The 55,643-nt window shown below is 68.2% G+C and carries 54 protein-coding genes and 1 pseudogene (2 of these 55 cut by a window edge); 30 read left to right on the forward strand and 25 right to left on the reverse strand.

Translation table 11 applies throughout. From position 1 onward, the window contains the following. Nucleotides 1-570, reverse strand: partial view of a Mu transposase C-terminal domain-containing protein gene (locus ACM14_RS04220; protein ID WP_065345436.1) — the 5' end (the start) only. The gene continues 1,401 nt to the left of window position 1, outside the view; 570 of the gene's 1,971 nt are visible here — the first part of the coding sequence; the start codon lies at nt 568-570; its stop codon lies beyond the left edge, outside the window. Next, nucleotides 563-1,255, reverse strand: coding sequence for a TnsA endonuclease N-terminal domain-containing protein (locus tag ACM14_RS04225; protein ID WP_217491955.1), 693 nt, complete (start codon nt 1,253-1,255; stop codon nt 563-565). Before ACM14_RS04225 ends, ACM14_RS04220 begins: the two co-directional genes overlap by 8 nt. A 118-nt stretch (nt 1,256-1,373) precedes the next feature. Here ACM14_RS04225 and ACM14_RS04230 point away from each other — a divergent pair. The 3 genes and pseudogenes from ACM14_RS04230 to ACM14_RS04240 form a co-directional block, all read left to right on the forward strand. Further along, nucleotides 1,374-2,033: pseudogene (locus ACM14_RS04230) on the forward strand (ATP-binding protein); the annotation flags it as partial. 172 nt (nt 2,034-2,205) lie between these two features. Continuing rightward, nucleotides 2,206-2,505 carry a helix-turn-helix domain-containing protein gene (locus ACM14_RS04235; protein ID WP_065345438.1) on the forward strand — a complete coding sequence of 100 codons (300 nt, stop codon included), beginning with the start codon at nt 2,206-2,208 and terminating at the stop codon, nt 2,503-2,505. A 7-nt stretch (nt 2,506-2,512) separates the two neighbouring features. After that, complete coding sequence (locus tag ACM14_RS04240) at nt 2,513-3,862, forward strand: HipA domain-containing protein (RefSeq protein WP_065345439.1); 1,350 nt, start codon at nt 2,513-2,515, stop codon at nt 3,860-3,862. Between the two features lie 3 nt (nt 3,863-3,865). Here the strand turns inward: ACM14_RS04240 and ACM14_RS04245 are convergent, their stop codons facing one another. Further along, entirely contained in the window at nt 3,866-4,789 is a 924-nt protein-coding gene (locus tag ACM14_RS04245; RefSeq protein ID WP_065345440.1) for a LysR family transcriptional regulator, read from the reverse strand. Between the two features lie 102 nt (nt 4,790-4,891). On the opposite strand from ACM14_RS04245, the gene ACM14_RS04250 reads away from it, so the two are divergent. Beyond that, the gene (locus ACM14_RS04250; RefSeq protein ID WP_065345491.1) at nt 4,892-6,094 is read left to right on the forward strand and encodes a YbfB/YjiJ family MFS transporter; all 1,203 of its coding nucleotides are present in this window, start codon (nt 4,892-4,894) and stop codon (nt 6,092-6,094) included. A 34-nt stretch (nt 6,095-6,128) separates the two neighbouring features. Further along, entirely contained in the window at nt 6,129-7,199 is a 1,071-nt protein-coding gene (locus tag ACM14_RS04255; RefSeq protein WP_065345441.1) for a nitronate monooxygenase family protein, read from the forward strand. 4 nt (nt 7,200-7,203) lie between these two features. On the opposite strand, the gene metC is transcribed toward ACM14_RS04255, so the two are convergent. From metC to ACM14_RS04275, 4 genes are all read right to left on the reverse strand, one after another. Continuing rightward, nucleotides 7,204-8,433 carry a cystathionine beta-lyase gene (metC, locus tag ACM14_RS04260; RefSeq protein ID WP_065345442.1) on the reverse strand — a complete coding sequence of 410 codons (1,230 nt, stop codon included), beginning with the start codon at nt 8,431-8,433 and terminating at the stop codon, nt 7,204-7,206. Beyond that, entirely contained in the window at nt 8,433-9,431 is a 999-nt protein-coding gene (locus ACM14_RS04265; RefSeq protein ID WP_065345443.1) for a tripartite tricarboxylate transporter substrate binding protein, read from the reverse strand. Before ACM14_RS04265 ends, metC begins: the two co-directional genes overlap by 1 nt. Nucleotides 9,432-9,622: 191 nt before the next feature. Beyond that, complete coding sequence (locus ACM14_RS04270) at nt 9,623-11,194, reverse strand: rhodanese-like domain-containing protein (RefSeq protein WP_065345444.1); 1,572 nt, start codon at nt 11,192-11,194, stop codon at nt 9,623-9,625. A 131-nt stretch (nt 11,195-11,325) separates the two neighbouring features. After that, complete coding sequence (locus tag ACM14_RS04275) at nt 11,326-11,862, reverse strand: cysteine dioxygenase family protein (RefSeq protein ID WP_052155368.1); 537 nt, start codon at nt 11,860-11,862, stop codon at nt 11,326-11,328. A gap of 165 nt (nt 11,863-12,027) precedes the next feature. Between ACM14_RS04275 and ACM14_RS04280 the strand changes: the two genes are divergently transcribed. From ACM14_RS04280 to ACM14_RS04295, 4 genes are all read left to right on the forward strand, one after another. Beyond that, the gene (locus tag ACM14_RS04280; protein WP_013800147.1) at nt 12,028-12,888 is read left to right on the forward strand and encodes a LysR substrate-binding domain-containing protein; all 861 of its coding nucleotides are present in this window, start codon (nt 12,028-12,030) and stop codon (nt 12,886-12,888) included. Between the two features lie 146 nt (nt 12,889-13,034). After that, nucleotides 13,035-13,361, forward strand: coding sequence for a DUF3649 domain-containing protein (locus ACM14_RS04285; RefSeq protein WP_013800146.1), 327 nt, complete (start codon nt 13,035-13,037; stop codon nt 13,359-13,361). Beyond that, nucleotides 13,358-15,076, forward strand: coding sequence for a PepSY domain-containing protein (locus tag ACM14_RS04290; protein ID WP_065345445.1), 1,719 nt, complete (start codon nt 13,358-13,360; stop codon nt 15,074-15,076). Before ACM14_RS04285 ends, ACM14_RS04290 begins: the two co-directional genes overlap by 4 nt. Then, the gene (locus ACM14_RS04295; RefSeq protein WP_013800144.1) at nt 15,073-15,354 is read left to right on the forward strand and encodes a DUF3325 domain-containing protein; all 282 of its coding nucleotides are present in this window, start codon (nt 15,073-15,075) and stop codon (nt 15,352-15,354) included. The genes ACM14_RS04290 and ACM14_RS04295 overlap by 4 nt, the downstream gene beginning before the upstream one ends. 17 nt (nt 15,355-15,371) lie before the next feature. On the opposite strand, the gene ACM14_RS04300 is transcribed toward ACM14_RS04295, so the two are convergent. Further along, nucleotides 15,372-16,163: an SDR family NAD(P)-dependent oxidoreductase gene (locus ACM14_RS04300; protein ID WP_065345446.1), complete on the reverse strand. Its 792-nt coding sequence runs from the start codon at nt 16,161-16,163 to the stop codon at nt 15,372-15,374. Nucleotides 16,164-16,256: 93 nt separating this feature from the next. On the opposite strand from ACM14_RS04300, the gene ACM14_RS04305 reads away from it, so the two are divergent. The 5 genes from ACM14_RS04305 (at nt 16,257) to ACM14_RS04325 (ending at nt 20,442) form a co-directional block, all read left to right on the forward strand. Further along, on the forward strand, nt 16,257-17,192 hold the full coding sequence (locus tag ACM14_RS04305) for a LysR family transcriptional regulator (protein ID WP_065345447.1): 936 nt from the start codon (nt 16,257-16,259) through the stop codon (nt 17,190-17,192). A gap of 260 nt (nt 17,193-17,452) precedes the next feature. After that, nucleotides 17,453-18,226 (forward strand): ferredoxin--NADP reductase, encoded by a 774-nt coding sequence (locus ACM14_RS04310; protein ID WP_065345448.1) that lies wholly within the window; start codon nt 17,453-17,455, stop codon nt 18,224-18,226. A 44-nt stretch (nt 18,227-18,270) separates the two neighbouring features. Further along, nucleotides 18,271-19,077: an IclR family transcriptional regulator gene (locus tag ACM14_RS04315; protein ID WP_012202206.1), complete on the forward strand. Its 807-nt coding sequence runs from the start codon at nt 18,271-18,273 to the stop codon at nt 19,075-19,077. 133 nt (nt 19,078-19,210) lie between these two features. Continuing rightward, on the forward strand, nt 19,211-19,984 hold the full coding sequence (locus tag ACM14_RS04320) for an SDR family oxidoreductase (protein ID WP_012202205.1): 774 nt from the start codon (nt 19,211-19,213) through the stop codon (nt 19,982-19,984). Between the two features lie 119 nt (nt 19,985-20,103). Continuing rightward, a complete protein-coding gene (locus tag ACM14_RS04325) occupies nt 20,104-20,442 on the forward strand; it encodes a BrnA antitoxin family protein (protein WP_052155364.1) in 339 nt (112 codons plus the stop codon). 40 nt (nt 20,443-20,482) lie between these two features. On the opposite strand, the gene ACM14_RS04330 is transcribed toward ACM14_RS04325, so the two are convergent. The 10 genes from ACM14_RS04330 to ACM14_RS04375 form a co-directional block, all read right to left on the reverse strand. Next, entirely contained in the window at nt 20,483-21,658 is a 1,176-nt protein-coding gene (locus ACM14_RS04330) for an ABC transporter substrate-binding protein (RefSeq protein ID WP_012202203.1), read from the reverse strand. 177 nt (nt 21,659-21,835) lie between these two features. Next, a complete protein-coding gene (locus ACM14_RS04335; protein ID WP_043823207.1) occupies nt 21,836-22,543 on the reverse strand; it encodes an ABC transporter ATP-binding protein in 708 nt (235 codons plus the stop codon). Further along, entirely contained in the window at nt 22,530-23,294 is a 765-nt protein-coding gene (locus ACM14_RS04340) for an ABC transporter ATP-binding protein (protein ID WP_013800137.1), read from the reverse strand. Before ACM14_RS04340 ends, ACM14_RS04335 begins: the two co-directional genes overlap by 14 nt. After that, entirely contained in the window at nt 23,281-24,255 is a 975-nt protein-coding gene (locus ACM14_RS04345) for a branched-chain amino acid ABC transporter permease (RefSeq protein ID WP_012202200.1), read from the reverse strand. The genes ACM14_RS04340 and ACM14_RS04345 overlap by 14 nt, the downstream gene beginning before the upstream one ends. Next, nucleotides 24,256-25,119 (reverse strand): branched-chain amino acid ABC transporter permease, encoded by an 864-nt coding sequence (locus ACM14_RS04350; RefSeq protein ID WP_012202199.1) that lies wholly within the window; start codon nt 25,117-25,119, stop codon nt 24,256-24,258. Nucleotides 25,120-25,355: 236 nt separating this feature from the next. Further along, complete coding sequence (locus tag ACM14_RS04355) at nt 25,356-26,294, reverse strand: LysR family transcriptional regulator (RefSeq protein WP_043780296.1); 939 nt, start codon at nt 26,292-26,294, stop codon at nt 25,356-25,358. Between the two features lie 124 nt (nt 26,295-26,418). Next, entirely contained in the window at nt 26,419-27,405 is a 987-nt protein-coding gene (locus tag ACM14_RS04360; RefSeq protein ID WP_013800134.1) for a YihY/virulence factor BrkB family protein, read from the reverse strand. 70 nt (nt 27,406-27,475) lie between these two features. Beyond that, nucleotides 27,476-29,041, reverse strand: coding sequence for a galactarate dehydratase (garD, locus tag ACM14_RS04365; RefSeq protein WP_065345449.1), 1,566 nt, complete (start codon nt 29,039-29,041; stop codon nt 27,476-27,478). Between the two features lie 160 nt (nt 29,042-29,201). After that, on the reverse strand, nt 29,202-30,200 hold the full coding sequence (locus ACM14_RS04370; RefSeq protein WP_063327751.1) for a tripartite tricarboxylate transporter substrate binding protein: 999 nt from the start codon (nt 30,198-30,200) through the stop codon (nt 29,202-29,204). Nucleotides 30,201-30,250: 50 nt separating this feature from the next. Continuing rightward, nucleotides 30,251-31,567, reverse strand: coding sequence for a glucarate dehydratase family protein (locus ACM14_RS04375; RefSeq protein ID WP_065345450.1), 1,317 nt, complete (start codon nt 31,565-31,567; stop codon nt 30,251-30,253). A gap of 94 nt (nt 31,568-31,661) precedes the next feature. Between ACM14_RS04375 and ACM14_RS04380 the strand changes: the two genes are divergently transcribed. The 7 genes from ACM14_RS04380 (at nt 31,662) to ACM14_RS04410 (ending at nt 39,500) form a co-directional block, all read left to right on the forward strand. Further along, nucleotides 31,662-32,438, forward strand: a complete 777-nt coding sequence (locus tag ACM14_RS04380) for a FadR/GntR family transcriptional regulator (RefSeq protein WP_224986218.1) — start codon at nt 31,662-31,664, stop codon at nt 32,436-32,438. A gap of 148 nt (nt 32,439-32,586) precedes the next feature. Next, nucleotides 32,587-33,564 (forward strand): tripartite tricarboxylate transporter substrate binding protein, encoded by a 978-nt coding sequence (locus tag ACM14_RS04385; RefSeq protein WP_013800130.1) that lies wholly within the window; start codon nt 32,587-32,589, stop codon nt 33,562-33,564. Between the two features lie 46 nt (nt 33,565-33,610). Beyond that, complete coding sequence (kdgD, locus tag ACM14_RS04390) at nt 33,611-34,522, forward strand: 5-dehydro-4-deoxyglucarate dehydratase (protein WP_012202190.1); 912 nt, start codon at nt 33,611-33,613, stop codon at nt 34,520-34,522. Nucleotides 34,523-34,581: 59 nt separating this feature from the next. Beyond that, nucleotides 34,582-35,541 carry a tripartite tricarboxylate transporter substrate binding protein gene (locus ACM14_RS04395; RefSeq protein ID WP_065345451.1) on the forward strand — a complete coding sequence of 320 codons (960 nt, stop codon included), beginning with the start codon at nt 34,582-34,584 and terminating at the stop codon, nt 35,539-35,541. 105 nt (nt 35,542-35,646) lie between these two features. After that, nucleotides 35,647-36,633, forward strand: a complete 987-nt coding sequence (locus tag ACM14_RS04400) for a 2-hydroxyacid dehydrogenase (RefSeq protein ID WP_065345452.1) — start codon at nt 35,647-35,649, stop codon at nt 36,631-36,633. Between the two features lie 44 nt (nt 36,634-36,677). Beyond that, nucleotides 36,678-38,015 carry an enolase C-terminal domain-like protein gene (locus ACM14_RS04405; protein WP_065345453.1) on the forward strand — a complete coding sequence of 446 codons (1,338 nt, stop codon included), beginning with the start codon at nt 36,678-36,680 and terminating at the stop codon, nt 38,013-38,015. Between the two features lie 36 nt (nt 38,016-38,051). Then, on the forward strand, nt 38,052-39,500 hold the full coding sequence (locus tag ACM14_RS04410; protein WP_065345454.1) for an aldehyde dehydrogenase family protein: 1,449 nt from the start codon (nt 38,052-38,054) through the stop codon (nt 39,498-39,500). A gap of 104 nt (nt 39,501-39,604) precedes the next feature. On the opposite strand, the gene ACM14_RS04415 is transcribed toward ACM14_RS04410, so the two are convergent. From ACM14_RS04415 to ACM14_RS04425, 3 genes are all read right to left on the reverse strand, one after another. After that, nucleotides 39,605-39,919, reverse strand: coding sequence for a hypothetical protein (locus ACM14_RS04415; protein ID WP_047218558.1), 315 nt, complete (start codon nt 39,917-39,919; stop codon nt 39,605-39,607). Nucleotides 39,920-40,818: 899 nt separating this feature from the next. Beyond that, entirely contained in the window at nt 40,819-41,511 is a 693-nt protein-coding gene (locus tag ACM14_RS04420) for an LrgB family protein (RefSeq protein ID WP_013800125.1), read from the reverse strand. A gap of 5 nt (nt 41,512-41,516) precedes the next feature. Then, nucleotides 41,517-41,990: a CidA/LrgA family protein gene (locus ACM14_RS04425; protein ID WP_065345455.1), complete on the reverse strand. Its 474-nt coding sequence runs from the start codon at nt 41,988-41,990 to the stop codon at nt 41,517-41,519. Nucleotides 41,991-42,066: 76 nt separating this feature from the next. On the opposite strand from ACM14_RS04425, the gene ACM14_RS04430 reads away from it, so the two are divergent. Further along, the gene (locus ACM14_RS04430; RefSeq protein WP_012202182.1) at nt 42,067-42,975 is read left to right on the forward strand and encodes a LysR family transcriptional regulator; all 909 of its coding nucleotides are present in this window, start codon (nt 42,067-42,069) and stop codon (nt 42,973-42,975) included. A gap of 4 nt (nt 42,976-42,979) precedes the next feature. Then, entirely contained in the window at nt 42,980-43,615 is a 636-nt protein-coding gene (locus tag ACM14_RS04435) for a pseudouridine synthase (protein WP_013800122.1), read from the forward strand. On the opposite strand, the gene ACM14_RS04440 is transcribed toward ACM14_RS04435, so the two are convergent. Continuing rightward, nucleotides 43,612-44,643: a hypothetical protein gene (locus ACM14_RS04440; RefSeq protein WP_065345456.1), complete on the reverse strand. Its 1,032-nt coding sequence runs from the start codon at nt 44,641-44,643 to the stop codon at nt 43,612-43,614. The two genes, ACM14_RS04435 and ACM14_RS04440, sit on opposite strands and share 4 nt — an antisense overlap. Nucleotides 44,644-44,645: 2 nt before the next feature. Next, nucleotides 44,646-45,002 (reverse strand): zinc ribbon domain-containing protein YjdM, encoded by a 357-nt coding sequence (locus ACM14_RS04445; protein WP_013800120.1) that lies wholly within the window; start codon nt 45,000-45,002, stop codon nt 44,646-44,648. Nucleotides 45,003-45,139: 137 nt separating this feature from the next. Here ACM14_RS04445 and ACM14_RS04450 point away from each other — a divergent pair, with 137 nt between their 5' ends. From ACM14_RS04450 to ACM14_RS04460, 3 genes are all read left to right on the forward strand, one after another. Beyond that, the gene (locus tag ACM14_RS04450) at nt 45,140-46,033 is read left to right on the forward strand and encodes a LysR family transcriptional regulator (protein ID WP_065345457.1); all 894 of its coding nucleotides are present in this window, start codon (nt 45,140-45,142) and stop codon (nt 46,031-46,033) included. A gap of 94 nt (nt 46,034-46,127) precedes the next feature. Next, nucleotides 46,128-46,850 (forward strand): DsbA family protein, encoded by a 723-nt coding sequence (locus ACM14_RS04455; protein WP_065345493.1) that lies wholly within the window; start codon nt 46,128-46,130, stop codon nt 46,848-46,850. A gap of 92 nt (nt 46,851-46,942) precedes the next feature. Then, on the forward strand, nt 46,943-47,974 hold the full coding sequence (locus tag ACM14_RS04460) for a cyclase family protein (RefSeq protein ID WP_016448695.1): 1,032 nt from the start codon (nt 46,943-46,945) through the stop codon (nt 47,972-47,974). 22 nt (nt 47,975-47,996) lie between these two features. Here the strand turns inward: ACM14_RS04460 and argE are convergent, their stop codons facing one another. Beyond that, nucleotides 47,997-49,160, reverse strand: coding sequence for an acetylornithine deacetylase (gene argE, locus ACM14_RS04465; RefSeq protein WP_063327759.1), 1,164 nt, complete (start codon nt 49,158-49,160; stop codon nt 47,997-47,999). 164 nt (nt 49,161-49,324) lie between these two features. Here argE and ACM14_RS04470 point away from each other — a divergent pair, with 164 nt between their 5' ends. The 4 genes from ACM14_RS04470 (at nt 49,325) to ACM14_RS04485 (ending at nt 54,497) form a co-directional block, all read left to right on the forward strand. Further along, complete coding sequence (locus ACM14_RS04470) at nt 49,325-50,638, forward strand: MFS transporter (protein ID WP_065345458.1); 1,314 nt, start codon at nt 49,325-49,327, stop codon at nt 50,636-50,638. A gap of 317 nt (nt 50,639-50,955) precedes the next feature. Continuing rightward, nucleotides 50,956-52,299, forward strand: a complete 1,344-nt coding sequence (locus tag ACM14_RS04475; protein ID WP_043823239.1) for a C4-dicarboxylate transporter DctA — start codon at nt 50,956-50,958, stop codon at nt 52,297-52,299. Continuing rightward, nucleotides 52,296-52,982, forward strand: coding sequence for a GntR family transcriptional regulator (locus ACM14_RS04480; protein WP_012202175.1), 687 nt, complete (start codon nt 52,296-52,298; stop codon nt 52,980-52,982). Before ACM14_RS04475 ends, ACM14_RS04480 begins: the two co-directional genes overlap by 4 nt. 171 nt (nt 52,983-53,153) lie before the next feature. Continuing rightward, nucleotides 53,154-54,497, forward strand: a complete 1,344-nt coding sequence (locus ACM14_RS04485; RefSeq protein WP_034397710.1) for a glycerophosphodiester phosphodiesterase family protein — start codon at nt 53,154-53,156, stop codon at nt 54,495-54,497. Nucleotides 54,498-54,599: 102 nt separating this feature from the next. On the opposite strand, the gene metH is transcribed toward ACM14_RS04485, so the two are convergent. Continuing rightward, a protein-coding gene (metH, locus tag ACM14_RS04490; protein WP_254661996.1) for a methionine synthase crosses the window boundary here: on the reverse strand, nt 54,600-55,643 show its 3' end. The gene runs 1,713 nt beyond the window's last position; the window shows 1,044 of its 2,757 coding nt (coding positions 1,714-2,757); its start codon lies beyond the right edge, outside the window; it ends in the stop codon at nt 54,600-54,602.

A 55,643-nucleotide genomic window follows, 5' to 3' on the forward strand; every position in this document is an offset into this window, starting at 1 on the left:
CTGCACCTCACGCACAACTTTTTGGGCGGTCGGTCGCTCCGGAGTCAGGTAGTAAGTGTTGATGACCTCATCGATGATCGACTGCGCACTCCTCGAAATGCGGCTTTTGCCGTGCTGCCATCCCCGCTTGAGCGGCACAAGCGCCGAGACTGCGTCGAGTGACCTGTACCTGCCGATCCAACGGTAGAGCGTGGCGGTTCCTACACCCAGCTCTTGCGCCCGAGCCTCCACGGCGGCACGGGTCGGGCTCTTCGTTTTAAGCAAAGGCTCGATGGCCGCCATACGCGTCTGCGCAACGCGCCAATCAATTTCGGTGATCGCGTTGATGTCAATGTCCGAGACGGGCTGAGGATCTTGGTCGACGTGTTCCAGATCACTGATCAACAGCACGCTTGTCCGGCCGGTCTGGACACTGGTTGCAGTGACTGTGTTGAAGTCCAGCACCTCAGCAATGCGGAAAACGCCGGCGTCATGGCGAACAAGAACACCACTGCTGACATCGATGCGACGCCGACGAATGACGACCGAGTGTGGCCCGTCCTCGTGCTCTTGGTTTGCTCTATCAGTCATGTGCCACCCAGATGGTTGTTTCGTCGTTCAGCGGATCACAGATGTCGCAGTCCACCTTTCGTGTTGCAAGCAGATGCCAGATGTGCGCGATACCCTGAGCTCTGAAGCTGCCTCCAAAATGCTTGGCGAGGATGTAGTCGATCGATACTGCCCCTAGCTCACCAAGGTCCTCCAAGATGGCTGCGCTTTGCTGCTGGCACACATCCAGATCGTCATAGCGGCGCAAGAACATGATGTTGTCAAAGGCAGGCGTTCGGATACGAGTCTCGTCCATCACACGGAAGACCCATCCCTGTTCGCGGGCGTAGCGACGGATGGCAACCCACTTGGAGAGCCACTCACGCCAATCGCGTCTCCAGTCTTCGCGTGGCTTGACTTCGACCAGCATCGGTTTGTGCTCCATTCCGAGCGCGTCATCGCGAACCTTGTAGTAGACGAGGTAGTCGGGAGTAGCCACTGACTTGACGCCTGACCTGGTTGCGAAGGGCACGTGACACGGCTGGGAAACCACTGACGCGACGCCAAGATTGAACTCTTGGCGCAGCACGAAGTCGCGCTCTAGCGTGGATTCGAACGGAACAGACTCCTGTCCACGCCAGCTCACAAAGCCAGTGACACTGCGCCGGTTCGTCGGGATCTTTCGAACAGAGCGCATGAGATTGGGGTTGTCTCGTCTATTGAACAAATTCCACGCTCCAGTCTCATCTATTCAATGAATATTTGTCTCGCATTTTTAAGAAAATATCTCCGTAACGCGTTGATTTTTCAAACATCTAGTCCCATCTATAGCATCATCTCACAGCGGCTCGCCACCGCGCCCCGGCGAGATTTCGCAGTCCCACCACGGCGTGCTCTTCCTCGATGAATTTCCCGAGTTCGCGCGCAGTGCGCTGGAGGCGCTGCGCGAGCCGCTGGAGACCGGCCAGATCACCATCGCCAGAGCCGCCCAGCGCTGCGAATTCCCCGCGCGTTTCCAGCTCGTCGCGGCCATGAATCCCTGCCCCTGCGGCCATTGGGGGTCGACGGTGCAGCGCTGCCGCTGCACGCCCGACAAGGTGGCGCGCTACCAGGCGCGCATCAGCGGCCCGCTGCTGGACCGCATCGACCTGCATGTGGAAGTCGGCGCCCTGCCCCCGCAGGAGCTACTGGCCGCGCGCTCGGGCGAAACCAGCGAGGCCGTGCGCGGGCGCGTGGTCCAGGCTCGCGCGCTGGCCGTGCAGCGCCAGGGCAGCGCCAACCACCAGCTCCAGGGCCAGGCCCTGGACGACCACCTGGGCCTGTCGCCCGAGGCCCTGACTTTCGCCCATAAGGCCGCCGCACGCCTGGGCTGGTCGGCCCGCAGCACCCACCGCGCGCTCAAGGTAGCGCGCACCATTGCCGACCTGGCCGGCAGCGCGGCAGTGGAGACGGGGCATGTGGCCGAGGCCATGCAGTATCGGAGGGTGTTGCGGTTGCCGTCATGAGGTTCTGCGTTGGACGCAGTTGCCTGGGTTTGTTGGATCCGTTTCTGGAATTCCGAAATTTCCACTTGAAAGAAGCGAAGTACTCCTGAATTTCGGAATATTGGAAATTGTTTTGAAAATTCCCGAAGAAATCCTAGAATTTCGGAATATCAGAAATAAGGCCAATCCATCCATGCCGTCTTCCACGCCCATGAACGGCCCGCAGCAGGATCCCCTGCAGCCCGGGGCCGTGGTCATCGCTGACCTGTCCGGGCTCGGCGCCCAGATCCGCGCCATGCGCAAGGCCCAGCAACTGCGCATCGATGACACGGCAGCCCTGTGCGGCGTGTCGCTGGATCTGCTCTCCCGTCTGGAGAACGGCAAGGGCGGCGTGGGCTCCGACAAACTGCTGGCCGTACTCGACGGGCTGGGCCTGGCCATGGTCATCGCGCCCAAGCAGGACGCCCTGATGGCACGACTTCCACGGGCCTGAAGCGCACATGGCCACGCCGCCGTCGCTTTCGCTGTGGAACGATGTCGGCACGCACGTGGCCGATGTGACCCACGACCCGCACAACGATCTTTGGGGACTGCGGTATGCGCCTGCATGGCTGGAGCAGGAGCGGCCTTTCTACCTGGCGCCCTGCCTGCCGCTGGCCGCTCCCGAAGGGGGCTACGACTCGCGCTCCATCCGGCGTTTCATCGAGAACCTGCTGCCCGAAGGCGCTGCGCTGGATGTGGTGGCCAGAAGTCAGGGCATAGGCAAGGGCAACATCTTCGGTCTGATACGCGCCCTCGGCGCCGAGACCACCGGGGCTTTCCGGTTTCAGGCCGACGGCAGCAAGCCCGATCCCCAGGCCGCCAATGCCGCTCGCCCCATATCGACAGCCGAACTCGCCCAACGCATTGCAGACCGAGAGACACGCCCTTTCATCGAGTGGGATGGCAAAGTGCGCATGTCGGTGGCTGGCTACCAGGACAAGCTGCCCGTGCACGTGGAAGGCGAGAGCGTGCAGGAAGGCACCATCTTCCTTCCCGACAACGTTCCGTCCACCCACATCCTCAAACCCCAGCCGCGCGACAGCGCGGTGCCGCACATGGTGGTGAACGAGCATTTCTGCATGCGCCTGGCAGCAGCCATGCGCTTGCCTGCAGCCGAGGTGCAGATGCTGCACGTGCCACAGCCGGTGCTGGCAGTCAGGCGCTTTGACCGTGTGCGGCAGGCGCCGCAAAGGCGGGTCCTGCGCACCCACATCATCGATGCATGCCAAGCGGGCGATCTGCCCGTCAGCTACAAGTACGAGCACCACATCGGCAGCGTGGGCGATGCCCGGCTATACCGCGACGGCATGAGCTTTCCCCGGCTGTTCGGTCTACTGGAGCACTCGGTGGCGAAGGCTGCGGACAAGCTGGCAATGATCCGATGGGCGCTGTTCCAGATACTGATCGGCAATGGCGACGCACATGGCAAGAACTTCTCCTTCCACGTGCTGCCGCAGGGCCTGGCGACCGCACCCTGGTACGACCTCGTCAGCGTGGCCCAGTATCCCGATGTGTCCCAGGACCTGGCCATGGCCTTCGGCGACTGCTTTGCGCTGGAGGAGCTCACACCCTTCGAGTTTGCGCATTTCGCGCACCTGTGTGCGATAGACCGCAGGCTGCTCACACGTGAAGCCCAGCGCATGGCCAAGGCAGCCCCTGGTGCGGCGGCCAAGGTTCTGCGCGAATCGCCTTACACGCCAGAAGAACACGCCTTCGCCCAGCGCATCGCCGCCTATGCGACCACCCAGGCCCAAAGACTGGTGGACATCGCCCAGAAGGCAGCAGCCTTGCCTTCCGACCTGTTCTGAGCCTCAGGCAGACGCCGCCGGGACTTCCTCCAGGCCAAGGGCTGCCTCGCCCTGCACACCCTCGATCCCCAACACCTCCACGCACGCATGCAGCGCAGGCGACCAGCCCTGGCGCGCGGGCACGACGAACCAGGTTTCCACGCGGGCGACTTCCTGGGCGAGTGCGCCGGGCAAGGCCGTGATGTGCACGCCGAAGCGGTGCTGCTGGGCCTGGACCACGCTGCGCGGCAGCAGGCCGTAGCCCATGCCGGCGGCCACGCAGCCGAGGATGGCGTCCAGCGATCCCATTTCCATGATGCGTGCCGCCACGCCGCGCGCGGCCAGCAGCAGCTCGATGCGCTGGCGGTAGCTGCAGCCCTGGCGGAAGGCCAGGAAGGGCACGGCGCTGAGCTGGGCGGCATCGGGAAAGCGCGGCAGCGCGAAGGCGGTGACCAGCACCAGCTCCTCCTCGAAGACGCGCCAGCCCTGCAGGCGGGACTGGGGCGGCATGCCCGAGACGAAGGCGCAGTCCAGCCGCCCGGCAAGCAGGTCGGCCAGCAGCTCGGCCGTGGTGGCCGTGCGCAGCTCCAGGTCCAGGCCGGGCTGGGCCTGGTGCAGGCGAGCCAGCAGCGGCGGCAGGCGCAGCGCGGCCGTGGTTTCCATGGAGCCTATGCGCAGCGCGCCGGCAGCCCGGGCGCTGCCCTGCAGCAGCGCCAGCGCCTCGTCATGGTCGGCCAGCATGCGCCGCGCGTATTGCTCCAGCAGGCGGCCGGCAGGCGTGGCGTGCACGGGTGCGCTGCGCTCCAGCAGTTGCACGCCGGCCTCGTCCTCGAGCTTTTTCACATGGGCCGTCACGTTGGACTGCACGGTGTGCAGTTGCTGCGCGGCGGCGCCGAAGCTGCCGCTGTCGCAGACGGCCAGGAACATGCGCAGGGACTTCAGTTGCATCGCGGCTCCAGTGACATCCATCTTCAATCGAGATCAACGCCATCATTTTGAATCATTGGACATGATGGGCGGCAGCGCCTAATGTATGCCCATCCTCCCCGCATGGCGCCCACTCCCGTGATCCAACGCAACGAAACTTCCCTGCTGCTGACCGGCTTCATGGCCACGCTCAGCGGCGTCGGCCTGGCGCGCTTTGCCTACACGGCGCTGATGCCGCAGATGGTGCATGCCGGCTGGTTCAGCGGCGAGCAGGTGGCCTACCTGGGTGCGGCCAACCTGCTGGGCTATCTGATTGGCGCGCTGGCCGCCGCGCCGCTGGCCGAACGCCTGGGCGCGCTGCGCGTGCTGCTGTGGTGCTGGGTGGCCCTGGCGCTGAGCTTTGCGGCCTGCGCCTGGCCGCTGCCCATGCCCTGGTTCTTTGCCTGGCGCTGCATCTCGGGCATTGGCGGCGCCATCCTGATGGTGCTGGGCCCCTCCGTGGCCCTGGCGGCCACGCCCGTGCAGCGGCGTGCGGCGCTGGGGCCGCTGATGTTCTGCGGCATAGGCGCCGGCGCCCTGCTGTCGGCCACGCTGATACCGCTGCTGGCGCGCCAGAGCCTGGGAGCCGTCTGGTGGGCGCTGGCGGCGGTCTGCGCCTGGGCCGGCTGGCTGGGCTGGCGCCATGTGCGGCGGCTGCCGGTGCCTGCGCCCATTGCCATCACGCCCCATGCCCAGCCCGCGCGTGCCGCGCCCCTGTGGACGCTGCCCGTGGTGCTGGTGATGCTGGCCTATATGACGGACGCCTTCGGCTTTGTGCCGCACACGGTGTTCTGGGTGGACTACCTGGCGCGCGAGCTGCAGTTGGGCGATGCCTACGCCTCCACGCAGTGGGCCGTGTTCGGCCTGGGCGCCATTGCCGGGCCGCTGGTGGCCTCGCTGTGCGCCACGCGCTTTGGCTGGTGGGGCACGACCACGGGCGCCTATGCGGTCAAGACCCTGGCCATTGCCATGCCGCTGTTCTGGGTGGGATTTGCGGGGCATGCGACCTCGTCCTTTCTGGTGGGCGCGCTGTCGCCGGGCATGGCGGCCATCACCTCGGGCTACTTGATGCAGTTGATCGGCCCCGCGCAGCACAAGCGCATGTGGGGCTATGCCACGGCGGCCTTTGCGCTGATGCAGGCCGTGTCGGGATATTTCATGGCCTGGAGCTATGCGGGCCTGGGCTCGTACCAGCGCCTGTTCGTCATCGGCAGCGTGTCGCTGCTGCTGGGCACGCTCATGATCGCCGCCAGCCGCGCCAGCGCGCGCCGGCAGGCTGCCGCATGAGTGCGCGGATTCGAGACAGGAAACAAGGAGTCGTATGAGCACCGCAAAGACCGCGTGGATGGCCCGACTGGGCATGCGCCATCCCATCATCCAGGCCCCCATGGCCGGCACGTCCACGCCCGCGCTGGCGGCCGCCGTCACCGAGGCCGGCGGCCTGGGCTCGCTGGGCATTGGCGCCAGCGGCACGGAGCAGGCGCGCCAGCAGATCGTGCAGACGCGCGCGCTGACTTCGGGCGCCTTCAACGTCAACCTGTTCTGCCACCGGCCGGCCCGGGCCGATGCGCAGCGCGAGGCCGCCTGGCTGGCCCATCTGGCGCCCGAGTTCGCGCGCTTCGGCGCCAAGCCGCCGGCCGGCCTGAACGAGATCTACGCCACCGCCGTCGGCAACGCGGCGCTGCAGGCCATGCTGCTGCAGGAGCGGCCTGCCGTGGTGAGCTTTCATTTCGGGCTGCCTGAGCAGGGCTTCATCGACGCGCTGCGCGCGGCCGGCGTCGTGACCCTGGCCAGCGCCACGTCGCTGGACGAGGCGCGCCAGGTGGAGCAGGCCGGTGTCGATGCCATCGTGGCCCAGGGCGTGGAGGCCGGGGGACACCGCGGCACGTTCGATCCCGCGCAGGACCGCATGATGGGCACCTTCGCCCTGGTGCGCGTGCTGGCGCGCAACACGGCCCTGCCGGTGATCGCGGCGGGCGGCATCATGGATGGCGAAGGCATTGCGGCCGCGCTGGGCCTGGGCGCCTGTGCGGCGCAGCTGGGCACGGCCTTCATCCTCTGCCCTGAATCGTCCGCCAGCCCGGCCTACCGTGCCGAGCTGCGCAGCGAACGCGCCCACCACACGGGCATCACCGCCGCCATCTCGGGCCGGCCGGCGCGCGGCATGGTCAACCGACTGCATGCGCTGGGCGCCAGCCATGGCCAGCCCCTGCCCGACTACCCGCGCGTCTACGACGCAGGCAAGGCGCTGCACCAGGCGGCGTCCGCCCAAGGCAGCTCCGACTACGCAGCCCACTGGGCCGGCCAGGGTGCGCCGCTGGCGCGTGAGATGCCGGCCGCTGCGCTGGTGCAGACGCTGGCCGGCGAACTGGCGCGCGCTCAGAGGGCCTGATCGCTCAGGCAGGCATGTCCAGCGCCGCCAGCCCCTGCTCCAGGTCGGCGATGAGGTCGCGCGGCGACTCCAGGCCGATGTGCAGGCGCACCACGGGCCCGCGCGCACTCCAGTCGGTCACGCTGCGCGCCTGCGCCATGTGCGCGGCCGTCGCCAGGCTCTCGTAGCCGCCCCAGGAGGCGCCGATGCCGAAGAGCCGCAGGCCGTCGATGAAGCGGTCCACGGCGGCCTCGGCGGTGCCGGGCTGCAGCTCCAGCGACACCAGGCCGTTGGTGCCGTGGCAGTCGCGCAGCCACAGCGCATGGCCGGGGTGCGTGGGCAGCGCGGGGCAGAACACGGTGGCCACGGCCGGGTGCTGCTGCAGCCAGTGCGCCACCTCCAGCGCATGCGCCTCATGCATCTGCAGCCGTGCGGCCAGCGAGCGCATGCCGCGCAGCACCAGCCAGGCATCGTCGGGGCTGACCGCCATGCCGAAGGCATCGCAGCGCGCGGCCAGCGGCTCCCAGGCGGCCTCGGTGGTGGCCACGGTGCCCATCATCACGTCGGAGTGGCCCGACAGGTACTTGGTGGCTGCCATCACCGAGACATCGGCCCCCAGCGCCAGCGGCCGGTACTGGCAGCCCGATCCCCAGGTGTTGTCGGCCACGACCAGGGCGCCGCGCGCATGGGCCATGGCCGCCAGCGCGGGCAGGTCGCACATCTCGTAGACCAGCGATCCCGGGCATTCGGCATAGACCATGCGGGTGTTGGGGCGCATGCGCGCCTGGGCGTCGCTGCCATCGGCCGCGAAGAAGTCGTACTCGATGCCGTAGGGCCGCAGCCATTGCCCGGCCAGGTGGCGCACGGGCTGGTAGGCGCTGTCGGTCAGCAGCACATGGTCGCCGGGGCGCAGGTAGCTGAGCAGGGCCATGCCGATGGCCGCCAGGCCGGTGGGCAGCAGCCGCGTGCGGTGGGCGCCTTCCAGCTCGCTGACGGCGTCTTCCAGCGCAAAGCCGGTGGGCGTGCCGCGCGCGCCGTAGCTGAAGATGCGCTCGCCGGCGCGGCGCTCGCGCATCTCGCGCTGCTGTGCCGTGTTCTCGAACAGCACGGTGCTGGCGCGCACCAGGGGCGGGTTGACGGCCGTGCCGCCGGCATAGGCCGGGCGCTTGCCCGCATGCAGCAGCCGGGTCTGCAGGTCCAGCGCGGGGGCGCCAGGGGCCGATGATCCAGGCACGGGGGCGTGTGCGGCAGCCATCAGTCGATCTTCGCGCCCGAGAGCTTGACCACGCGCGACCAGCGCTCCATGTCCTGGCGCAGCTGGGCGGCAAAGGCCTCGGGCGTATTGGCCACGACTTCGCTGCCGCCATCGACGACCAGCTTGGTCACTTCAGGCAGTTGCAGGGTGCGCACGATGGCGTCGTGCAGATAGGCCACGCGCTCGGGCGGCGTGCCGGCGGGTGCGAAGAAGCCGTACCAGTCCTCGAAGCGCGCATTGCGCAGGCCCAGCTCCTCCAGCGTGGGCACCTTGCCGAACACGCCGATGCGGCGCGGGCTGGTGACGGCCAGCGCGCGCACCTGGCCCGCCTGGATCATGCCGGCCACGGACGAGGTGGAGGTGATCAGCACGTCGACCTGCTGGCCCAGCAGATCGTTGATGGCCGGCCCCGCGCCCTTGTAGGGCACATGGGTCATGGGCACGCCGTTTTCCTTGGACAGCACCACGCCCACCAGGTGCGACAGCGTGCCGTTGCCGGGCGTGGCATAGGTGACGCGGCCCGGCTCGCCCTTGCTGCGCGCCACCAGGTCGGCAAAGCTCTTGAGGGGCGAGGCCGAGGCGACCACGATGGCCAGCGGCGCCGCGTTGATCTGCGTGATGGGCACGAAGTTCTTGAGCGGATCGAAGCCCGGCGCGCTGTAGAGCGCGGGGTTCACCGCCATCAGCGAGACCTGCCCCGTGAGCACGGTGTAGCCATCGGGCTTGGCCTCCGCCACGGCCTTGGCGCCGATGTTGCCGCCCGCACCGCCCCGGTTTTCCACCACGGAGGGCTGGCCCGTGGCCTCGGTCAGGCGCGTGGTGACCCAGCGCGTGCTGGCGTCGTTGCCGCCGCCCGGCGGGAAGGGCGAGATGAAGCGGATCGGCTGGGCCGGATAGCCGTTGCGCGCAGCCAGCGGCTCGGCCGTGGCCTGCGAGAGCATGGCCAGGGCCGCGAGGCTGGCGGCCAGCATCCTGGCCAGGGTGGGGATTGCGAACATGTCTTGTCTCCTGTCGTTATGTGATCTGATTTATGTCGCTCTACGGCAAGTCAGCGATATATGGCGCTGCCTTTGCAACTGACGTGACTTTGGCCAGGGGCACCAAGCAAGGGCCGCCCCCGCAGCGAGGGTGCCGTCCCCCTCCCGCGCAGCGAGAGAGGGGGAAGCGGCGAAGCCGCTCAGGGGGAGCTTCATGCACTCGGCAGGCGGAAGGCGGCCAGTTCCTGCGCGTCCAGTTGGGGCACCAGGCCCGTCTCCCAGGCCAGGTAGCGGCGTGCCGCTTCCTTGTTGCCGTCGTGGCGGTCGTGCACGAAGAACAGGTAGTCGGTGCACTCGGCGTCGGTGGGGCTGTCGGGCGTGGCCTCGACGGGCAGGCCGGCCTGCTGCCATGCGGCCAGGCCGCCTTCGAGCAGCAGCGGCGCGGCACCCTGCAGTTCCAGCGCGGCCCATTGCGCCATGCCGGGCTCGTCGGCCACCAGCACGATCTGGCGCGTCTCGCCGGCCAGATCGCTGGCAAGGCACGGGCGGATGGACCAGCGGGCCCCGGCGATGTGGCCTGCGCGGTACTTCATGCCCGCGCGCAGATCGACCACGGCCACCTCGCCCTGGCGCATGCGCTCGTGCAGGGCCTGCGCCGTGATGCCTGCCAGTGCGGGGACCTGGGGCGGCTGGGCCGGTGCCAGGTCCAGGCCGCTTTGCAGGCCGCCCCGCAGCACGCAGGCGTCATGGCCGAGCTGGCGCAGCCAGCTGGCCACCACGGGGGCGCGCACGCCATCGCTGTCGAACAGCACCAGGCGCGCACCGCGCACGCCCACGTACTGGTCGCCGGCCTGCATGAGCTGGCCGCCGGGCGTGTGCTGGGCGCCGGGCAGCGAACCGGCCTTGAATTCCTCGGGCGTGCGCACATCGCACAGGAACAGCGTGCGCGCAGCATCCTGGCTCCAGGCGCGCACGGTGTCGGCATCGACCTCGGGCACGTCGAAGCGTTCGGCCAGGGCGCGGGCCTGTGCTTGCAGCGCGCTGCTGGCCGAGTCGTCGCCATAGCGCTGCGTGCCGCCATGCTCCAGCGGCAGGTCGGCCAGGTACCAGCCCTGGGTGCCGTTTTCCAGCGCGTAGACGGGGTTGGGAATGCCCAGGTTGATCAAGGTCTGCGCGCCGATGATGGAGCGCGTGCGGCCCGCGCAATTGACCACGATGGGCGTGGCCGCATCGGGCACCAGGCGGCTCACGCGCAGCGCCAGCTCGCCATTGGGGCAGCAGATGGCGCCGGGGATGTTCATCTTGTGGAACTCGGAGACGGGCCGGCCGTCCAGCACCACCAGGGGCAGGCCCGCCGCCTGGCGCGCCGCCAGCTGCTGGGCCGTGATGCGCGGCGTGCCATAGGCGTGTTCGGCCAGCTCGCCAAAGGTCTTGGAGGGCAGGTTCACGCCGGCGAACAGCGTGTAGCCCGCAGCGCTCCAGGCCTTGGCACCGCCTTCGAGCACGGCGACCTGGGTATAGCCCAGGGCTTCGAGGCGGCGCGCGGCGCGCTCGGCCACGCCCGCGCTGGCATCGCCCTCGCCACCGTCGTAGGTGACGACGCGCACCTGCCTGCGCGGCACCAGGCGGGGCACATCCAGCTCCAGCCGGCTGTAGGGCAGGGGCGTGGCGTAGAACAGGTGCGACTCGCCGTACTGGCCGTGCTCGCGCACGTCGAGCAGCGCGATCTCCTGGCCGTCGTGCAGCCAGGATTTGAGGGTGTGGGCGTCAATGGATGCGGTCATTGCATGCGGTCCGGGAAAAAGATCGGCAAGGAATTTCGGGCAAAGCCCTGCCACGCGCGCCCCGTGGGGCGCGCTGCGGCATGGACAGTGAAAAGGCAGGAAGCGGGAGGTAGCGGCCGGGAGGCCGGGGCTCAGCGGCGCGTCTGCACGCCGATGGCCATGGTCTGGCAGGTACCGGTGGCCAGGTCGTAGCTGGTGCGCTCGTTGAGCGTCTCCAGCGCGCGGCCGTACATGTGCAGGTGGCGGATGACCTGCTCGCCCTGGATCTCCACGGAGTGGATGTCCTCGGGCATGAGGGCGATGCCCTGGCCTGGCGCCACCACCACGAGTTCCGTCTCGCGCAGCGTGCCCTTGCCGGGGACGGAGCCGTCGTCGGTGCGCTCGTAGACGCGGTTGTGCTCCGTGCCTTCCACGGCGGCAATGCAGGCCCAGGTCGTGTGGTTGTGCGGCACGATGCGCTTGCCCGGGCGCATGACGTTGAGGTACAGCGCATAGCTCTGGTCGGCGTCCTCGGCGATCAGGTAGCGCGCCTGGTGCTCGCCCTGCTCCGGTGCGGCGTAGTCGGCCTGTTGCCAGAAGTCTCGGCGCGCGGCCAGGCCCAGCAGTTGCTGGAGCACGGCGTCCAGGCTGGCGCGCGTGGCCGCGTCCTCGCCAATGGCCTGCTTCATGCTGTCGATGGCTGCTGCCACGGCGGCGCTGCGCTGTTCGGTGATGTTGTTGTTGGTGGTGGTGTTCAAAGGGGGCTCCTTGTCGTCGTTGAAGCCCACTGTAGTGAGGCGCCCGGCCCGCAACAATCCACGCATGCCCAATAAATACTTCAATAAAATTGAAGTATGGAGACGCTTGACCTGGACCTGCTGCGCACCCTGGCCGCCATTGCCAGCCACGACAGCTTTGCCGCCGCCGCCGTGCAGATGGGGCGCACGCAATCGGCCATCACCCAGCAGATGCAGCGGCTGGAGGAGAAGATCGGCCACGCGCTGTTCGAGAAGCAGGGCCGGCAAAAACGCCTCACCGACCATGGCCAGCGCCTGCTGGGCTATGCGCGCCACATGCTGGCCATCCACGACGAGGCGCTGCGCAACCTGCAGCACCGCCAGGTGCAGGGCCTGGTGCGCATTGGCGCACCCCACGACGCGGCCGACAACATGCTGCCGCCCGTGCTGCAGGAGATCGCGCTGAACTTTCCGGGCATGCAGATCGACATCCATGTGGGGCGCAGCCCGTTCCTGATGGAGTCGCTCAAGCAGGGCGAGCTGGACCTGGCCATCTCCAACCGGGAGGACGAAGGCTTCGAGGGCTTTGCCCTGCGCTCCACACCCACCGTGTGGCTGTGCGGCGCGGGCTATGCCCATGACCCGGGCAAGCCCGTGCCCCTGGTCATGGCCGACGGGCCCAGCATCTTCCGGCGCCTGGGCTGCGATGCGCTGGATGCGGCCGGCATCGCCTGGACGCCGCGCCACACCTGCACCAGCCTGGTGGGCATACGCGCGGCGCTGCGCGCCGGCCTGGGCGTGACGGCACGCGGCGTGGAGCAGCTCGACCCGGGCCTGCGCGTGCTGGGCGCGGGCGACGGCATGCCGCCGCTGCCGGACCTGGCCTACCGCCTGTACATCCGCAGCCATGTGATCAGCCCCGTGACACGCCAGATCTTCGAGAACCTGCAGGCCCGCATGCGCCAGCCGGCGGGCTGAGCGCCGGGGCGCTTGGCGCGCGGCGGCGCTGGATGTGGCGGCGCACTTGACTGCACCGCTTGTAATGGGACTTATTCTCAAATAACATCCGCGCCACCGCCGCCCCCTCCGGCCGGCGTTTTTCGAGCCTTTCCAGGCCCCGTGCCATGCCATCTCCCACTCTTGCCCGCACCCATGACTGGTTCCGTGACTGGTTCCGTGACTACGGGCCGCTGATCTCCCGCATCCTCGCCGCGCTGTTTGGCGGCTACGCCGTGGCGGCGCTGGCCAGCGTGGCCGTGCTGGCCCTGCCCGCAGACCGCACGCAGGCGGCGATCTCGGGCACCTTGCTGAGTTTTGCCGTCTATGCGGGCGCGGTGATCTGGGTGTTTGCCGTGCGCAGCGCCACGCGCGCCTGGGCCGGCCTGCTGGTCGCCGCCCTGGTGCTGGCGCCTGCCGCGTGGTGGACCTGGGGCAAGGGGCTGGGCGCATGAACACGAACACCACGGACACCACGAACACGGCAGGCAAGCCCGCCAAGCCCGGGAAAGCCGCCAAGGCGCCCGGCATCCGCCAGACCATGTCCGACCTGCACACCTGGGTCGGCCTGCTGCTGGGCTGGTTCCTCTACGCCATGTTCCTCACGGGCACGGTGAGCTATTTCAGGAACGAGATCACGCAGTGGATGCAGCCCGAGCAGCCGCACCAGAGCCAGGCGAGCGAGCCCGCGCTGGTGGCCCAGCGGATCGGCGACGCCATGGCGCATGTGGCGCCGCAAAGCCCGCAATGGCTGATCAACCTGCCCGATGAACGCAGTACGGTGGCCACGGTGTTCTGGAGCCCGCCGCAGACCGAAAAGGGCGCCAGGCGCCGCTTCGAGAACGGCCGCTTCGACCCGGCCACCGGCACGCGCCTCGAAGGCCCGGTGCGCGAGACGCGCGGCGGCGAGTTCTTCTACCGCTTCCACTTCCAGTTCCACTACATGCCCGTGCTCTGGGGCCGCTATCTGGCAGGGCTGTGCGCCATGTTCATGCTGGTGGCCATCGTCAGCGGGGTGATCACGCACAAGAAGATCTTTGCCGACTTCTTCACCTTCCGCTGGGGCAAGGGCCAGCGCTCCTGGCTGGACGCGCACAACGCGCTGTCCGTGCTGGGCCTGCCCTTTCACCTGATGATCACGTACACCGGCCTGGTGACCCTGGCACTGATGTACATGCCCTGGGCCAATCTGGCCACCACCATGACGCCCGAGCAGCGCGTGGTGGCCGGCCAGCAGCTCAGTGCCTTTGTTCCGGCCGGCAAGCCCTCGGGCCAGGCCGCGGCCCTGGCACCGCTGGCCGACATGGTCCGCCAGGCCGAGCAGCGCTGGGGCGCGGGCCAGGTGGAACGCCTGAACGTCAACCTGCCCGGCGATGCCAATGCGCGCGTGACCGCCATCCGCGGCGAGAACGGCCGCGTCTCCATCAGCCCGCAGTTCATGATGTTCGACGGCGTCAGCGGCCAGCTGCTGCAGGCACAGGACAGCGTGGGCGCCGCCGCCGAGACGCGCGGCGTGCTCTATGCGCTGCACATGGGCCGCTTCGGCGACCTGCCCACGCGCTGGCTGTACTTCATCGTCAGCCTTGCGGGCACGGCCATGGTGGGAACGGGACTGGTGCTGTGGAACGTGAAGCGGCGCAGCAAGCTGCCCGACCCGGAAAGGCCGCATTTCGGCTTCCGGCTCGTGGAACGGCTGAACATCGCCACCATCGCCGGCCTGTCCATCGGCATGGCCGGCATGCTCTGGGCCAATCGCCTGCTGCCGGTGGAGATGGCGCAGCGCGCCGAGTGGGAGGTGCACGCCATGTTCATCGCCTGGGGCGCCACCCTGTTCTGGGCGATGGGCCGGCCCGCCAGGCGGGCCTGGATCGAGTTGCTGTGGGCCGGCGCCGCCGCCCTGGCCCTGCTGCCCGTGGTCAACGCGCTGACCACGGATCGCGGCCTCTTGGCCAGCCTGCGCGCGGGCGACTGGGTGTTCGCCGGCATGGACCTCATGCTGCTGGCCCTGGCCGCACTGCATGCCCATCTGGCCCTGCGCACCCAGCGCCACCAGCCCAAGGCCAAACCGGTGCGCGCCGCCCGGCCCGCGCCTACGGCAGCCGCCACTGCAGCAGCCGCCACGGCAGTGGCCGCCACAGCAGCGGCCGCCGCAGCGGAGACCAGCGCATGAGCATGGCCCATCTGTTCTGTCAGCTGCTGGCCCTGGGCGCCTTCGCCTGCCTGGCCCTGGCCATGGACCGCCACCAGAGCGACCTGTTCGGCAAGGAACTGCCATCTGCCCACACACGGCGCCTGCGCGCGGCCGGCTGGGTGCTGCTGGCGCTGTCGCTGTGGGCGGCGCTGCAGGTGGAGCCCTGGTCGCTGGGGCTGGTGGCCTGGTTCGGCCACATCGCCGCCGCAGCGGCCATCGTGCTGCTGTCCATGGTGGCGCGCGAGCGCCTGCGCTGACGGCCCTCCCGGCGCCTTCAGAGAAACATGCCGCCCGAGGCCTCGATGCGCTGGCCCTGCACCCAGCCCATGCCGGGCTGCAGCAGGGCGGCCATCACGGGGCCGATGTCGTCGGGCTGGCCCACGCGGCCCAGTGCCGTCTGGCTGGCCAGGGCCGCGCCGACCTGTGCATCGTCGCGCACACGGCCACCGCCAAAATCCGTGGCGATCGCGCCCGGCGCCACCGTGTTGACGCGAATGCCGCGCGCCCCCAGCTCGCGCGCCAGGTAGCGCGTCAGCACCTCCACCCCGCCCTTCATGGATGCATAGGCCGCATAGCCGGGCTGGGTGAAGCGCGTGAGGCCGCTGGACAGGTGGATGATGCTGCCGCCATCGCGCAGCAGGGGCAGCAGGTGCTGGCTCAGGAAGAAAGGCGCCTTCAGGTGGATGGCGACCAATTCATCGAACTGCGCCTCGGTGGTGGTGGCGAATGGCGCGTTGATGCCGATGCCGGCGTTGTGCACCAGCGCATCAAGGCGGTCGGCCTGCCAGGTATCGGCCAGCGCCTGGCGCACGCGGGCCGCAAAGTCCGCAAAGCCCGCGCTGCGCGCCACGTCCAGCTGCAGGGCGGCGGCCCGCCCGCCCAGCGCCTCGATGGCGGCCACGGCGGCCTGGGCCTCGTCGGCACGCTCACGGTAGGTCAGCACCACGTCCAGGCCCTGGCGCGCCAGGTGCTCGGCCGTATTGCGGCCCAGGCCGCGGCTGCCGCCCGTGACGAGGACGATGCGGCGGGCGGCAGGGAAAGAAGCGGTCGAAGGAGAAACTGTCATGGCGGACCTCGTTAGGTGGTTTGCAATGACAGCGACTGTATTGAAGGTCGATTTTTGGATAAATTGGCTGTTTCTGATTTATTTGTTCGCCCCATGCAAACAATCAAGCTTCTGGAGCAGATGCAGATCTTCAGCCGCGTGGCCGAGATGGCCAGCTTCACGCGTGCGGCCGACAGCATGGGTTTGCCCAAGGCCAGCGTCTCCCAGGCCGTGCAGCAACTGGAGGCGCGGCTGGGCACGCGGCTGCTGCACCGGACCACGCGGCGCGTGCAGCTCACCCAGGACGGCCAGGCCTGCTACGAGCGCTGCCAGGACCTGCTGGCCGACGTGGACGAGTTCCAGGGCCAGTTCCAGCAGGCCGGCGACGCGCCGCTGCAGGGCAAGGTCCGGCTGGACATGACCACCGGCCTGGCGCGCCACGTCGTCATGCCCTTGCTGCCGCAACTGCTGCAAAGCCATCCGGCGCTGGAGCTGGAACTGAGCTGCACCGAGCGCCGCGTGGACCTGGTGCGCGAAGGCTTTGATTGCGTGCTGCGCCTGGGCCCCGTGGACGAGCCCGGCCTGGTGGCACGCCCGCTGGGCCTGGTGGCGCTGGCCACCTGCGCCAGCCCCGGCTATGTCCAGGCCCACGGGCTGCCCGCCACGCTGCAGGATCTGGGCGGTCACCGGCTGGTGCACTACCAGCGCACGCTGGGCGCGCGGCCGCTGGGCTTCGAGTGCGAGGAGGATGGCCAGCCCCGGTACCTGCCGATGGCGGGCGCGCTCACCGTGAACAACGCCGAGGCCTATCTCGCGGCCTGCCAGGCCGGCCTGGGGCTGATCCAGGTTCCGCGCCTGGCCGTGCAGCCGCTGCTGGACGCAGGGGAACTGGTCGAGGTGCTACCCCGCCACCCGCCGCCGCCCATGCCGCTGTACCTGATCTACGCCCAGCGCCGCCAATTGCCGCGCCGCGTGCGCGTGCTCATGGATTGGCTGGCCGAAGCGGTCCTGCCCTGGACGCTTGGCGCTGGCCCGGCCGAAAAGCCCTAGCGAGCGCTGCAGCGATTCAGCCAGCGTCATTTTGCTTATCACTAATCCGTATCAAGACAAAGGTTCGCGCCTGCCCCTTTTGACGCCATTTACCGGACAATAGCGACCTTGCCCCGGTCACCGGCCGCCACGAAGCAGCGGCAACGCGCACACCGCGCCTGCTCCCTGTGCTTCCCGCCACCGCGTGCCTGAATGGCACTGACCTCTCATTGCAACGTCCCGGCGGGCACTGCCTGCCCCGAATTCACCGTATTGCCAACATGAGTGCTTTTCTTGAAGAACGCGTGCTGTCCGTCCACCACTGGACCGACCGCCTTTTCTCCTTCACCACCACCCGTGACACCGCGCTGCGCTTTTCCAACGGCCATTTCACGATGATCGGGCTGAAGGTCGACGGCAAGAACCTGCTGCGTGCCTACTCCATCGCCAGCCCCAACTACGAGGAGCACCTCGAGTTCCTGTCGATCAAGGTGCCCGACGGTCCACTGACCTCGCGCCTGCAGAACATCCAGGTCGGCGACACCATCCTCGTCGGCAAGAAGCCCACGGGCACGCTGCTGATCGACTACCTGCTGCCCGGCAAGAACCTGTACCTGATCGGCACCGGCACGGGCCTGGCCCCCTGGCTGGCCGTGGCCCGCGACCCCGAGACCTACGAGCGCTACGAGAAGGTCGTCGTCGTGCACGGCGTGCGCCACGCCAGCGAGCTGGCCTACCAGGACCTGTTCGAGAAGGAACTGCCCGAGCATGAATTCCTCGGCGAGATCGTCAAGGACAAGCTGGTCTACTACCCCACCGTGACGCGCGAGCCCTTCCGCAACCAGGGCCGCATCTCCAACCAGATCACGGCAGGCACCTTCCCGCAGAACATCGGCCTGCCCGAGCTCAACCCCGAGACCGACCGCGTCATGCTGTGCGGCAGCCCCGCCATGCTGAACGAACTCAAGGAGCTGCTGGAGCACCGCGGCTTCAAGGAAGGCAACACCACCACGCCCGGCGACTTCGTGGTCGAGCGCGCCTTCGTCGAGAAGTAAAGCCCACGACACCCCGTGGCGGGGCGGCTGCCCATAATCGGCGCATGCCGCCCTCCCGCACCCCGCCGCCCCAGCCCGGCGACGATGACCGCAACTTCATCGTCGCCCTGGCGCGCGGCCTTGATGTCCTGTCCTGCTTTCGCTCCGGCGAAAAGCTGCTAGGCAACCAGGACATCGCCAGGCGCTGCGGACTGCCCAGGTCCACGGTTTCGCGCCTCACGCACACGCTGACCACGCTGGGCTACCTCATCCACGTGCCCGAAGAGGGCAAATACCGCCTGGGCACAGCCACGCTGGCCCTGGGCAGCGCCATGCTCTCGCGCCTGGACGTGCGCCAGATCGCGCGCCCGCTGATGCAAAAGCTGGCCGCCACCACCGATGCCGAGGTGGCCCTGGCCGCACGCGACCGGCACAACATGGTCTACATCGAGCACTGCCCCAGCGCGCGCTTCACGCACCGCGACCTGGACATGGGCTCGCGCATCCCCCTGGCCACCACGGCCGTGGGCCGCGCCTGGCTGGCCGCCAGCCCCGCATCCGAGCGCCAGCGCGCGCTGGACTACCTGCAATCGCACGCCCCCGAGCAATGGGCCGCCGCCCAGGCGCAGTTGCCGCTGTGGCCCGGCGCCAGCACCCATCCGCAACCCTGGCTGTCGTGCTCGTTCGGCGACTGGCAGCCCGAGGTCAACGCCATCGCCCTGGCCTTCTCGCCGGGGCGTGGCCTGCCGCTGATGGCCGTCAGCCTGGGCGGGCCCTCGCGCTTTGTCACGGCCGATGCGCTGCGCCAGGACGGCGTGCCCGCGCTGCAGCGCATGGTGCGGCGGCTGCAGCAGGACATAGACCGCGCCTGACCGCAGACCGGGCCTGGCCGGTTGTCCCGCAGGCGCCCGCACAGTAGCCAAGACGACAGCGCGCGCCGCCCTGGCGCCCTAGCATGGAGGGCGTTGCTCAACCATCAGGAAACCAAGGCAGGAGACACCCAGCATGAGCGTGAAAGCACTGTTCAACCTCACCGGCAAGACCGCCCTCATCACCGGAGGCTCGCGCGGCCTGGGCCTGCAGATGGCCGAGGCGCTGGGCGAGATGGGCGCCCGCCTCGCCATCACGGCGCGCAAGTCCGACGAACTGGCCGAAGCCAAGGCCCACCTGCAAGGCCTGGGCTACCAGGTCGAGACCTTCACCAACGACCTGCAGAAGTTCGACACCATCCCCGCCCTGGTCGATGACGTGCTGACGCGCTGCGGCGACATCGACATCCTCGTCAACAACGCCGGCGCCACCTGGGGCGCCAAGGCCGAGGAATACCCGGACGAGGCCTGGAACAAGGTCATGAACCTCAACGTCTCCGCGCCCTTCTTCCTCACCCGCGAAGTGGCCAGGCGCGTGATGATCCCCAAGGGCCAGGGCAACGTGATCATCACGGCCTCGGTCGCGGCCTTCAAGGGCACGCCGCCCGGCATGAACACCGTGGCCTACAACACCTCCAAGGCGGCCGCCGTGCACCTGGCGCGCACCCTGGCCTCGGAATGGGGCCACTACGGCATCCGCGTCAACTCCATCTGCCCGGGCTTCTTCCCCAGCAAGCTGGCCAACGGCCTCATCGACAAGCTCGGCGACCAGCTCATCGCCCGCGCCCCGCTGCGCCGCATCGGCGGCGAGGAGGACCTCAAGGGCGCCGTGGTCTACCTGGCGTCCGATGCGTCGCGGCACATGACGGGGCAGGCGTTGGTGCTGGATGGTGGAGCGAGCTTGTTGTAAGGCGCATCGCGCTGACCACAGAGGAGCGCCGAGGCGCTCCTTTTTGTTTCAATAAAAGCCTTTGTATGCCAAGGCCGAGCAAACAAACTCCTGCCCAAGGACATCCGAAGGAGTTGACCATGGTGAAGTCCCTGAAGGCCCTGCAGGCCATGGACACGGAAAAGCTGGCCCAGGCCATCGAGGCCGACGCGGGCGAGGCGGTTCCCGGCCTGCGTCAGGCGCTGCAAGAGGCCAAGGCAGGCCAGTTTGCCGCCGTGCACACGCCCGAGCAGATTGCCGCGCGCAAACGGGGCCGCCCGCAAGGCTCGGTCAAGGCAGATGCCAAGATCGCCACCAACATCCGCTTCGACCCCGACGTACTGCAAGCGCTCAAGGCCACCGGCCAGGGCTGGCAAACACGCGTCAACGAATTGCTGCGCGCGGACATCGAATCCGGGCGCCTCAAGCGCAGCCTCTGAGGCGCGGCCGGACACGAAGGCACGGCCGCGCTCAATAGCTTTACCTGCTCCCCACCGTCATCACCGCCTCAATCTTGCCGTCGCGCACAGCGGCACCGCGTTCCGTGGTCAGGGTGCCGCCGCGCTCATCCACGCCCTTGACGCCGCCGGGGTTCACGTCGGGACGCAGGGATTTGTAGGCCTCGTCGAGCTTGGCGTGGATGGCCTTGGTGTCCGAGGCCGAGCCGGCCAGCTGCATGGCCTTGACGGTGGCGTGCACGGCCGTGTAGTTCCACTGCGCCTCCGAGCCCGGGATGCGGCCGGGGTAGACCTTGCCGAAGCGTTCGACGAAGGCCTTGTTCTCGGGCTTGGTGTCCTCGGACACGGGCATGACGCCAATGGCGCCTTCCAGCGGCGCATAGCCGCCGACCACGCGGGCCATTTCGTCGAGCTTGGCCTGGTCCATGACCACGAAGCCGCCCTTGAAGCCCAGCTCGCGCGCCTGCTTGACGACCAGGGCCGTGGGCTCGGAGGCACCGCCCACGAAGAGCACGTCGGGCTTCTCGGCCAGGGCCTTGCTCACGCCGCTGTAGAAATCGGTGGCGCGGTTGTAGCTCATGGCGTTCTCGGCCACCACGGTGCCCCCCAGCTTTTCCCAGCCGGGCTTGAAGGCGGCGACCCAGGCCTTGGCGTAGTCGTGGTCGGCGCCGACCAGGGCCACCTTCTTGCCGAAGCGGCCCATCACGTATTTAGAGAACGGGTCGATGTACGAGGTGAACTCGGGCGGGATGCGCAGGGTCAGCTTGTTGCCCCGGTTGGTGATCTGCGGCACCGAGCTGTAGGCCAGCACGATGAAGTTGCTGCGCTCGTTGGTGGTCTGCAGCGCGAAGATGCCGCCCGAATGCGGCACCAGGATGGCCGCCGTCTTGTGCTGCTGCACCAGGCGCTGGGCGTTGATCGCGGTCTCGGACGGGTTGTACTTGTCGTCCAGCGGCACGATCTCGATCTTGACCTTCTTGCCACCGATCTCGGGAGCTGCGGCATTGATCTCGGAGACGGCCATCTGCATGCCGTCGAGCACGTTCTTGCCGTACTGGGCAGCGCCGCCCGACAGCGGGCCCGAGTAGCCGATCTTGACCACCTCCTGCGCCAGCGCGGGGCCGGCAGCGGCCACGGCGGCGCAGGCCAGGGCCAGCGTGCCCACCCTGCGGCGGGTCAATGGTGCGAATGCTGTCATGTCTGTCTCCTTGGATAGTGAAGAACGAATCGCTGCTGACGCAACGCATAAATCCGGCGCAGCCCAGACCAGGGACGCCGAGCAAGGGCCGCCCCGCAGCGAGGGCGTCGTCCCCCTCCCTCGCGAAGCGAGAGAGAGGGGGAAGCCGCGCAGCGGCTCAGGGGGTGCAGTGTCATGTCATGCACCGATGTAGGCTTTTCGGATGGAGTCGTCAGCCAGCAGCTCGGCCGGCTTGCCCTCGCGCACGATGCGGCCGCTTTCCATCACATAGGCGCGGTGCGCGATCTTCAGCGCCGCATAGGCGTTCTGCTCGGCCAGCAGCACGGTGGTGCCAGCGGCGTTGATGCGCTGGATGGCCTCGAACATCTGCTTGATGACCAGGGGCGCCAGGCCCAGCGAGGGCTCGTCCAGCAGCAGGGCCTGGGGCCGGCCCATCATGGCGCGGCCGATGGCCACCATCTGCTGCTGGCCGCCCGACAGCGAGCCGGCCGGGTCGTGCTGCTTCTCGCGCAGGATGGGAAACAGCTCCATCACCTCCTGCAGCGTCTTCTGGCTGGGACCGGGGTCGCGGCGGTGCACATAGGCGCCCAGCTGCAGGTTGCGCAGCACCGACATCTGGGGAAACAGCTTGCGCCCTTCGGGGCACTGCACCACGCCGGACTGCACGATGGCCGATGGCTTGCTGCCGGCCAGCTCCTTGCCATTCCAGACGATGGAGCCGCCTGCGGCCTTGTGGATGCCGCTGGCCGTGAGGAACAGCGAACTCTTGCCCGCGCCGTTGGCGCCCAGCAGCACCACCAGCTCGCCCCGGTCGGCATGCAGGCTGACCCCGTCCAGCGCCAGGAAGCTGCCGTAGCGCAGCGACACGTTCTCAAACTTCAGCATGCTCGCTCCCCAGGTAGGCATCGATGACGGCGGGGTTGCGGCGTATTTCCTCGGGCGTGCCCTCGGCGATCTTCTCGCCGTAACTGAGCACCAGGATCTTGTCGGCCAGGCTCATGATCATGCCCATCTTGTGCTCGATCAGCGCCACCGTGATGCCGTGGCGCACCAGCTTGCGGATCAGCTCGGCCAGGCCCTCGGTCTCCTCGGGGTTGACGCCGCCAGCGGGCTCGTCGAGCAGCATCAGCTTCGGGTCGGTGGCCAGGGCCAGCGCGAAGGCCACGCGCTTGCGCTCCTCCTGCGTGATGTCGCCCGCAATGCGGCCGGCCACATGCGACAGGCCCACGAAGTCCAGCGCGTCGCGCGCCTTTTCGCGGCACACGCGCTCTTCCTCGCGCAGGCGGCTGGAGCCGCGCAGCACGTCCCACAGGCCTGAGCGCGTGCGCAGCCGGTGGCCCACGATGAGGTTGTCCAGCACCGTGGCGCGGTCGAACAGCGCCGTGGTCTGGAAGGTGCGCGCCACGCCCAGTTTCGCCACCTGGTCGGTGCGCAGCGAGGTCACGTCCTGGCCGTTGAAGGTGATGGTGCCCGAGGTGGGCTTGTGCACGCAGCTGATCAGGTTGAAGAACGTGGTCTTGCCCGCGCCGTTGGGGCCGATGATGGCGTTGATGCGGCCTTCCTCGATCACGGTGCTGACATCGTTGACGGCGGCCAGCCCGCCGAAGGTCTTGGTCAGGTGGTCAATCTTGAGCATGCGGCTTGCCCTCCTTGGCATTGCGGCGCGCGCGCCATGCGGTGAAGCTGCCCACCACGCCGTAGGGCATGAAGATCACCAGCATCACGAGAATCGGGCCGAAGACGATGAAGCGGTACTCCTGCAGGAACTGCAGGTACTGCGTGATCCAGGGCATGCCGATGGCGCCCAGCAGCGGCCCCAGCACCGTGCCCATGCCGCCGACCATGGCGAAGATCATCATGTCGAAGGTATGGTGCACGCCGGCCATGTCGGGACCGATGAAGCGCACGAAGCCGGCGTACAGGCCGCCGGCCACGCCCGCGTAGACCACGCTCAGCATGAAGGCCAGCACCTTGTTGCGCATGAGGTTGATGCCCAGCGCCTCGGCCAATTCGTCGCTGTTGCGGATGGCCATGAAGGTGCGGCCCAGCAGCGACCGGACGATGCGCCGCATCACCCAGACCGAGGCCACGAGGAAGGCCAGCACCAGGTAGTACAGCGCCAGCGGCGACTCGAAGCTCAGCGCGCCCAGGGCCTCGGGCGCGGGGATGCCCATGATGCCCACGGTGCCGTGGGTCAGGCCCTCCCACTTCTCGATCACGAGGAACATGATGTAGCCCACGCACAGCGTGAAGATCGAGAAGTAATGCCCCTTCAGGCGCAGCGAGACGATGCCGATCAGGTAGCCCAGCACCGCGCACACCACGCCCGACATCACCAGCCCGCCCCAGAACGGCCAGCCATGGTCCACCGTGAGGATGCCCACGGTATAGGCGCCCGCGGCCATGAAGCCCGCATGCGCGAGGTTGAGCTGGCCCGTGTAGCCCGTGATCAGGTTCAGGCCCAGCGTGGCGATGGCGAAGATGTAGGCCGTGCTCATCACCGTGAGGTGGTAGTCATTGCCCGCCAGCCAGGGGAAGGCGATGCCGGCGGCCAGCAGCAGGCCCCAGGCAACGCGGGAGTCGATGAATCCGTTCATTCAATGACTCCTCTTGGCGAACAGGCCCTGCGGGCGCAGCGACAGGATCACCACCAGCAGCACGAAGGCGATGATGTCCTTGTAGTCGGTGGAGATGTAGTAGGCGCCGAAGCTCTCGGCAAAGCCGATGATCAGTCCGCCCAGCACGGCGCCCGGGATGCTGCCCATGCCGCCCAGGATGATGATCACGAAGGCCTTGGTGATGACCAGGTGGCCCATGGCCGGATAGACCAGGTTGATGGGCGCATACAGCGTGGCCGCCACGGCCGCGAGCACGCCCGAGATGGCAAAGGTCAGCATGGATACGCGGTTGGCATCGATGCCCACCATCGATGCGCCTTCGCGGTTCTGCGCCATGGCGATGATGGTCGCGCCCGTGATGGTGCGCGTCAGGAACAGGTGCAGGGCCACCATCAGCGCAAAGGCCGCGCCGATGATCAGCAGGCGCTGCGCGGGCGCCGTGATGCCGCCCATCTCCACGATGGAGGTGTAGGGCGTGGGCATGCGCTGGAAGTCCGCGCCCCACAGCGCCTGGGCGCCCGCCTCCAGGAACAGCAGCAGCCCGATGGAGGCGATCTTGGGATGCAGGGGCGAGGCCTTGCGCAGCGGATGGAAGATCAGCCGCTCGCTGACGATGCCCAGCACCGCCACCGCGACGGCTGCGGTCAGCATGGCCGCCCAGTAGCCCCAGCTCCAGGCCACCATGGCCTGGAAGGCCACGAAGGCGCCGATCATGTAGAAGCCGCCGTGCGCGAAATTGGGCACGTGCAGGATGCCGTAGACCAGGGTCAGGCCCAGGGCCACCAGGCCGTAGATGCCGCCCAGGGTCAGGCCGTTGAGCACTTGCTGCAGAAAAACGTCCATTCAACGCCTCCTGCGGAAAGGCGCGGCTCGGCGCCCGGCCAGGGTCTGTGCTTGCATTGTCTTGTCTCCTTTGCATGGCCGGCCGGCGCGGCGCGACAACGCATGCGGCAGACAGGCAAGGCCAGCTTAGGAGGGGGGCGGCGCCACGATCAACCCGAAGATTCCGCACAGCGGAATTCACCTGGGAAACCCCGAGACCCTCAGGGCCCCGCCAGTAACCTAGATGACAGCCGCGCTCAGATGGACAGGGCCGGCAAGTTGGCGGGCAGGCCCTGCATGGAGCGCTGCGTGTGCTCGGCCACGAAGTCCAGGAAGCTGCGCACGCGCGCCGGCATGAACTTGCGCGTGGGCAAGGTGGCGTAGAGGGTGAAATGGCCCGTGGTCCATTCGGGCAGCACATGGCGCAGCCGGCCCGAACGCAGGTGGCGCGCGATCAGGTCCAGCGGCTGGGTGCTGATGCCCGCGCCGTCCAGCGTGGCACGCAGCAGCGTGCCGGTGTGGTTGGCCACCAGCACGGGCTGCACGGCCACCTCGGCCTCGCCCGCGTTGCCATCGAGCCGGCGCAGGCGCAGCACGTCGGAGCGGCCCTGGGCGCGGCGGCGCAGCAGGCACTGGTGGCCCGCCAGATCCTCGGGCACGGCGGGCACGCCATGGGCGTCCAGGTACTCGGGCGAGGCGCAGGCCAGGCCGCAGGTGGTAACGATGGGCCGCGCCACCACGTTGCCGTCATAGCCCTCCTCGGCGTTGAGGAAGGTGATGTCGTACTCGCCCACGGCGGCCTCGCTGGCCGACTCCACGAAGACCTCGATGCAGATGCGCGGATGCAGGCGGTGGAAGTCCGCCACCAGCGGCGCCAGCACATGCTCGGCAAACACGGGCGGCGTGAGCACGCGCACGGCGCCCGACAGCTCCAGCGTGTGCGCCTGCGCCAAGCTGAAGGCATCCTCCACATCGGCCAGGATGCCGCGCACGCGCTCCAGATAGGCCTCGCCGGCCTCGGTCAGCGACACGCTGCGCGTGGTGCGCTGCAGCAGCCGCGTGCCCAGGTGCTGCTCCAGGTCGGCCACCAGGCGCGTGACCGTGGGCACGGACATGTCCAGGCGACGCGCCGCCGCCGAAAACCCGGCCTCGTCGGCCACGGTCTGAAACACCCGCATGGTCTGCAATCGGTCCATGTTGTCCTTGGCCCCGGGCCTCGGTGCCCGGGGACTTTCGCTGCATTGTTCCACTCCCAAACGCCCTGCGCCGCGGCTTTGCGGGCCGCGGCGCAGGCGTTCATCTTCGTCGAAATGCAGCCGCTCAGCCCTTGCCGTCCGAAGTGTCCCTGGCCTGCGCTGGACCGGCGGGCGGCGCCCAGCGGATGGGGTGGGTGAAGCGCACCTCGGCGTCGCTGAAGGCCTTGGCCGTGGCGGCCGACAGCAGCAGGATGGCCGACGAGAAATAGATCCACATCAACAGCACCACCAGCGAACCCGCCGCGCCATAGGCCGAGACCACGGCCGCCGTGGACAGATACCAGGCCAGGGCCTGCTTGCCCAGCGTGAACAGCAGGGCGCCGACGATGGCGCCGAAGATCAGATAGCGCAGCCGGGGCTTGGGGCCGCTGCCGATGCGCATCAGCCCCACAAAGAGCAGCACGGCAATGCCGAAGGACACGCATTCGTTGATCAGGCTGATCAGCGGCCCCAGCGGCTGAATCTGCAGCTTGGTGCCGGCCCAGTTGGTGATCAGCTGGATGGCCGTGGACAGGGCCATGGACACCAGCAGCAAGAAGCCCAGCGCCAGCACATAGGTCAGGCCGCGCAGCCGCAGCGCGGCCATGCGCCACCACACGGCCTTGGGCGGCGGTGGCTCGCCGTTCGAGGTCCAGAGCTTTTCCAGCGCGGACTGCAGCTCCACGAACACACCCGTGGCGCCCGACATCAGCAGGATGAAGCCGAACAGCGAGGCCAGCCGCCCCTCGTCGGGCCGCTGGGCGCTTTCCAGCGCGCCGCGCACCACCTGGGCGCCGCGCTCGCCGATCACGTCCTGCACCTGGTCGATCAACTGGTGTTCCACATAGCTGCGGTCCACCCACCAGCCCAGCAGGCCGACCAGCAGCAGCAGCAGCGGCGCCAGGCTCAGGATGCCGTAGAAGGACATGGCGGCGCTCATGCGCAGGCCATCGGCGTCCAGCCACAGCTGAACGGCATTCCACATGGCGCGCAGCGGGTTCAGCTCCATCAGGCGCTGCAGGCGTGCGGACCAGGACGAGGCGGGGGGAGTTTCCGGGGTATCTGAGGGCATGGGCCCCATTGTGCGCAGCGGCGCACCAGCGCCCTGTCAGCCTGTGCCGACAGGGGCCTGTGCGCGCGGCTCAGGTCACGGGCGCTGGATTGAACAGCACCAGGGCGTTGTGCAGCTTCCACTGCTCGGCCCAGGTCTTCTTGCGGCCGCTGGCCACGTCCAGCATCAGGCGGAACATCTCCCAGCCCACGTCCTCGATGCTGGCCTGGCCTTCGGCGATGCGGCCCGCGTTCACGTCCATCAGGTCATGCCAGCGCCGCGCCAGGTCGCTGCGCGTGGCCACCTTGATCACGGGCACCTGGGCCAGGCCGTAGGGCGTGCCCCGGCCCGTGGTGAACACATGCAGGTTCATGCCGGCGGCCAGCTGCAGCGTGCCGCAGATGAAGTCGCTGGCCGGCGTGGCCGCATAGACCAGGCCGCTTTGGATGCCCCGGTCGGCCAGCCGCTGGCCCGGCGACAGCACGCCGGTGATGGGCGCCGTGCCGCTCTTGATGATGGAGCCCATGGCCTTCTCGACAATGTTGGACAGGCCGCCCTTCTTGTTGCCCGGCGTGGTGTTGGCGCTGCGGTCCACGCGGCCCTTGTCCAGGTAGGCGTCGTACCAGGCCATCTCCTCGATCATGGCTTCGGCCACCTCGGGGCTGGAGGCGCGCGAGGTCAGCTGGTCGATGCCGTCGCGCACCTCGGTCACCTCGCTGAACATCACCGTGGCGCCTGCGCGCACCAGCAAATCGGTGCAAAAGCCCACGGCCGGATTGGCCGTGACGCCGCTGAACGCATCGCTGCCGCCGCACTGCACGCCCACCACCAGGGCGCTGGCCGGCACGGTCTCGCGCCGGCGCGCGTTCAGCCGCTCCAGATGCACCCTGGCGCTGCCCATGATGGAGTCCACCATGGACATAAAGCCCACATGCGCCTCGTCCTGCAGGCAGACCACGTCCAGCGCGGGTTCTCGCTCATCGACGATGGGAAACGAGCCCGGCGGCAGCAGCCGCTCGGGCTGCAGCTTCTCGCAGCCCAGGCTCACCACCATCACCTCGCCGCCGAAATTCGGGTTGTGGCTGATGTTGCGCAGCGTGCGCTGCGGAATCTCGGCGCCCACGGCATCGATGGCCACGCCGCAGCCATAGCTGTGCTCCAGGCCCACCACATCGTCCACATTCGGATAGCGCGGCAGCAGCTCGGCCTTGATGCGGCCCACCGCGAAATCCAGCACCCCGGCCACGCACTGCACCGTGGTGGTGATGGCCAGGATATTGCGCGTGCCCACCGTGCCATCGGCATTGCGGTAGCCCTCGAAGGTGTAGCCCGTCAGCGGCGGCAGCTCGGGCGGCTGCACCGTGGCGATCGGCAACCCCTCAAGAGACAGCGCCCCCGGCATGCGCAGCAGCCGCTCATGCACCCAGCTGCCCGCAGCAATGGCCTGCAGCGCATAGCCGATCACCACGTTGTAGCGGCGCACCTCGCCGCCCTCGGCAATATCCACCAGCGCCACCTTGTGCGCCTGCGGCACCTTGTCGACCAGCACCAGCCCCCCGGGCATCACCGTGCCCGCAGGCAAACCCCCGTCATTGGCCACGATGGCCACGTTGTCGGCCGGATGCATGCGGATGGAAAGAGGAAGTGGGGTACTCATGGCAATGTCTCAATTTTCTAGGGGCCTGTCGCAATCGGAGTGCAGCCCTCGCAACCGTCACGTCCCAACTCAGGAACGCCGAGCAAGAGCCGCCTCGCGGCGACGGCGTTGTCCCCCTCCGCGAAGCGAGAAGGGGGAAGGCGCGAAGCGCCTCAGGGGGTCACTCTGCTTTTATTCCAGCAGCCTTGATCACCTTCCCCCACTTGACCACCTCGGCCTTCTGGTACTCGCCCAGCTCGGCCGGCGTCATCTGCGAGGGCAGCATGCCGAAGTTCTTCAGGCGCGCCTGCACCTCGGGCGTGGCGACGATCTTCATGATCTCCGCATGCAGCCGGTCCACGATGGGCTTGGGCGTGCCTGCGGGCGCGAACACGGCCTGCCACGATCCCATGTCGAAGCCCTTCTCGCCCGCCTCGGCGATGGTGGGCACATCGGGCAGCGACTCCAGGCGCCGCGAGCTGGTCACGGCAATGGGGCGCAGCTTGCCGGCCTGCACATGGGGGCCGACGACCAGGGCGGTGTCGAACATCATGTCCACCTGGCCGCCGATCACGTCCTGCACGGCCGGGCCGCTGCCCTTGTAGGGCACGTGGGTGAACTTCACGCCCGTCTGGTAGCCCAGCAGCTCCAGCGCCATGTGGTTGGAGGTGCCGCTGCCCGGCGAGGCCGAGGTCAGTCCGCCCGCCGCTGCCTTGGCCTTGCTGGCGGCCAGCACGTCAGCCAGCGTCTTGTAGGGGCTGGAGGCCGGCACAACCAGCACCAGCGGGCCCGAGCCCAGCATGGCCACCGGTGTGAAGGACTTGACCGGGTCGTAGTCCAGCTTGGCGTACAGGCTCACATTGATGGCGTGCGAGCTGATGGTGCCGCCCAGGATGGTGTAGCCATCGGCCGGTGCGCGCGCCGCAATGGCCGAGCCCACGCTGCCGCCCGCGCCGCCCTTGTTCTCGATCACCACGGGCGTGCCCAGGGCCTTGCTCAGCGGCTGGGCGATCACGCGCGCCAGCGTATCGGTATTGCCGCCAGGCGGGAACGGCACCAGGTAGGTGATGGGCTTGCCCGTGGGCCAGTTGCCCTGCGCGGCGGCGGGCATGGCGGCCAGGGCCGTGCCCAGCAGCAGGGCGCTGGCGAGGGAATGTTGGATGAGTGTGCGGCGTTGCATGGTGCTTGTCTCCGGGAAGGGCTTGTCGTTGGAATGGTGTGAAAGCGGGTTCAGAAGCGCGGCTGGTGGCCGGTGAACGCGGGGTCGTACTTGCGCATCTGCCCCAGGTCGTCGCGGTTGCGGATGCCGCAGTGCAGGTAGTTGTCGTGCAGGCGGGCCAGGGCCTCGCGGTCCAGCCGCACACCCAGGCCGGGCGCCGTGGGCACGCGCAGGCTGCCCTGCTCGAACTGCAGCCGGCCGCCCTCGACGACTTCCTCGTCCTGCCAGGGGTAGTGCGTGTCGCAGGCATAGGTCAGCAGGGGCACGCTGGCGCACAGGTGCGTCATGGCCACCAGGCTGATGCCCAGGTGCGAGTTGCTGTGCATGGACAGGCCCAGGTCGAAGGTGCGGCACAGCGTGGACAGGCGCTGCGTGGCGCGCAGCCCGCCCCAGTAATGGTGGTCACTGAGCACGATCTTCACGGGGCAGCCCATCTCGGCATTGCGGCGGAACTCGGCAAAGTCCGTCACCACCATGTTGGTGGCCAGCGGCACATCGCACTCGCGTGCCACGGCGGCCATGCCGTCCAGGCCGGGCGCCGGGTCCTCGTAGTACTCGAGCACGCCCTGCAGCTGCTGCACGATCTTCAGGCTGGTCTCCACCGTCCAGTTGCCATTGGGATCGATGCGCAGCGGCGTGCCTGGAAAGGCCTCGGCCAGCGCCAGGATGCCGGCCGCCTCCTGCTCGGGCGGCAGCGTGCCGGCCTTGAGCTTGATGCTCTGGAAACCGTACTGCGCAATCATGCGCCGCGCCTGCTCCACCAGCTGCTGCGGCGCCAGGGCCTCGCCCCAGGCGTCGGGCGAAGAATCTGGCCCATAGGGCCTGTCGATGTGCTCTGCGTACTTGTAGAACAGGTAGGCCGAGAACGGCACGCTGTCGCGCGCGGCGCCGCCCAGCAGATCCACGATGGGGGCGCCCGCCATCTGGCCCTGCAGGTCCAGCATGGCGACCTCGAAGGCGCTGACGACCTTGGCCACCGTCTTGGACACATGCGTGCCCGGCGCCAGCGACACCTGCTGGCCCAGGAATTCGGAAGCCGTCAGCGCAGGCGGCGCCACCAGGGCCGCGACGCGGGCCTCCATCTCGTTGAGCGCCCAGGGCGACAGCCCCACCAGCGCGGGCGCGGTCTTGGCCAGCGCATCGAGCATGGGCTGGTCGCCATAGCTTTCGTTGATGCCGACCAGGCCCGAGGCCGTCTCGATCTCGATGATGGAACGCAGCGCCCAGGGCTCGTGGATGCCGGCCGCATTGAGCAGCGGCGGATCGCGGAAGGCAATGGGCGTGATGCGTATGTGGCGGATCGCGTGGGTCGCGTGGGTGGTGCTCATCTGGAATGCGGGTTCAGGAGGATCAAAAAAACTCGATGGCGTGGACGTCTTGTGATACGTTGTCGTACAACTTGGAGCGATTATGATCAGCACCATGGAAAGTTCGGCAAAGGGATTTCCCGCATCACCCCCAACGATCGAGCTTCCCCTGCGAGGAAAGTCCGGTCGCAGCGGCCGCAATCTGGCCGCCCTGCTGTTCGACGAGTTCGCGAGCAAGATCCGCAACGGCCTGCTGGCCGAAGGCGAGAAGCTGCCCACGGAGTCGTCGCTGGTGCAGACCTACGAAGTCAGCCGCACCGTGGTGCGCGAGGCGCTGTCGCGCCTGCAGGCCTCGGGCCTGGTGGAGACGCGCCACGGCATAGGCACCTTCGTGCGCGCCGCCCAGCCCGCATCCACGCTGATGCTCAATGCCGACGAGCTGACGGCCGCCGTGGACGTGATGGCCGTGCTGGAGCTGCGCATCAGCCTGGAGACCGAAAGCGCCGGCCTGGCCGCGCTGCGCCGCAGCCCCGAGCAGCTGCAGGGCATACGCATGGCGCTGCAGGCCTTCGAGATCGCCTTTGCGCGCGGCGAGGACACGGTGGCCCATGACCTGGCCTTCCACACCCAGATCGCCGAGGCCACGGGCAACCGCTACTTCGGCGACATCCTGCGGCACTTCGGCGCCCAGCTGATTCCGCGCACGCGCATCGCCTCCATCCACCAGCCCCAGCGCGACCCCGACTACCTGCGCCGCGTCAACCGCGAGCATGAGGAAATCCTCGCCGCCATCGAGCGCCAGGATGCCGACTCGGCCCGCGCGGCCATGCGCATCCACCTGACCAACAGCCGCGAACGCCTGCGCCTGGCGCAAAAGACCAGCGCCGCCTGAGTGCTCCCATGGGCCTTTCGGGGCCGATGGCGTTGTCACGGGAATTCAGACAACCAAGGGAAAACCCTTTATCACTGCTTGCAGATCTCGGTTAAAAATCGGCTTCAGTTGTACGACAACTGACAACATAAAACCCGGAGACAAGAGCATGACCCTGAGCCGAAAGCAGTTCCTGCGCGCCGCTGGCGCCACCGCCCTCGTAGCCACCGGCGCCGGTGCGCTGGCCCAGAGCAACTGGCCCACGCGGCCGCTGCGCCTGGTGGTGCCCTACCCGCCGGGCGGCAGCTCGGACATCATCGCGCGCGCCATCGGCCCGCTGCTGTCGGCAGAACTCAAGCAGCCCGTGGTCATCGAGAACAAGCCCGGCGCCAACGGCAACCTGGGTGCCGACATGGTGGCCAAGGCCCAGCCCGACGGCCACACGCTGATGCTGTGCGACCTGGGTGCGCTGGCCATCTCGCCCTCGCTCTACACCAAGCTGTCCTTCGACCTGTCCCGGGACCTGCGCGGCACGGCCATGCTGGCCTACTCGCCCCACCTGCTGGTGGTCCATCCTTCGGTGCCGGCCAACAACCTGCAGGAGCTGGTGGCCCTGTCCAAGAAGGAAGACCTGAGCTTTGCCGTCACCGCCACGGGCAGCGCCCCGCACCTGGCCGGCGTGGAACTGGCGCGCGCCACGGGCGCCCGCTGGGAATACGTGCCCTACAAGGGCGGCGTGCAGTCCATCCAGGACACGGTGGCAGGCCAGACCCAGGTGCTGATGAACGGCATGCTGGCCACCTATCCCCATGTGCAAAGCGGCAAGCTCAAGCTGCTGGGCCTGTCCAAGGGCACGCGCATGCCGCTGGCCGCCAACGTACCCACCATCGCCGAGCAGGGCGTGCCCGGCTTCGAGACCGGCACCTGGCAAGGCGTGGTCGTTCCCGCCAAGACGCCCGAGGCCGTGGTCCAGCGCCTGCATGAGGCCCTGATCACCGCCATCCGCTCGCCCGAGGTGCGCGCCCGCCTCACGGGCCAGGGCGCCGAGGTCGTGACCATGAACCCCGCCGAGACCGCGCGCTTCCTGACCACCGAGCGCCAGCGCTGGCAAAAAGTGGTTCAAACAGCCGGTTTGAAGCTCGACTGATTCCACCCTTTTTTCTTTCTTCCCCACCCTTATTCCCGAGAGCACCATGACCCCCCAAGACCTCAAAGACGTGATGAGTTCCGGCCTGCTGTCCTTCCCCGTGACGGACTTCGACAGCAACGGCAACTTCAATGCCAAGGGCTATGCGGCCCGCCTCGAATGGCTGGCCCCCTACGGCGCCAGCGCACTGTTCGCGGCCGGCGGCACGGGCGAGTACTTCTCGCTGTACGGCGAGGAATACGGCCAGATCATCAAGACCGCCGTGGACACCTGCCGCGGCAAGGTGCCCATCATCGCGGGCGCCGGCGGCCCCACGCGCACGGCGATTGCCCATGCCCAGGAAGCGGAGCGCCTGGGCGCCCACGGCGTCCTGCTGCTGCCCCACTACCTGACCGAAGCCGGCCAGGAAGGCCTGATCGCCCATGTGGAGCAGGTCTGCAAGAGCGTGAAGTTCGGCGTCATCGTCTACAACCGCGACCGCACCCGCTTCACGCCCGAATCGCTGGCCATCCTGGCCGAGCGCTGCCCCAACCTGGTGGGCTTCAAGGACGGCATGGGCAACATCGAGACCATGTCCGCCATCTTCATGAAGATGGGCGACCGCTTCGCCTACCTGGGCGGCCTGCCCACGGCCGAGGTCTATGCGGCAGCCTACAAGGCCCTGGGCACGCCGGTGTACTCCTCGGCCGTCTTCAACTTCATCCCCAAGACGGCGATGGCGTTCTACGAAGCCGTGCGCACCGACGACATGGCCACGCAGCACAAGCTGCTCAAGGAATTCTTCATGCCCTACCTGAAGATCCGCAACCGCGTCGAAGGCTACGGCGTGAGCATCATCAAGGCCGGCGCCAAGCTGGTCGGCCACGACGCAGGCCCCGTGCGCGCCCCGCTGACGGACCTCAAGCCCTCCGAGCTGGAAGAGCTCAAGGCCCTGATCGACAAGCTCGGCCCGCAATAAGCCACAGGACCGGACGCAGGGGCCAGTCCGGCCCTTGCGCCCCCCCAGGAGACAAGAACATGAAGAAGATTCTGATCACGCTGGGTGCCGCACTGGCCCTCACGGCGCAGGCGGCCGGCAGCTTTCCGGACAAGGCCGTCAACATCATCGTGCCCTTCCCGGCCGGAGGCTCCACCGACACCGTGGCGCGCGCCATGGCCCTGAGCATGGGCGAGCAGCTGGGCAAGCCCTTCGTGGTGGAAAACCGACCGGGCGCCACGGGCACCATCGGCGCGGGCGCCGTCAAGCGCGCACCGGCCGATGGCTACACGCTGCTGGTGGCCTCGCTGGGCCCCTTCGTGGTCACGCCGCACTTGGTCAAGAACGTGCCCTATGACGCAGGCAAGGACTTCGACTACATCACCATCCCCGTGCAGGCGCCCAACGTGCTCGTGGCCAGCCCCGCGCAGAAGGCCCGCACCGTGGCCGAGGTCATCGCCGCGCTCAAGGCCAACCCCGGCAAGATCAGTTTCGCGAGTTCGGGCAACGGCTCATCGGACCATCTGTCGGCCGAGCTGTTCTGGCAGCAAAGCGGCACCGAAGGCATGCATGTGCCCTACAAGGGCGGCGCCCCGGCCATCACCGACCTGATCGGCGGCCAGGTGGACTTCTCGTTCCAGAACGTCAACGCCGTGCTGCCCCATCTGCGCAGCGGCAAGCTGCATGCGATCGCCGTGACCGGCAGCCAGCGCTCGCCCGTGCTGCCCGATGTGCCCACGCTGGCCGAGGCCGGCGTCAAGGGCGCCGAGGTCTACTCCTGGCAAGGCCTGGCCGCGCCCAAGGGACTGCCCGCCGATGTGAAGGCCAAGCTGGCCAAGGCCGCCATCGCCTCCGTGCAGCAGCCCGAGATCCGCAAGCGCTTCGTGGAGCAGGGCCTGGAGATCGTGGGCAACACGCCCGAGGAATTCACGCGCTACCAGGCCCAGGAGTCGGAGCGCTGGAAGCAGCTGATCCAGACCCGAAAAATCACCGCTGATTGAGCTAGAAACAACGGGCCGGCCCCAGGGCCGTTCCCGCTGGCCTGCGCACCGCAGGCCCTTTTCACCGGGGCTTCCAGCCCCCGCAAGTTCCAAGGATTCCAAGGCATGGCGACCTCCCGTCCACGCGTTCTCCAGTTCGGCAAGATGCCGCTGCCCCAGCTCGATGCCGAACTGGCCCAGGCCTATGAGGTGACGCTGCTGTCCGAGCAGCCCGACCGCGAGCGCTTTCTCGCCGAGCACGGCGCGCAGTTCGAATACCTGGTCACCTCGGCCGCCATGGGCGTGCCCGCGAGCGTGGTGCAGGCCCTGCCCAGGCTGCGCTTTGTGAGCAGCTTCGGCGTGGGCTTTGACGCGCTGGACCGCGAGTACCTGCTGCGCCAGGGCGTCCGCGTGGGCTACACGCCCGGCGTGCTGGACGACTGCGTGGCCGACATGGCCTTTGCCCTGCTGCTGGATGCGGCGCGTGGCCTGAGCGAGTCCGACCGCTTCGTGCGCCGGGGCGACTGGAGCCGAGGCCGCTTCGGCATCCGCACGCGTGCCAGCGGCAAGCGCCTGGGCATCTTCGGCATGGGCCGCATCGGCTCCACCGTGGCGCGCCGCGCGGCCGGCTTCGACATGGAGGTGGCCTATCACAACCGCCGCCCGGTCGAGGGATCGACCCACCTCTACCAGCCCTCGCTGCTCGAACTCGCACGCTGGGCCGACTTCCTCGTCATCACGGCCGCAGGCGGCGACGGCACGCAGCACCTGGTCAACGCCGAGGTGCTGGACGCGCTGGGCCCGCAGGGCTTTCTGATCAACGTGGCGCGCGGCAGCGTGGTCGACGAGGCCGCACTGGTCCAGGCCCTGCAGCAGGGCCGCATCGCAGGCGCGGGCCTGGATGTGTTCGAGGACGAGCCCCGCCCCCATGCCGAGCTGCTGTCGCAGGACAACGTGGTGATTGCGCCCCACATCGCCAGCGGCACGCATGAAACCCGCCGCGCCATGGCCGACCTCGTGCTGCGCAACCTGGCGCAGTTCATCGCCACGGGCCGGCCCGAGGCCGAGGTGCCGTGGTCCGCCGCACAGCAGGCGGGCACCGCCGCCGCATAGCCGTTTTTTCCCAGAGACCGATCCAAACGATCCAAGAGCACGCCATGTCCTCCACCCCGACCATCACCGAGATCGAAGTCATTCCCGTCGCCGGCCGCGACGGCATGCTCATGAACCTCAGCGGCGCGCATGCGCCCTACTTCACGCGCAACATCGTGCTCGTGCACGACAGCGCGGGCCATACCGGTGTGGGCGAAGTGCCTGGCGGCGAAGGCATACGCCAGGCGCTGGAGGACAGCAAGGCGCTGCTCATCGGCCAGTCCGTGGGCAACCACCTCAAGCTGCTGCAGAACCTGCAGCAGGCCCTGGCCGGGCGCGACACGGGTGGGCGCGGCCTGCAGACCTTCGATCTGCGCATTGCCGTGCATGCCGTCACCGCCGTGGAATCGGCCCTGCTGGACCTGCTGGGCCAGCACCTGGGCGTGCCCGTGGCAGCCCTGCTGGGCGAAGGCCAGCAGCGCGACCGCGTGGAGATGCTGGGCTACCTGTTCTTCACCGGCCCCACCGACAAGACCGACCTGCCCTACGTCCAACCAGGCGAAGACCAAAGCGGCAGCGACGACTGGACGCAGGTGCGCCACATGACCGCCATGGACCCGGCCGCCATCGTGCGCCAGGCCGAGGCGGCGCACGCGCGCTACGGCTTCAACGACTTCAAGCTCAAGGGCGGCGTGCTGGCCGGCGAGCAGGAGGTGGAGGCCGTCACCGCGCTGGCCAGGCGCTTTCCGCAGGCGCGCGTCACGCTGGACCCCAACGGCGGCTGGCTGCTCAAGGACGCCATCCGCCTCATGCGCGACATGCACGGCGTGCTCGCCTATGCCGAAGACCCCTGCGGCGCCGAGAACGGCTTCTCGGGCCGCGAAGTCATGGCCGAATTCCGCCGCGCCACCGGCCTGCCCACGGCCACCAACATGATCGCCACCGACTGGCGCCAGATGGTGCATGCGCTGTCGCTGCAGTCCGTGGACATCCCCCTGGCCGACCCGCATTTCTGGACCATGGCCGGCTCCGTGCGCGTGGGCCAGACCTGCCGCGACTGGGGCCTGACCTGGGGCTCGCACTCCAACAACCACTTCGACATCTCGCTGGCCATGTTCACCCACGTGGCCGCCGCCGTGCCCGGCAAGGTCACGGCCATCGACACGCACTGGATCTGGCAGGACGGCCAGTACCTCACCCAGAACCCGCTGCAGATCAAGGGCGGCTTCGTCGAGGTGCCCAAGACCCCGGGCCTGGGCGTCACCGTGGACCGCGCCGCGCTGCAGCGCGCCAAGGCCCTGTACCTGGAGCACGGCCTGGGCGCGCGCAATGACGCCATGGCCATGCAGTACCTGATTCCCGGCTGGACCTTCGACAACAAGCGCCCCTGCATGGTCCGCTGACCCCTTCCTTGCGTTACCCCTTTCCCGGAGCACCTCATGTCCCGCTACGACAACCTCATCAACGGCCAATGGAAGGCCGCCGACGGCTACAGCGCCAACACCAACCCCAGCGACCTGTCCGATGTGATCGGCGAGTACGCCCAGGGCAATGCCGCCGATGTGGAAGCCGCCATCGCCGCGGCAGCCGCGGCCTTTCCCGCCTGGAGCACCTCGGGCATCCAGGCCCGCCACGACGCCCTGGACAAGATCGGCAACGAAATCCTGGCCCGCAAGGAAGAGCTGGGCGACCTGCTGGCGCGCGAGGAAGGCAAGACCCGCCCCGAAGCCATTGGCGAAGTCGGCCGCGCAGGCCAGATCTTCAAGTTCTTCGCGGGTGAATGCCTGCGCCTGGCCGGCGAAACCCTGCCCTCCGTGCGCCCCGGCATCGGCGTGGAAATCACGCGCGAGCCCGTCGGCGTGGTGGGCCTGATCACGCCGTGGAACTTCCCCATCGCCATTCCCGCCTGGAAGATCGCCCCGGCCCTGGCCTTCGGCAACTGCGTGGTCCTGAAGCCCGCCGACCTCGTGCCCGGCAGCGCCTGGGCGCTGGCCGACATCATTCACCGCTCGGGCATTCCGGCCGGCGTGTTCAACCTCGTCATGGGCCCGGGCCGCGTCATCGGTGATGCCCTGGTGCGCCACAGCGACGTGGCCGCCATCAGCTTCACCGGCTCCGTCGGCGTGGGCCGCGGCATTGCGCGCGCCTGCGTGGAAAGCGGCAAGAAGGTGCAGCTGGAGATGGGCGGCAAGAACCCGCAAATCGTGCTGGACGACGCCGACCTCACCCAAGCCGTGGAGCTGTCCGCGCAAAGCGGCTTCTACTCCACGGGCCAGCGCTGCACGGCATCGAGCCGCCTCATCGTCACCGACAGGATCTACCCCGCCTTCATCGAGGCCCTGCAGGCCCGCATGGCCAGGATCAAGGTGGGCGACGCCCGCGCCGCAGGCACCGACATGGGCCCCGTGGTCAGCCAGGCCCAGCTGGAGCAGGACCTGAGCTACGTGGAAATCGCCAAGGCCGAAGGCGCCGTGCTGGCTGCGGGCGGCACAGCCGCCGCCTGCCACACCGGCAGCGGCAACAAGGGCTACTACATGGCGCCCACCCTGTTCGTAGACACCCAGGCCGCCATGCGCATCAACCGCGAGGAAGTCTTCGGCCCCGTGGCCAGCGTCATCCGCGTGAAGGACTACGAGGAAGCCCTGGCCGTGGCCAACGACACGCCCTTTGGCCTGGCCGCAGGCGTTGCCACCACCAGCCTCAAGCACGCCACCCACTTCAAGCGCCACAGCCAGGCCGGCATGGTCATGGTCAACCTGCCCACGGCCGGCGTGGACTACCACGTGCCCTTCGGCGGCCGCAAGGGCAGCAGCTACGGCCCGCGCGAACAGGGCCGCTATGCACAGGAGTTCTATACGACGGTGAAGACCGCCTACACGCTGGCCTGAACAGCATCCGGCTGACGAGAAAAAAGCACCTTTCGAGGTGCTTTTTCATTGGGCGGATTCCGGGTGTCAGCAGCCCGGGGCGCCCTGGCAAGCGGACCAGCGAATCAGCGCTGGAACGCCACCGCAGCAGCCGCTATCCGCCGCAGATACGCCGGGTCTTCCTGCAGGCAATGCACGTGGTTGACCTCGTCCTCCACCAGTTCCTCCATCCGCTGCGCAGCCCCGCAAATGGCCTGCAGCGCATTGGCCACCACCTCCAGATTGCGGTAGCCCTCGGGCCGCTCCAGCCAGGCCAGCGCCAGCTGGCCCAGCGAGTACACCTCGCTGCTGCCCTGCAGCGTCAGCCGGCCGATCTCGGTCACGGCATGGCTCAACTGCTGCGGGCTGGGCTGGGTCAGGGTTGTGGAAGCGGTACTCATGGCGCCACCCTTCCCACGGCAGATGCGCGAGAGTGAGGCGCTCGGGTGGCAGAGGGAAATGCAAAAGAAGAAATGCCGTGCATGGTTTCGTACTCCTTCGTGAGAACAAAAACCACCGGCCCGTGTTCTTACGCACAGACAGGTGGACGGGATGTTAAGAACACGAACGAAGCCGTGCGGACGCCCTTGCGGGTAGCCCCATCCCGTCCGTAACCGCAGGAACGCAGGCTTGCGCCCACGCTCCGGAAATCAGACGTGACAAGGCCTCCTTGACGGCGAGGCCGCACCGCTTCGTTTTGGATGTTCTTACGCACCGGCCCCGGAACAGGGGGCTGCCGCGATGATAGAGGCTTTCAAGATGGCAAGCGCCCCAGCACTCCAGGCCGAGCGCAGCGAAGGCCCGCACCCACTCCCCGTATGTCCGCGCCTGCGCCGTGGTGGTTGCGGGGTTGCAGTCCTGCCGCAGGACAGGACTGCTTCGTCATCTGACTCGCCGTGATTGTTTGAACGTAGCTCGCAGAGCGAAGTGAGTTTCACGGCGAACCCCGCAACCGCCACGGCGCAGGTGGCCCCGCAGCGCAGCGAAGGGGTCGCGGACATCCGGGTCGCCTTCTTTGATCTGACCTTTCTTGGCGAATCAAGAAAGGGCAGTCGGCTGCCGGGCCGAGACCCGGCCTCGAAAAACAACCACCCGGCAGGGGCAAAAGATTGCACCTAAGCCAAAAGCAATCGAGGCACAAACAAGGTGGGCGGGAGTTAAGAACATGTGCAAGGCATGCGGACGCCCTCACGGGCAGCCCCATCCCGCCCCAAACCCAAAGACAGCCGGGTCCCCAAAAACCCCAGCCATCAAACCCCGGTCACGGATAGTAGCTCCCGCATCACTTCAGCAAATCACTTCAGAAAAACAGCACCCTCACCCAAGGCGCCACCACCACATTCAACGCCCCCGCAATCATCATCACCAATGAAGCAACCACCGCCTGCACATCCCCAAACTGCCGCGCCTTCGCCACCCCGCTGCCATGCGCGGCACCACCCAGAATGGCGCCCGCAGCCAGCTTGCTGCGCACGTGCGGCAGCAGCCGCAGGATGGTCTCGCCCATGAGCATGCCGCTGACGCCCGTGAGCAGCACGAACAGCGCGGCCAGGTCGGTGGGCCCGCCCAGCACGCGCTCGGCCTCGATGGCGAAGGGGGTGGTCACCGAGCGCACGGCCAGGCCCTTTTGCAGGTCCACGGGCAGTCCGAAGGCCTGTGCGAACCAGATGGTGGTGGCAATGGACACGCCACTGGCCACGAGCACGCCGGTGGCGATCGACATCCAGTGCTTGCGCAGCAAGTGGCGGTTTTCGTGCAGGGGCAGCGCAAAGGCCACCGTGGTGGGGCCCAGCAGCCAGACCAGCCAGTGCGTCTGGGCGATGTACTGCGGGTAGCGCACATGGGTCAGCAGCGCCAGCGCGATCAGCACCATGGGCGTGGCGACGATGGGCATGAGCAGCGGATGCGGATGGCGGCGGTACACGCGCTTGTTGGCCGCATAGCAGGCCAGCGTGGCCAGCAGCGACAGCAGGCCTATGGCCTGGTCGGACATGGCGTTCACTCCTGCTCCCTGTGCAGCCCGGCGCGCGTGGAGCGGCGCCGGGCCAGCCACAGCTCCAGCCGGTAGACGCGGTCCACGGCCAGCGCCGTGGCGACCATCACGCAGGCCGTGCTGGCCACGATGACGCCCAGGATGCGCAGGCCCTGGTGCTGGATCAGCTCGGTGTATTCGGTGACGACCAGCATGGCGGGCACGAAGAACAGCAGCATCTCGGCCAGCAGCCAGTTGGTGCCGCCCTGCAGCCAGCGCGCCTTGACCAGCCCGCTGAACAGGCCCGTGGCCAGCAGCGCGAAGCCGATCAGCCCGGCCGGCATGCCCCAGCCGAAATGCGCGCGCACGGCCTCCATGGCCACCCACAGCGCACTGAGCAGCCCCACCTGCAGCACGCCGCGCAGCAGCGGCCAGCAGCGGTGCAGCAGACCCTGAAACACCTGCGGCCGCAGGACGGGCATGGCGGAAATCTTTGACATGGGGCAATCCTAGGGTTTGCACTCAGATTCGTAAAATGAATAATCTCCATTTTTCCCATGCACAAAAGGAATCCTCATGGACCTGCGCGCGCTGCGCTACTTTGTCGAGGTGGTGCGCTGCAACAGCTTCACGCGTGCGGCCGAGGCGCTGCATGTGACCCAGCCCACCATCAGCAAGATGGTGCGGGCGCTGGAGGAGGAGCTGGGCGGCCCGCTGCTGCTGCGCGAGGGGCGCGGTGTGCAACTGACCGACGCAGGCCAGGTGGTCCATGCGCGCGGCCTGCAGGTGCTGGAGCAGTCACGCCAGCTGCTGCAGGAGGTGGCCGAGGTGGATGGCATTGCGCGCGGCAGCCTGAGCGTGGGCATCATGCCCACGGCCGGGCACTACATGGCGCCCGTGATCGCGCGCTTTCAGCAACTGCATCCGGGCGTGGAACTGCATGTGCAGGAGCAGGGCGCACGCGCCCAGCGCCAGCTGCTGCTGGACGGCAAGCTGGACATGGCGCTGGGCCTGCACGGCGCGGGCGAGGCGGGTGGTGACCTGGCCGGAGAGGGCCTGGAGTACTGCACCATCGCCCACCAGAAGACACGCGTGGCCTTTGCCGCGCACGAGGTGCCCGACCCGGACGCACCCGTGCACTGGAGCGAGCTGGCCCGGCGGCCCTTTGTGTTCTACACCTCGGACTTCGCCCTGCACCAGGCCGTGCTGGAGCATTGCGCGGCGGCAGGCTTCAGCCCACAGGTGCGGCTGCAGACGCGCTACTGGGACTTCATCGGCGACCTGGTGGCAGAAGGCGTGGGCGTGGCCGTGATGTTCGAGCACGTGATCGCGCGGTTCGACCCCCGGCGCGTGTCCAGCCGCCCGCTGGTGGGGCCTGAACTGCACTGGGACGTGGTGCAGCTGTGGCGCAGCGGCTATCTGTCGCGCGCGGCGAGGGCCTGGCTGGAGTGCGTGCGTGCGGTCTATCCCGACGACAATCGCTGAGTCCATGCAACCCAGAAAACGCCCACCCTTGCGCCCTTTTGCAGGCCCGGCCCTGCGCGCCCGACCCGCCTTCGCCGACCGGCCCGACACCGGCCCCTCACGCCTGCTGTGCTTCAACAAGCCCTACGGCGTACTCAGCCAGTTCACCCCCGAGGGCCGCTGGCGTGGCCTCAAGGAATACATCGACGTGCCGGGCGTGCATGCGGCAGGCCGGCTTGACGCCGACAGCGAAGGATTGCTGCTGCTGACCAATGACGGCCCGCTGCAGGCGCGCATCGCCGATCCGCGCTTCAAGATGGAGAAGACCTACTGGGTACAGGTCGAGGGCCTGCCCGACGAGGCCGCGCTGCAGGCGCTGCGCCAGGGCGTGCAGCTCAACGACGGCATGACGCTGCCCGCGCAGGCGCGCCGGCTGGAGCCGCCGCCCGTGCTGTGGCAGCGCGACCCGCCCATCCGCGTGCGCCAGAACATTCCCGACTGCTGGATCGAACTGGTCATCCGCGAGGGCCGCAACCGCCAGGTGCGCCGCATGACGGCGGCCATTGGCCACCCCACGCTGCGGCTGGTGCGCGCGGCCATCGGGCCCTACACGCTGGACGGCCTGGAGCCCGGCCAGTGGAAGGACGTGGAGCCCGCCTAGGGCTCCGGATTGTCGGGAAGTGCCACAGCCTGCCAGCGTTGCAGGCCGAGCCACGGACGAAAGCGCCGCGCCTCGCTCACTTCCACCCGCTCCACACTGCCGGCCAGCAGCGGCCACAGGCGCTGCAATTGCGCCGAGCGCTGCTGCGTGCAGCGCCGCGCGCGGGCCAGCAGCTCGCTGCCCTGGCCCAGCAGGCGCGACAGCTCGCGCAGGCGCGGCGGCGGCAGGCATTGGGCGCTGGCCAGCATCAGCCAGGACGGTGCCTGGCCCGCCTGGGCGGGGCCGCTGGCGGCGAACTGCTCCAGCAAAGCGACATGGGCGCTGAGCAGGGGCGCGGGTGGCTTCTCGGCCAGCATGATCTCCAGCAGCCTGCCCTCGATGCGCCAGCGGGCGGGCACCACGGCGTGCTCTACCGAGTTGCCGAAGCGCGTGGACTGGCGATGGCGGACGGCACGGCTGCCCTGCTCCAGCAAGGGCTGCAGCAGTTCGGCCAGGGCCTGCTCGCGCTGCGCCGTGGGCGCTTCGGCCAGCGTGATGCGCAGCGGCACGGCCTCGTAGCCGCGCAGCTGGTCGCGCCAGGCCATCCAGCCCGCCGTGTCGGGGCCGCCCAGCAGCAGGGCGAGGAAGGCACCCAGGCCGGCCAGGGCCGAGCCGGTCCACCAGGACACCGGCACAGGCTGCCGCCCGGCGATCAGCCAGCCCGTCAACCAGACCAGCGCCCCCGCGCAGGTGGCCGCCAGCAGGCCCATGCCGAAGGCGAGGAAGGGCGCGCCGTCGAGCCGGTCGGGCAGCAGCACCAGCATGGCCACGCAGGCCGCGCCGGCGCACAGCGCAACGGCCCACCAGCCCGCCACGGGCAGGGTGCGCGCGGTGCGGCCCATGAGACCCGTGAGACCCGTACGGCCGGCCAGTGTCAGCAGCAGCAGGGCCACCACCGCGCCAGCGGTCAGCGCAATGAACAGGGGCGCAAACACCCACAGCGCCAGCAGCCCGAGGACCGCCGATACCGCAAGCGACAGCGCCAGCATGCTCAGGCCTTCTTGAGGAACTCCGACTTGAGCAGCATGGAGCCCAGTTCGGTCTTGCAGTCCACGTTGTGGCCGTCGGCGCCATCGACCAGGCGGATGCCCTTGATCTTGCTGCCCTTCTTGAGCACGGTGGACGAGCCCTTGACCTTGAGGTCCTTCACCAGGATCACGGCATCGCCGTCGGCCAGCGCATTGCCGTTGGCGTCGCGCACGATGCCGTCGCCAGCGGCGGCTTCGCCGGACTCTTCTTCGGCCTGCATGGGCCATTCGAAGGCGCAGTCGGGGCAGATGTAGCTGGTGGCGTCGGGATAGGTGTTTTCAAGGCCGCACTGGGGGCAGGCGGGAGTGGTCTGGGGCATGGGATGGACAGATTCGGGAAGACAAAGAGGCGCGGCGGGCGCGCCGTACCTGGCGATTGTCGCCCCTGCCCCCGCAGGCATGCCCCGGCAAACCCGAGCGGCCTGCTACGCTGCGCGCCACTCTTTGCTTTTTCCCCATGGATACGCTGACCCCCTTGCGCGCCTTCCGGCGCATCGTAGAACTGGGCTCCATCGCCAAGGCGGCCGACGCGCTGGACCTGTCCTCGGCCGCGCTGAGCAAGCAGCTGCGCGCGCTCGAAGCCCATCTGGGCGCCGTGCTGCTGCAGCGCACCACGCGCCGCATGAGCCTGACCGACACGGGCCAGGCCTACTACGCCGAGTGCTGCCGCCTGCTCGATGAATTCGATGCGCTGGAGCAGTCGGTGCGCGCGCAGGCGCAGCAGGTGGCCGGCCGGCTGCGCGTGAATGCGCCGCTGTCGTTTGCGCTGAGCACGCTGTCGCCGCTGCTGGCGCGCTTCATGCAGCGCCATCCGCAGCTGCAGATCGACCTGTCCATGGAAGACCGGCTGGTGGATGCGGTGGGCCAGGGCTTCGATGTGTCCATCCGCCTGAGCGCGGAGCTGGCGGACTCCTCGCTGATCGCGCGGCGCCTGGCCTCGCTGTCGCAGATGCTGTGCGCGGCCCCTTCCTATCTGCAGGCGCATGGCCGCCCGGCCAGTGCCGCCGCGCTGCGCGGCCATGCGCTGCTGAACTACAGCCTGGCGCATGCGCCCCGCGAAGCGGGCGAGAGCCCCCAGGCGCCGTCCGAGGCGCGCGCCAACGTCAACAACAGCCTGATGCTGCGCGACCTGCTGGTGGCGGGCCTGGGCATTGGCGCCCTGCCCTCGTTCCTGGCGCGGCCGGCGATTGCGGCAGGCCAGCTGGTCGCACTGGACCTTGCGGACCAGGCCGCGCAGGCCCGCCATGTCTACGCGGTCTATCCCACGCAGCGCCACCTGCTGCCCAAGGTGCGCGCCTTCGTGGACTTTCTGGCCGAGGAGCTGCCTGCCGCCATGGGCGAGGATTGTTGACGCCGCGTTAAGAGTTCCTCAAGCGCACGCCCCTTTTTCGCGCCGGGCCTGCGGCCTACGCTTGCCGTCCATCACAGCCATGAAGGACACAAGCATGACGCAATGCAATGATTTTTCCTGCGCCCTGCCCGCGCAGGATGCGGCGGCCCCCTCGCCGCAGCAGGCCCTGCAGGCGGCGCCCGCTGCGGCGCCCGCGGTCGCCCCCGCCATCGACTTCTTCCATGACGTGGTCTGCGGCTGGTGCTACGTGATGTCGCCACGCCTGCGCCAGGTGGCGCGCGAGCTGGGCCTGCGCGTGCGCCACCGCAGCTTCGTGCTGCAGGCCTCGCGCGCCGAGATGGTGGAGGCCTTCGGCTCCATGGAGCGCGCCAAGCAGGTCATCCTGGAGCACTGGCAGGCCTGCGCGGAGCATGACGACGAGGACCGTATCGACATCGAGGGCATGCGCCGCGAGGCCTTCGAGTACCCCAGCGGCATGGCCGGCGCACTGGCCTGCCAGGCGGCCCAGATCCTGGGCGGCGATGACGCGCACTGGGATCTGTTCGACGCCATCCAGCACGCCCACATGAGCGAGCACCGCAACATCGGCGACGCCGAAGTGCTGCTGGACATCGCCACGCGCACGGGCTTCGAGCGCAATGCCTTCGCGGGCTGCATGGAAGGTGCCCAGGCGCTGGAGCAGGTGCGCCAGGACCGCGCGCTGGCGCAGCGCATGGGCCTGCGCTCCATTCCCACGCTGATCGCGCCGCGCCTGCCGCCGCTGCAGACCCAGTCGCTGGCTGCGCTGCGCGAACGCCTGCACTTCCTGGCGGCCTGAGCGCCCCCGTCTTTGCTTTTTTCATCGGCGTTTTTCCGCCTTCCCTCGCGCGCGGCATGCGCGCCCTTTTTCAGCAGACCAAGGACCTTTCCATGACTCTCCAACGCTTCGCTCGCCGCATGGCGCTGCCCTCTCTCGTGATCGCCCTGGCCGCCGCCTTCGCGGGCACCGCGGCCCAGGCCCATGGCGGTCACGAGCCTCCGGCCGGCGCACGCCAGGACGTGGGCACCAGCCCCTGGGGGCCGGCCGACGAGATCGGCCGCCTGAACCTGATCACGCCGGCCTCGCGCGCGGCCATCCTGCAGCGCATCACGGGAGGGCAGGTCTATGACCTGGCCACCGAGTACTACGTGGGCATGCCCAGCTGGCAGGACGCGGGCGATCCGCACTACCAGTTCTGGATGACGCACACGCCGCGCGGCACCGTGGTGGACGATCCCATGAACGTGGGCAAGGACATGAACGCCACGCGCAGCTACACGGGCACGGCGTTTTCCATGTACAGCCACACGGGCACGCACATCGATGCGCTCAACCACTTCGGCATACGCGGCAGGATCTGGAACGGCTTCAGCGCAGACCAGCATCTGGGCGACCGGGGCTGGCAGCGCACGGGCATAGAGAAATTCCCGCCGCTGGTGGCGCGCGGCGTGCTGATCGACGTGGCGGCCGCCAAGGGCCTGGAGATGCTGCCCGACCAGTACCGCATCACGCGCCAGGACCTCAAGGATGCGCTGGCACGCCAGAAGGTGACGCTGCAGGAGGGCGACATCGTGCTGGTGCGCACGGGCCGCATGAAGCTGTACGGCCAGCCCCAGGCCTACATGGCCAAGCCGCCGGGCCTGGGCCTGGATGCCGCACGCTTCCTGGTGGAGGAAGGCGGCGCCATGATCGTGGGCGCCGACAACCTGAGCCTGGAGACGTTCCCGTCCGAGGTGGACGACGACTACGTCCCGCTGCACAGCTACCTGCTGGCGCAAAAGGGCGTGCCCATCATGGAGCTGGTGGCGCTGGACGATCTGTCGCGCGACAAGGTTTACGAGTTCGCCTTCATCGGCGGCCCGCTCAAGATCCGCGGCGGCGACGCCGCGCCGCTGCGGCCCATCGCCATCCCGGTGCGCTGAGCGGGGCGCGCCCCGCCCTGGCTCAGAGCGACCGGCCCATTTTGCTGAGGAAGCGCTCGCAGGCGTCGAGCTGGGCCAGCTCCACGAACTCGTCGGGCTTGTGCGCCTGCTCGATGGAGCCGGGGCCGCAGACCACGGTGGGAATGCCGGCGTTGTGGAACAGGCCGGCCTCGGTGCCGTAGGCCACCTTGCGCTTTTCCTGGTCGGCGGTCAGCGCGCGCACCAACTGGGTGATGGCGGCTTCTTCCGAGGCTTCCAGCGCGGGCGCGCTGGCGCCGGTCTCGATCTCGATGCGCGCGTCGGCGAATTCGGCGCGCATGCGCGGCAGCAGTTCGTCGCGCACATAGGACTCGACCTGGGCCTGGATGCCGTCCACCGACATGCCGGGCAGGTTGCGGAATTCATAGGCGAATTCGCACAGCTCGGGGATGGTGTTGACCGCGATGCCGCCCTGGATCTGGTTGGTGGTCATGGTGGTGAAGGGCACGTCGAAGAATTCGTCGTAGGGGCCGTGCGCCTTGAAGTGGTCGGCGATGTCCCGGATGCGACAGATCAGCCGCGCCGCGTATTCGATGGCATTGCTGCCGCGCGGCGTGAGCGACGAATGCGCGGCCTTGCCGTGCACGCGGCAGCGGTAGAGGTTGATGCCCTTGTGCGCCACCACGACCTGCATGCTGGTGGGCTCGCCGACCACGCAGCCGTCGAAGCGCGCGCCCTCGGCCTTGAGCTGGTTGATCATCACGGGCGCGCCCGCGCAGCCGATTTCCTCGTCGTACGAGAAGGCCAGGTGCACGGGCCTGGCGCGCTGCGTAGCCAGGAATTCGGGCACCAGCGCCAGCGAGGCGGCGATGAAGCCCTTCATGTCGCAGCTGCCGCGGCCATACAGGCGCCCGCCCTTTTCGGTGAGCGCAAAGGGGTTGGTGCTCCACTGCTGGCCATCGACCGGAACCACGTCGGTATGGCCGGACAGCACGATGCCACCCTGCGTTTCGCCGTTGTGGGCCGGCAAAGTGGCGAAGAGATTGGCCTTGGCGCCGTCCGGAGAGTGGAACAATCGGGCACTCACGCCCAGCGTGGCCAACTCATCGCGTACACACTCGATCAGCGCCAGGTTGGAGTTGCGGCTGGTGGTGTCGAATGCGACCAGTGTTTCCAGCCAGTCGCGGGTGTTTTTCCAGGTAGTCATGTGGTTCCATCTGCGCCATGGCCTGCGCCGCCCTTCGTGGACGACGCAGGCCATGGCATAGGCATTGCATATGGCGAAGCAGTGTACGCCCGGGTTGCGGCCCGGGCAGGCACGCCGACCCATGCCCCGGGCGTGACTGCCGTCTTTTCAATCCCTTTTCGGAAATGGACTCTGCTTTGACCAAGCAAACCGTCTCGACCCGCAACATCGTGGCTGCCGTCATCGGCAACGCGCTGGAGTGGTATGACTTCCTGGTGTTCGCCTTCATGACACCCATCGTCGCCAAGCTGTTCTTTCCCAGCAATCCCGACAATCCGGACGACAACATCAACCGCATCCTGATGACCACGGCCGTGTTCGGCGTGGGCTTCTTCATGCGGCCCGTGGGCGGCATCCTGCTGGGCCTGTACGGGGACCGCAAGGGCCGCAAGGCGGCCATGGTGATGGTGACGGGCCTGATGGCGGTGGCGATCGCGCTGATCACGCTGGCGCCCACCTATGCGGCCGTGGGCATCCTGGCGCCGCTGTTCATCGTGCTGGCACGGCTGCTGCAGGGCTTTGCGGCCGGCGGCGAGTTCGGCACGTCCACGGCACTGCTGATCGAGCTGGCACCGCCCGGCAAGCGCGGCTTCTATGGCTCCTGGCAGATGGCCGGACAGATGCTGGCCCTGCTGATCGGCGCGGCCACGGGCACGCTGATCACCGAGATCTTCACCGAGGAGGAGCTGATGGCCTGGGCCTGGCGCGTGCCCTTCGCCGTGGGCCTGCTGATCGTTCCCGTGGCGCTGTACATCCGCCGCCATGTGGAGGAGCCCGAGGTCTTCAAGGAAATGCAGGCTGCTCAGGCCAGCGGCAAGGCGCGCCAGATCGGCATCATGGAGATGCTGCGCACGCATGCGCGCGAGACGCTGGTGGGCATGGGCCTGGTGGTCACGGCCACGGTGTCCATCTACATCACCTTCACCTATCTGGTGACCTATGCCACGGTGACGCTGAAGCTGCCCATGCGCGATGCCTTCATGGTGCAGATGGCCGGCGCCGCGCTGATGGTGGTGATCATGCCGTTCTTCGGCGCCCTATCGGACCGCGTGGGCCGCCGCATGCTGACCATCGGCTCGCTGATCGGCTACCTGGTGGTGCTCTACCCGCTGTATGCCTGGCTGACCGACGGCCCCACGGTGCAGAAGCTGCTGATCACCCAGCTGGTGGTCTGCGTGTTCGTGGCCGTGTTCTTCGGCGTGTTCAGCACGGTGATGGCCGAGCTGTTCCCGCCCCAGGTGCGTTCGGCCGGCATGTCCATGGCCTACAACGTGGCGGTGATGATCTTCGGGGGCTTTGCGCAGTTCATCGTGACCTGGCTGATCCGCTCCACCGGCTCGCCCATGGCGCCGGCCTTCTATGTGATGTTCGGCGTGACGCTGGGCCTATTCGCGGCCTTCTTCATCAAGGACCGCGCTCTGGAGCGCAACCTGCGCTGATCCCGGTGCGGTGCGCAAGGCACCGCGCCCGCGCATGCCGCGCATACCCCGCATGCCCCGCCACGGGGCCTGCGCCCGCCCGCGCACCCGCCTGCGCACCATGCGCGGGCATGACGGCCACCCGCCCTGCACCACGGCGGGGAGGCCCGCCCGCATCGGCGGATTTCATGCAGAAAAAGTCAGGGCTGATGCTCTCTGGAGTGCCGCAAATCTGCAGGGAATACCCTCTGCTGGCACGCGTTTCGCTTGTCTACATTCTTGCATGCAAGTTGTAAATCCACTTGCATACAAGATTCCACAACTTGCGAAAGACGACTATGCGCCGCTTTGCCAGATCACTGTTCGGACAGGTGGTGATCGCACTCATCCTGGGTGTGCTCGCCGGAATATTGGCCCCTGAATGGGCCGTGAAGCTCAAGCCCCTGGGCGATGGCTTCATCAAGCTCATCAAGATGATCATTCCCGTGCTGGTGTTCTGCGTGGTGGTGCACGGCATCGCGGGCGCAGGCGACCTCAAGCGCGTGGGCCGGGTCGGCGTCAAGTCGCTGATCTACTTCGAGGTGCTGACCACCATCGCCCTGGTGCTGGGCCTGGTGCTGGCCTTCGTGTTCCAGCCCGGCGCGGGCATGAACGTGGACCCGAGCAAGCTCGACGCCTCGGCCATGAGCGCCTACGCCAGCAACGCCGACAAGCTGACCAGTGGCGGCACGGTGGACTTCCTGATGAAGCTCATCCCCACCACCGTGGTGCAGGCCTTTGCCACGGGCGACGTGCTGCAGGTGCTGCTGTTCGCCGTGCTGTTCGGCTGCGCGCTGACCATGCTGGGCGAGCGCGGCGCGCCCGTGCATGCGCTGATCGACACGCTGTCGAACGTGCTGTTCAAGATCATGGGCATCCTCATCAAGCTGGCCCCGCTGGGCGTGCTGGGTGCGATCTCGTTCACCGTGGGCCAGTACGGCATCGGCTCGCTCAAGCAACTGGGCATGCTGGTGCTGCTGTTCTACGTGGCCGTGATCTTCTTCGTCTTCGTGGTGCTGGGCCTGGTGATGCGCTTTTCGGGCTTCAGCCTGATCAAGCTGCTGCGCTACCTGCGCGAGGAGCTGATGGTGGTCTTCGCCACCACCTCCTCGGACAGCGTGCTGCCCCAGATCATGGCCAAGCTGCGCAACATGGGCGTGCGCGACTCCACCGTGGGCCTGGTGATTCCCACGGGCTACTCGTTCAACCTGGACGCCTTCTCCATCTACATCACGCTGGCGGCCGTGTTCATCGCCCAGGCCACGAACACGCCCATCGGCATGGCCGACCTGCTGACCATCCTGGCGATTGCGCTGGTGACCTCCAAGGGCGCCCACGGCGTGCCGGGCTCGGCCATCGTGGTGCTGGCGGCCACGCTGCATGCGATTCCGGCCATCCCCGCCATCGGCCTGGTGCTGGTGCTGTCGGTGGACTGGTTCATGGGCATTGCCCGCGCGCTGGGCAACCTGATCGGCAACTGCGTGGCCACCGTGGCCATCGCGGCCTGGGAAGGTGACATCGACCGCGAGCGCGCCCATGCCGTGCTCAACGGCCTGGCCGACAATCAGGGGCCCGACGCCGAGCCCTCCGGCGCCGCCGCCGTCCCCGCAACCGTGACTCCTGCCCACCCTGCAACGCAATGACACCTGTAAGCCCCCAGCACATCGCCGAGCGCGTCGTCGAAGCCATCCTGGCCCAGAAACTGGCGCCCGGCGAACGGCTGGGGGAGCAGGAGCTGGCCGACAACTTCGCGGTCAGCCGCACCATGGTGCGCGAGGCGCTGATGCAACTGCAGGCGCGCGGCTTCGTACAGGTGCAGCCCCGGCGCGGCTGGTACGTGGTCCAGCCCTCGGCCGAGGAGGCGCAGGACGCCTTCGCGGCGCGCCGCATCATCGAGACCGGCATCCTGGGCGAGGCCGGCCGCCCGATGCAAAGCGTGATCGGCCAGCTGCGCCGCCACATCGCCCAGGAGCAGGACGCCATTGCCGGCGCCGACGCGGCCACGCGCGCCTTCCTGCTGGCCGACTTCCATGTCTGCCTGGCCGAGCAGATGGGCCATCGCCTGCTGGCGCTCACGCTGCGCGACCTCACGGCGCGCACCACGCTGGCGGCCACATTGTTCCAGTCCACGCACAGCGCCAGCCAGTCCTGCGCCGAGCACGAACGCATCGTCGAGGCCCTGGAGCGCGGCGACACCGAGGGCGCCAAGGCCCTGCTGCTGGAGCACATCGGCACGGTGGAACGCTCGCTGGAGATCCGCCCGCCCGAGGCGCCCGACGCCAGCGACCGCCTGCGCGCCACGCTGGCGCCCCTGTTCGGGGGATAACCCTGTGTCGGAGGGTCGGCAAATTTCCACCGACCGTCGCTAAAACGCCAATCTGGGTCCTACGGGGCGCACTGTCATGGTGCCGACACGGCTGACTGCATACGCTGCTGAGTTGGCGCATTGCGCGCCGTTCATCAACCCACCACTGCTTCGGATATGACCCAACGTCCTATGTCCTTTTCCCGCACTCCCCTGCTCGCGTCCCTGTGCGCGGCTGCAGTCCTCACGGCCTGCGGCGGTGACGGCGGCTCGTTCTACCTCACGCTCGACGGAAAGCAGCCCCAGGTGATCGCCCACCGCGGCTTCTCGGGCAAGTTCCCGGAGCAGACGCGCATGGCCTACGAGGCCGCCGCCGATGCAGGCGCGGACATGCTCGAACTCGACATGCACATGACGAAGGACTGCCAGCTGGTCGCCCGCCACAACGCCTGGCTCAGCGACAGCACCAACGTGGCTGACGTGGCCAAGACCAATGCCGAAGTGGCACGCCGCCAGCGCACCACGGCCGGCGTGCTGGTCAACGTGAAGTACCCCGCCGTGCCTGCCAACGGCCCCTCGCAATACCTGAGCGACCAGCTGGACGCCAACGATCCCAAGTCCGTGCTCAAGGCCCTGGTGGTCGATGGCGAGGACCACCGCAACGACTGGTCCATCAGCGACTTCACGCTGCAGGAGCTACGCAGCTGGCTGACCGGCACCATCCTGGACAACCGCAGCGAGCGCCCCACCGAGTGGAACGGCAAGCTGCCCCTGATCAGCGCCCAGGACGTGCTGGACATCGCCGCCGCCAAGGGCAAGGCCCTGGGCCGCACCATCCCCGTCTACGCCGAGACCAAGAACCCCTACTGGAACAATCAGCAGGCGATCGCCAACGGCTGCGGCGCACCCGGCTCGCGCCCCTTCGAAGATGCGGTGATCAAGCTGCTGGACCAGAACAAGCTCAACGCCAAGGACTCGGCCATCTACATCCAGAGCTTCGACCCGGCCAGCCTCAAGTACCTGCGCCAGGCCGGCATGAAGGCCAAGGGCGTGCAGCTGATCGACGGCAACGACTTCAGCCTGCGCGACGGCTCCATGGTCTACATCACCAACGATGAATGGACCTTCATCAGCGGCCGCCCCTACAGCTGGACCCTGGCCGGCGACGCCCGCACCTTCGCCGCCATGCTCACGCCCGCAGGCCTGGCCGACATCAAGACCTATGCCGACGGCATCGGCCCCTGGAAGCCCCAGGTCCTGGCCCACTCCGTCGTGCCCTACAAGGACGGCGCCGGCCTCAAGGACGTGAACACCGTCAAGGACACGGGCCTGATCCGCGACGCCCACAAGGCCGGCCTGATCGTGCACAGCTTCACCTTCCGCAACGAGCCAGGCCGCCTGGCCGGCCTGTACAAGGGCGACCCCGTGCAGGAATACCTGACCTACTACCGCCTGGGCATCGACGGCGTGTTCACCGACTTCACGGACACGGCCGTGGCGGCGCGCAAGGCGTACAACAAGGAAATCGGGCTCTGATCGAGCGCTGAATGCCGCTGCGGCGGCGTCCATAAAAAAGCCAGGGCATGCCCTGGCTTTTTTCTTGCAACGCGCGGCACCAGTCCGCGCGGACAAACGTTCTCACCCCAGATTCGGCGCCAGCAACCGGCGCAGCTCCTCAATGTCCATGCCCCGGCGCGCGGCCATGTCGGCGAGCTGGTCCTCGCCGATCTCGCCGACGTTGAAGTAGACGGAGTCGGGGTGGCCGATGTAGAAGCCGCTGACGCTGGAGGCCGGGTTCATGGCCAGGCTTTCGGTCAGCGTCATGCCGATCTCGTCGGCCTTGAGCACGGCGAAGAGGTCGGTCTTGGCACTGTGGTCGGGGCAGGCCGGGTAGCCGGGCGCGGGGCGCACGCCCTTGTACTGTTCCTTGATCAGCGCTTCGTTGCTGAGGTCCTCGTCGGGCGCATAGCCCCACAGGTCCTTGCGCACGCGCTGGTGCAGGCATTCGGCGAAGGCCTCGGCCAGGCGGTCGGCCAGGGCCTTGAACATGATGCCGGAGTAGTCGTCCAGCGCGTCTTCGAACTCCTTGTCCTTCTTCTCGGCGCCGATGCCGGCCGTGACGGCGAACAGGCCCGCGTAGTCGTGGATGCCCGATTCCTTGGTGGCCACGAAGTCGGACAGGCAGCGGCTGGGGCGCATCACGGGCTGGCCATCCGGGCCTTCCACCATCTGCTTTTCGGTCTGCTGGCGCATGCCGTACCAGGTCATCAGCACCTGGCTGCGGGACTCGTCGGCATAGAACTCGATGTCATCGCCCACGCGGTTGGCAGGGAACAGGCCGATGGCGCCGTTGGCCTGCAGCCAGCGGCCTTCGATGATCTTCTTGAGCATGGCCTGGCCGTCGGCCAACACCTTGCGCGCCTCGACGCCGACGATCTCGTCGTCGAGGATGGCCGGATAGGGGCCGGCCAGATCCCAGGTCTGGAAGAACGGGCCCCAGTCGATGTACTCGGCGATCTCGGCCAGGTCGAAGTTGCGGAACACGCGCCGGCCCAGGGCGCGCGGCGCCACGGGGGACTGGGAAAAGTCCACGGGCGTGGCGTTGGCGCGGGCCTTTGCCAGAGGCCACAGCGGTGTCTTCTTCTTGTTGGCGTGCTGGGTGCGGACCTTGTCGTAGTCGGC

It is taken from the genome of Delftia sp. JD2, from assembly GCF_001682645.1.
GTDB classification, from domain to species: domain Bacteria; phylum Pseudomonadota; class Gammaproteobacteria; order Burkholderiales; family Burkholderiaceae_C; genus Comamonas; species Comamonas acidovorans.

Coding starts and splice junctions, on each gene's coding strand:
- ACM14_RS04235 (WP_065345438.1), top strand. CDS start 2,206: ATGCCGTCTTCCACGCCCATGAACGGCCCGCAGCAGGATCCCCTGCAG.
- ACM14_RS04240 (WP_065345439.1), top strand. CDS start 2,513: ATGGCCACGCCGCCGTCGCTTTCGCTGTGGAACGATGTCGGCACGCAC.
- ACM14_RS04245 (WP_065345440.1), bottom strand. CDS start 4,789: ATGCAACTGAAGTCCCTGCGCATGTTCCTGGCCGTCTGCGACAGCGGC.
- ACM14_RS04250 (WP_065345491.1), top strand. CDS start 4,892: ATGGCGCCCACTCCCGTGATCCAACGCAACGAAACTTCCCTGCTGCTG.
- ACM14_RS04255 (WP_065345441.1), top strand. CDS start 6,129: ATGAGCACCGCAAAGACCGCGTGGATGGCCCGACTGGGCATGCGCCAT.
- metC (WP_065345442.1), bottom strand. CDS start 8,433: ATGGCTGCCGCACACGCCCCCGTGCCTGGATCATCGGCCCCTGGCGCC.
- ACM14_RS04265 (WP_065345443.1), bottom strand. CDS start 9,431: ATGTTCGCAATCCCCACCCTGGCCAGGATGCTGGCCGCCAGCCTCGCG.
- ACM14_RS04270 (WP_065345444.1), bottom strand. CDS start 11,194: ATGACCGCATCCATTGACGCCCACACCCTCAAATCCTGGCTGCACGAC.
- ACM14_RS04275 (WP_052155368.1), bottom strand. CDS start 11,862: ATGAAGCAGGCCATTGGCGAGGACGCGGCCACGCGCGCCAGCCTGGAC.
- ACM14_RS04280 (WP_013800147.1), top strand. CDS start 12,028: ATGGAGACGCTTGACCTGGACCTGCTGCGCACCCTGGCCGCCATTGCC.
- ACM14_RS04285 (WP_013800146.1), top strand. CDS start 13,035: ATGCCATCTCCCACTCTTGCCCGCACCCATGACTGGTTCCGTGACTGG.
- ACM14_RS04290 (WP_065345445.1), top strand. CDS start 13,358: ATGAACACGAACACCACGGACACCACGAACACGGCAGGCAAGCCCGCC.
- ACM14_RS04295 (WP_013800144.1), top strand. CDS start 15,073: ATGAGCATGGCCCATCTGTTCTGTCAGCTGCTGGCCCTGGGCGCCTTC.
- ACM14_RS04300 (WP_065345446.1), bottom strand. CDS start 16,163: ATGACAGTTTCTCCTTCGACCGCTTCTTTCCCTGCCGCCCGCCGCATC.
- ACM14_RS04305 (WP_065345447.1), top strand. CDS start 16,257: ATGCAAACAATCAAGCTTCTGGAGCAGATGCAGATCTTCAGCCGCGTG.
- ACM14_RS04310 (WP_065345448.1), top strand. CDS start 17,453: ATGAGTGCTTTTCTTGAAGAACGCGTGCTGTCCGTCCACCACTGGACC.
- ACM14_RS04315 (WP_012202206.1), top strand. CDS start 18,271: ATGCCGCCCTCCCGCACCCCGCCGCCCCAGCCCGGCGACGATGACCGC.
- ACM14_RS04320 (WP_012202205.1), top strand. CDS start 19,211: ATGAGCGTGAAAGCACTGTTCAACCTCACCGGCAAGACCGCCCTCATC.
- ACM14_RS04325 (WP_052155364.1), top strand. CDS start 20,104: ATGGTGAAGTCCCTGAAGGCCCTGCAGGCCATGGACACGGAAAAGCTG.
- ACM14_RS04330 (WP_012202203.1), bottom strand. CDS start 21,658: ATGACAGCATTCGCACCATTGACCCGCCGCAGGGTGGGCACGCTGGCC.
- ACM14_RS04335 (WP_043823207.1), bottom strand. CDS start 22,543: ATGCTGAAGTTTGAGAACGTGTCGCTGCGCTACGGCAGCTTCCTGGCG.
- ACM14_RS04340 (WP_013800137.1), bottom strand. CDS start 23,294: ATGCTCAAGATTGACCACCTGACCAAGACCTTCGGCGGGCTGGCCGCC.
- ACM14_RS04345 (WP_012202200.1), bottom strand. CDS start 24,255: ATGAACGGATTCATCGACTCCCGCGTTGCCTGGGGCCTGCTGCTGGCC.
- ACM14_RS04350 (WP_012202199.1), bottom strand. CDS start 25,119: ATGGACGTTTTTCTGCAGCAAGTGCTCAACGGCCTGACCCTGGGCGGC.
- ACM14_RS04355 (WP_043780296.1), bottom strand. CDS start 26,294: ATGGACCGATTGCAGACCATGCGGGTGTTTCAGACCGTGGCCGACGAG.
- ACM14_RS04360 (WP_013800134.1), bottom strand. CDS start 27,405: ATGCCCTCAGATACCCCGGAAACTCCCCCCGCCTCGTCCTGGTCCGCA.
- garD (WP_065345449.1), bottom strand. CDS start 29,041: ATGAGTACCCCACTTCCTCTTTCCATCCGCATGCATCCGGCCGACAAC.
- ACM14_RS04370 (WP_063327751.1), bottom strand. CDS start 30,200: ATGCAACGCCGCACACTCATCCAACATTCCCTCGCCAGCGCCCTGCTG.
- ACM14_RS04375 (WP_065345450.1), bottom strand. CDS start 31,567: ATGAGCACCACCCACGCGACCCACGCGATCCGCCACATACGCATCACG.
- ACM14_RS04380 (WP_224986218.1), top strand. CDS start 31,662: ATGGAAAGTTCGGCAAAGGGATTTCCCGCATCACCCCCAACGATCGAG.
- ACM14_RS04385 (WP_013800130.1), top strand. CDS start 32,587: ATGACCCTGAGCCGAAAGCAGTTCCTGCGCGCCGCTGGCGCCACCGCC.
- kdgD (WP_012202190.1), top strand. CDS start 33,611: ATGACCCCCCAAGACCTCAAAGACGTGATGAGTTCCGGCCTGCTGTCC.
- ACM14_RS04395 (WP_065345451.1), top strand. CDS start 34,582: ATGAAGAAGATTCTGATCACGCTGGGTGCCGCACTGGCCCTCACGGCG.
- ACM14_RS04400 (WP_065345452.1), top strand. CDS start 35,647: ATGGCGACCTCCCGTCCACGCGTTCTCCAGTTCGGCAAGATGCCGCTG.
- ACM14_RS04405 (WP_065345453.1), top strand. CDS start 36,678: ATGTCCTCCACCCCGACCATCACCGAGATCGAAGTCATTCCCGTCGCC.
- ACM14_RS04410 (WP_065345454.1), top strand. CDS start 38,052: ATGTCCCGCTACGACAACCTCATCAACGGCCAATGGAAGGCCGCCGAC.
- ACM14_RS04415 (WP_047218558.1), bottom strand. CDS start 39,919: ATGAGTACCGCTTCCACAACCCTGACCCAGCCCAGCCCGCAGCAGTTG.
- ACM14_RS04420 (WP_013800125.1), bottom strand. CDS start 41,511: ATGTCCGACCAGGCCATAGGCCTGCTGTCGCTGCTGGCCACGCTGGCC.
- ACM14_RS04425 (WP_065345455.1), bottom strand. CDS start 41,990: ATGTCAAAGATTTCCGCCATGCCCGTCCTGCGGCCGCAGGTGTTTCAG.
- ACM14_RS04430 (WP_012202182.1), top strand. CDS start 42,067: ATGGACCTGCGCGCGCTGCGCTACTTTGTCGAGGTGGTGCGCTGCAAC.
- ACM14_RS04435 (WP_013800122.1), top strand. CDS start 42,980: ATGCAACCCAGAAAACGCCCACCCTTGCGCCCTTTTGCAGGCCCGGCC.
- ACM14_RS04440 (WP_065345456.1), bottom strand. CDS start 44,643: ATGCTGGCGCTGTCGCTTGCGGTATCGGCGGTCCTCGGGCTGCTGGCG.
- ACM14_RS04445 (WP_013800120.1), bottom strand. CDS start 45,002: ATGCCCCAGACCACTCCCGCCTGCCCCCAGTGCGGCCTTGAAAACACC.
- ACM14_RS04450 (WP_065345457.1), top strand. CDS start 45,140: ATGGATACGCTGACCCCCTTGCGCGCCTTCCGGCGCATCGTAGAACTG.
- ACM14_RS04455 (WP_065345493.1), top strand. CDS start 46,128: ATGACGCAATGCAATGATTTTTCCTGCGCCCTGCCCGCGCAGGATGCG.
- ACM14_RS04460 (WP_016448695.1), top strand. CDS start 46,943: ATGACTCTCCAACGCTTCGCTCGCCGCATGGCGCTGCCCTCTCTCGTG.
- argE (WP_063327759.1), bottom strand. CDS start 49,160: ATGACTACCTGGAAAAACACCCGCGACTGGCTGGAAACACTGGTCGCA.
- ACM14_RS04470 (WP_065345458.1), top strand. CDS start 49,325: ATGGACTCTGCTTTGACCAAGCAAACCGTCTCGACCCGCAACATCGTG.
- ACM14_RS04475 (WP_043823239.1), top strand. CDS start 50,956: ATGCGCCGCTTTGCCAGATCACTGTTCGGACAGGTGGTGATCGCACTC.
- ACM14_RS04480 (WP_012202175.1), top strand. CDS start 52,296: ATGACACCTGTAAGCCCCCAGCACATCGCCGAGCGCGTCGTCGAAGCC.
- ACM14_RS04485 (WP_034397710.1), top strand. CDS start 53,154: ATGTCCTTTTCCCGCACTCCCCTGCTCGCGTCCCTGTGCGCGGCTGCA.